The sequence below is a fragment of the Streptomyces sp. NRRL F-2580 genome, from assembly GCF_000720115.1.
GTDB lineage: Bacteria > Actinomycetota > Actinomycetes > Streptomycetales > Streptomycetaceae > Streptomyces.
Map to the genome: position 1 here is coordinate 1 of NZ_JOIR01000005.1, position 57,179 is coordinate 57,179.

Consider the following 57,179-nt stretch of genomic DNA (forward strand, 5'->3'; position numbering starts at 1 on the left):
GCTGGATGGTGGGGCGGGGCCGAGGGATCGGGGCAGCCGGGCCGGTTGGGGCGGGGGGGGGGGTGTGTCGGGGGGATCCCCGCAGGGGGGCGAACGCACTTCCGCTCAGCTCTCCGACCCCTCGTCACGTTCGGCGCCCGAGGAGACGCCCCGGCGCGCGCCCGCCCCCGGCACAACCGGCCCCCACCCGACCCCGGCCCGGCTTCAGCCCTGGCCCCGGCTTCGACCCGAGCCGTGGCGCCGGTCCCGGCCCTGCCGTACCGGAGCCGCGCTCGTACCCGAGCCGCGGCCCTGGCCCCGGCCCGCGCCCGACCCCGGCTTCGACCCGAGGCCTGGCCCCCGGGCCCTGCCGTACCGGAGCCGCCGAGCCCCGGGCCGCGCCCGGCCCGCGCCCGACCCCGGCTTCGACCCGAGGCCTGGCCCCCCGGCCCTGCCGTACCGGAGCCGCCGGAGCCGCCGGACCCGCCGAGCCCTGGGCCGCGCCCAGCCGCGGCCCAGGCCCCGGCCCCGCCGGTGATCCGCAGCCCTAGCCGGCGGCGTCCCGTACCGCCGCCTCGACCTCCGCCACCCGCAGCGCCTCCTCGGCCGCGAACCGCTCCCGGTCCAGGACCTCGGCGATCTCCTCGTCCTGACTCATCAGCAGGTCCAGGTTGGAGTCGCCCATCTCGAAGACGCCCATGTCCAGGTAGGCCCGCTGGAGCCGTTCCCCCCACAGCCCGATGTCCTTCACGCACGGCACGATCCGGCTGAACAGCAGCCTGCGGAACATGTGCACGAACTCCGACTGCTCGCTGAGCTGCTCCGCCTCCTTCGCCGGGATGCCGAAGTTCTCCAGCACCTCCACCCCGAGCAGCCGGTCCCGCATCAGGTGGCAGCCCTCGATCACGAACTCCTCGCGCTCGCGCAGCTCGGCGTCCGTGAGCTGCCGGTAGTAGTCGCGCAGGGCCATCCGCCCGAAGGCCACGTGCCGGGCCTCGTCCTGCATCACGTACGCCAGGAGCTGCTTCGGCAGCGGCTTCGCCGTCGTGTCGCGGATCATGCCGAAGGCGGCCAGCGCCAGCCCCTCGATGAGCACCTGCATGCCCAGGTACGGCATGTCCCAGCGGGAGTCGCGCAGGGTGTCGCCGAGCAGTCCCTGAAGGCTGTCGTTGATCGGGTACAGCATCCCGACCTTCTCGTGCAGGAAGCGCCCGAAGATCTCCGCGTGCCGGGCCTCGTCCATGGTCTGCGTGGCGGAGTAGAACTTCGCGTCGAGGTCCGGCACCGACTCCACGATCCGCGCCGCGCACACCATCGCGCCCTGCTCGCCGTGCAGGAACTGGCTGAAGTTCCAGGAGGTGAAGTGCCGGCGCAGCTCGCCCTTGTCCTTCGCGGTGAGCTTGGCCCAGTGCCGCGTCCCGTACAGCGGCAGGGCCTCGTCGGGGGTGCCGAGCGGATCGTACGGGTCCACCTCGATGCCCCAGTCGATGCGCTTGGCGCCGTCCCACTGCTTGTCCTTGCCCTTCTGGTAGAGCGCGAGGAGGCGCTCGCGGCCGTCCTCGTACTCCCAGCTGAAGCGGGCGGAGCCGGAGGCGGGGATCTGCCAGACGGCCTCGCCCGGGTCCTCGGTGTAGAGCTCGTGCGTCGACACTGACGCCCCCTCGTGTCACGTACTTCCGTGCGGGACCGGACAGTTGGCAGGGTCACACGTTGGTAGACACGGGGTCAACAAGTCGTGCGCGGGGGATTGACGACCTTGCTGACAGGCAGTCTCATAAGCAATGACCGCCGGTAACTCGACCACGAGGTGTCCGAAACCATGACGACCGTGACCGAACGAGCCGCGCTCAGGGACGCCCTCGGCCTGCTGAAGGACCGGGAGCAGCTCGCCGAGCGACTGCTCGAATCCTCGGCCAAGCACTCCTTCGACCCCGACAAGGAACTCGACTGGGACGCCCCTACCGTCGAGGGCAAGTACTACTGGCCGCCCGAACTGCTCTCCCTCTACGACACCCCGCTCTGGAAGAAGATGGGGGAGGAGCAGCGCATCGACCTCTCCCGCCACGAGGCGGCGGCGCTCGGCTCGCTCGGCATCTGGTTCGAGATCATCCTGATGCAGCTGATGGTCCGGCACATCTACGACAAGTCGCTGACCAGCAATCACGTGCGTTACTCACTCACCGAGATCGCCGACGAGTGCCGCCACTCGATGATGTTCGCCCGCATGATCAAACAGAGCGGCAGCCCCGAGTACCCGGTCTCCCGCGTCAACCACAACCTCGCGCGGATCCTGAAGACGGTCTCCACCACCCCCGGCTCCTTCGCCTGCACCCTCCTCGGCGAGGAGATACTCGACTGGATGCAGCGCCTGACCTTCCCGGACGAGCGCGTCCAGCCGCTGGTCCGCGGGGTCACCCGGATCCACGTCATCGAGGAGGCCCGGCACGTCCGGTACGCCCGCGAGGAACTGCGCCGCCAGATGCTGACGGCCCCGCGCTGGGAGCAGGAGCTCACCCGGATCAGCTGCGGCGAGGCCGCCCGCGTCTTCTCGCTGGCCTTCGTGAACCCGGCCGTCTACGACAACGTCGGCCTGGACCGCCGCGAGGCCGTCGCCCAGGTCCGGGCGAGCGGCCACCGCCGTGAGGTCATGCAGACCGGCGCGAAGCGGCTCACCGACTTCCTCGACGACATCGGCGTACTGCGCGGGGTCGGCCGGCGGCTGTGGAAGAGCTCGGGACTGCTGGCGTAGGCCGTGTCCGGTGCCCGGGCCGGGCCCGGCGGCGAGCGCGGCAGCGAGTGCGGCGACGGGCCGTGTCCGGTGCCCGGGGGCGAGCGCGGCAGCGAGTGCGGCAGCGAGTGCGGCGCCGGGCGGGCGCCGGGCGGGCCACGGGCCGGCGCCGGGCAGGCCACGGGCCGGCGCCGGGCGGGCCACGGGCCCGTGACGGGCCCGTCGCCGGGCGGTGGAGATGGCCCGGACCGGGCCCGGGCGGCGCCCGTGGGGCTACCCTGCGGTCATGACCGTACGCGCCTACCGCAGGCTCAGCGTCGAGGAGCGGCGAGCCCAACTCCTCGACGCGGCCCTCTCGCTGTTCGCGCACCGGGCGCCGGAGGAGGTCTCGCTGGACGACGTCGCGGAGGCCGCCGGGGTCTCGCGCCCCCTCGTCTACCGCTACTTCCCGGGCGGCAAGCAGCAGCTCTACGAGGCCGCCCTCCGCTCAGCGGCGGACCTCCTCGAACTCTGCTTCGCCGAACCCCAGCAGGGGCCGCTGACCCAGCGCCTGGCCCGTGCCCTGGACCGCTACCTCGCCTTCGTCGACGAACACGACGCGGGCTTCGCCGCGCTCCTCCAGGGCGGCAGCGTCGTGGAGACCTCCCGCACGACGGCGACGGTGGACGGCATCCGCCGGGCCGCGGCCGACCAGATCCTCGTCCACCTGGGCGTCCCGGCCCCCGGCCCCCGGCTGCGCATGATGGTCCGTACGTGGATCACGGCGGTCGAGGCGGCCTCCCTGATCTGGATCGACGAGGGAAAGCAGCCGGAGGTCGAACAACTTCGGGACTGGCTGCTGGACCAGTTCATCGCCCTGCTGACGGCCACCGCGGCCACCGACCCGGAAACCGCGGCGGCCGCGCGGGCCGCGCTGGCTCTGGAATCGGCCGACGGGCCGGTCGGGGTGCTGGCCCGCCGCGTGATCCCGGTGGTCTCCGAGGCCGCCCACCTGCTGTGACACTGGTGGGGTGAGAAGCCAACCGACCCCGTTCGAGGGCGGCCCGATGGACGGCCGGGTCCTCCCGGTCCTCCTCGGCCTGACCGGACACCCCCCGAAGTGGTACGAGATCCCCGTCCCGGTGCCGGACGGGCCGGCGACGGTGCTGCTGTACGAACGCGTGCCGGCGGGGTACTCGAAGCGACTGGGCCTCCAGAAGGGCTGGAAATACGAGTTCCGCCCGTCGGGCCAAAAGCCGAAGCCCCGCTGGCCCTGGACCAAGACCCCCCGCCCCTGACCCGCTCGGTCAGATTCGGGGGCCCCGGCCGGGGTCGTGCGTTCACAGGCGGGGCCGGCGTCGGGCGGGGTTGACCGGGCCGGGCCGGGCCGGGCCGGGCCGGTGGGGCCGGGTCGGGCCACGGCCGGGGCCGGGCGCGCGCCGGGGCGTCTCCTCGGGCGCCGAACGTGTCGGGGGGTCGGAGAGCTGGGCGGAAGTGCGTTCGGCACCCTGCGGGGATCACCCCGACACCCACCCGACCCCGACCGCGTCCCTCCGGTACGTCCCCCGCTGCCCGCTGACGACGAGCGCCCGCAGCGTCCGCGGCAGGCCCACGGGGTCCAGCCCCGCATCGCGCGGCAGGGCCTCGCCCGCCTCGGACGCGCGCGAGACGTCGTGCAGTGTGCCGAGTGCCTTCTCGTGCGCCGTGGCCACCGTCTGCCGGGTGACCTCCACGTGGACGAGCACACCCAGCGCGGCCGCCAGCGAGCAGCCCATCACCACGATGAAACACGCCGACTTCAGGTCAGCGTGGCCGTCCAGGCGGGCAGCCTCGGTCTCATGACCGGCTCGGGGCCGGGGCCGAGACCGGGACCCGGACCGGGGCCGGGGCCGCGGTTCGACGGGCCCTGCGCACCCGCGGGCACCCGTACGATCTGCTCGCGCGTCGGCAGCATGGTGAGCTGCTTCTCGTCCCAGGACCAAGCGGTGATCAGCTCGTAGCCGCGGTTCCCGCTGGGCACCCGCAGGACCACGTCCCGCCCGGCCAGTTCCACCGAAATGACGGTCTGCGTGGTCGCCATGATCCGGTTGAGCCGTCCGTCCGGGTCCGCGGTGTACACCCGTACGGACATCATCTGGTCGGGGAATTCGATGCCGACGACCAGCTCGTCCTTGCCGTTGCCCGTGAGGTCCCGGTAGTACGGCGTCAGCACCGGGCACGCCTCGGGTCCCGCGTCCTCGCCCTCCTCTTCCTTCGCAACGCACGCCCTGATCGCGGCCGCGGTCTGGGCCGGCATCCCGTCGGCGCCGACGCCGGTGTTCGGGTGGGCCCGCAGCTCCGCCTGGACGAGGGCCACCGGATCGACGCCGTGCACGTCCTGGTCGTGGACGGGCGGGATCCCCTTGACGTACTCGGGCGGGGCCCCGCCGGGATCGGCGGGCGGTACGGACGCCCCCGTACGGTCGGGCCACAGGTGGACGGGCCCGCTCGCTGTCGGCGTGGCGCCGGCCGCGACCAGCCCGCCGGTGTCGCCGCAGCCGGCCAGCAGCGGAAGCAGGGCCAGGGCGGGCAGGGCGCGGAGCCAGGGCCCCGAGGTGCGAAGCCTGTTCACAGCTCCCCGTGCCCTCCTCTCCGCCGACGCCGACCGACGCCGACCGACGCCCACCGATGACGTCAACCATGTGCGGAGGTACGTCCCTTTGGGATGTCAGCTGTCCGTGCGCCCTCGGCGCAGCATCGCGAAGCCGAGCCCGGCGGCGCCGATCGCCGCGATGCCGCCGCCGGCCGCGAGCAGCAGCACGCCCTCGCCCGGTCCGTCGGCCAGCGTGCTCAGGCGCTGCGCGTCGGCCGGCCCGGAGGCGAGGTCCCGAAGACCGTCCGTGGGCGGCTGCTGCGGAGCCGAGGCGGGGACCACGTGTCCGCTGCGGGTACCGGTCTTGTGCCCCTCGCCCGCGACGACGTGCCCGCCGCCCTGCGCGGTGGTGTCACCGACCCAGGAGGTCAGCCGTCCGGAGGAGTCCAGCGCGGCGTGCAGCTCCCCGGCCGTGGCGAAGTCGGTGACGCCGTCGCGGCTGGTCAGCGTGGTCGCCTTGGAGCCGTCGGCGGTCAGGATCTCGGCCTGGTACGCGCCCTGGGCGGTGCGGTAGACCTGCGCCGTGGACGCGCCGTCCGCGAGGGAGAGGCTCTTGACCAGGGTCCGCTGCGGGGCCGCGGAGTGCGCGGACGAGGCCGCCGGCACCCCTTCGGCCAGCGCGGCGGCGGTGGGCAACGCCAGCAGGCTCGCGGCACATGCGGTCACGGCGGCGGCGCGAACGAGGGTGCGGCGGCTGACGGTGCTCACGGGAAGCCCTTCGGTGCTGGTGCTGGTGCTGGTCTGGCCCTGGCGTGTCCAGGTGGCACAAACCTAGGCGCCGGCCGTTGCGGCCGAGCCCCGGACGTGTAACAGCGAAGTCGCAACGTCCCGTCGGAGTCGTTACACAACCGAGGGATTGTGGTGCGGCGTTCCGGCTGCTCCCATGGACGCCGGGGGTGAGGGCGATGCGCGGACTCAAGGTACTGCCGAGCGGCCGGCCCGGCCGCGGCCGGCTGTACGTCAACCTGCCCGACGGGCAGGCGGTTGCCTGGTACGACCGGCAGGCCAATCGGATCAGCGTGCTCGCGGACGACCACCGCGAGGCGATCCTGGCGGCGCTGCGCCCCTACTTGAGCGGGACCGTCTCGATCGGACCGCCCCCGGTCCCCACCCGGGCCGACCTGCGGCACCTCGCCCTTCCGCCGGACGCGGACCTGGCCCCGAACCGCCCCGGCGAGACCTTGCTGGGCGACCTCGAACACGGCTCGGCGGGCACCCGCGCCCGGCACCGGCTGCGCCAGGACCTCACCGCGCAGCAGCGGATGGGCGACGCCTTCGACGCCCTGGAGCCGGACGGCTGGCGGACCCTGCACTGCGTTCCGCTGCCGGGTCTGGGCCGCATCGACCACCTGCTCATCGGCCCGGCCGGGATCTTCTGCGTGCGTACGGTCCCTGGCCGCCGTCAGCGCGCGGTGGTCGGCGACCTCCTGCTCACGATCGGCCGTACGGAACCCCGCCCGGACCCCCGCTGGATCCGCCGCGCGGCGGCCCGCGCCTCCCTGGCCCTCACCGCCCGCGTCACCCCGGCCCTGGCCCTGGTCGACGCCTCCCGCATCGACAAGGCCCCCACGGTCCGCGACATCCGCATCCTCCATCCCCCGACGGCCACGTCGGACCTCACGGCATCTCCCACCGCCCTCAAACCTCCAGAAGTCGAAACCCTCTTCGCCCAGGCCCGCGACACGAGAACCTGGCTCCCCTCCACATAGGCCCACCCACTCGGCTGCGCCGCACACATCCAGCCCCCGCCGGCGTTTGAGGCGCGGGGTCCGGGGCGGAGCCCCGGGTGCGGGAGAGCGCCGCAGGCCCGCCACCCGCACCCGCCGCCTCAGGCGGAGGACCGCTTCCGAGGCGTCGCCGCCTTCTTCGCGGCCGCGCCCGTCTTCTTCGCGGTTGCAGCCGAAGTGGACTTCGCGGCCGCAGCCGAAGTGGACTTCGTGGCTGCCGACTTGCCCGTGGTCGACTTCTTCTTGGTCGCGGCCGACGCCGACGCCGCGGTCTTCTTCGCCGAAGCCGCCGTCGACTTCTTCCCGCCCACCGCCTTCGGCGCAGCCGCAGCCGCACCCGCACCCGCACCCCGCGCCTTGCGCCGTAGGGGAGTCACCTCGCCCCCACGCTCGGCCTCGGCTTCGGCATCCATCTCCCCCCGAGACGCCTTCGCCGCCCGTACGCTCTTCTCCAACGCCGCCATCAGGTCGATCACCTGGCCCCCGGCCGGCTCCCGCACGGCCTCCGCCGGCTCGAACCCGCCCCCCGCCTTCGCCGCGATCATCGCCTCCACGGCCTCCCGGTAGTCGTCGTGCAGCGAGGCCATGTCCACCTCGCCCAGCGTCGCCATCAGCGCGTCCGCCAAGTCGAGTTCGGCCTCCCGTACCGACACCGTGACCTCCGGCGCCACCCCTTCCGGCGCCCGGATCTCGTCCGGCCACAACAGCCCGTGCATCGCGATCACGTCGTCGACGACCCGCAGCATGCCCAGCCGCTCCCGCCCCCGCAGCGCGTACTTGGCGATCGCGACCTTCCGGCTCCGCTTCAGCGCCTCGCGCAGGAGCGTGTACGGCTTGGCCGCCGTCGCCCCGTTCGCCGCGAGGTAGTACGCCGCGTCCATCTGCAACGGATCGATCTCGTCGGCGGGTACGAACGACATGATCTCGATCGTCTTCGCGGTCGCCAGCGGCAGCTGCGCCAGGTCCTCGTCCGTGATCGGGATGACCGACCCGTCGGCCTCCTCGTACCCCTTGCCGATCTCGGCGCTCGGCACCTCCTCCCCGTCCAGCTCGCACACCTTGCGGTAGCGGATCCGCCCGCCGTCGCCGAGGTGGATCTGGCGGAAGGAGATCGAGTGGCTCTCGGTGGCGTTCACGAGCTTGATCGGAATACTGACCAGGCCGAAGGAGATCGCCCCGTTCCAAATGGATCGCACGGTTCCTCCTGTTTCGTGGCAGTCTCATCGTATGACGCCGATCACCATGGTGGAGGGCCGTCGCATCGCGCTCAGCAATCTCGACAAGGTCCTCTATCCGGAGACCGGCTTCACCAAGGGCGAGGTGCTCCACTACTACGCCACCATCGCGGGCCCGCTCCTCGCCCACGTCCACGACCGGCCGGTGTCCTTCCTGCGCTATCCCGACGGACCCGACGGCCAGCTGTTCTTCACCAAGAATCCGCCGCCCGGCACGCCCGACTGGGTGAAGACCACCCCCGTGCCCCGCTCCGACGACGTGTCCGCCGAGCAGGTGGTCATCGCCGACATGGCCTCCCTCATGTGGGCCGCGAACCTCGTCGTGGAGATCCACACCCCCCAGTGGCCCGCCGGCAGCCCCGCCGTAGCCGACCGGATGGTCCTCGACCTCGACCCCGGCGCGCCCGCCACCGTCGTCGAGTGCTGCGCCGCCGCGCTCTGGCTGCGCGAGCGGCTCGCCGCCGACGGGCTGCACGCCTACGCCAAGACCTCCGGCTCCAAGGGCCTGCACCTGGCCGTGCCGCTGAAGCCGACCCCGTCCGCGCAGGTGTCGGCGTACGCGAAGCAGCTCGCCCAGGAGGCCGAGCGCGAGCTCCCCGACCTGGTGGTGCACCGCATGGCCAAGGCCCTGCGCCCCGGCAAGGTCTTCGTCGACCACAGCCAGAACGCCGCCGCCAAGACCACCGCCGCCCCCTACACCCTGCGTGCGCGGGCCCGGCCGACCGTGTCCGCTCCGGTGTCCTGGGAGGAGGTCGAGGCCTGCCGGACCCCCGCCGCGCTGGTCTTCCTCGCCGACGACATCGCGCCGCGGCTGGAGCGCGACGGGGACCTCTTCGGCCCGCTGACCGACCCGGACCGGGCCGGGAGACTGCCCGGCGGCCCGCCGTGATCCACGTCGCGCTGGCCGCGGCCGTACGCACCCTGCCGCGCGGGGCGGGGCTGGCGTACGAGCCGAAGTTCGACGGCCACCGAATGGTCATCGTGCGCACGGCCGACGACGTGGTCCTCCAAGCCCGCTCCGGCCGGATCGTGACCAGCGCCTTCCCCGACCTGGCCGCGGCCGCGCTGCAGCTGCCCGCCGCGACGGTCCTCGACGGGGAGGTGGTGGTCTGGCACGCTGGCCGTACGGACTTCGCCCTCGTCCAGCGGCGGGCGGCGGCCACGGCCGCACGGGCCGCCGTGCTCGCCCAGAGCCTGCCGGCCTCGTACGCCGCCTTCGACGTGCTGGAACTGGCCGGGCTCGACCTGCGCGCACGCCCGTACGAGCGACGCCGGGCCCTCCTCGTCGACCTGCTCCTGCCGCTCGGGCCGCCACTGCAGCCCGTACCGATGACGACGGACCCGGAACTGGCCGCCACCTGGTACGAGACCCTGCCCGCCAGCGGTATCGAGGGACTGGTCGTCAAGCGGCTGGACCAGGCCTACCCGGCCGGGCGGCGCGGCTGGCAGAAGCTCCGGCACACGGACGTCCGGGACGCGGCGGTGGTCGGCTACACCGGGACCCCGCGCCGGCCGCTCGCCCTGGTGCTCGTCCTGCCGGTCGGGGACGAGACCCCGCTGGTGTCCAGCCCGCTGACGGCGGCGCTGCGCGCGGAGGTGGCGGCGGAACTGGCCTCGCGCACGGCGACGGCTACGGCCACGGCCACGGCCGCGGCCACGCCAACTGCCCCTGCTCCGGCCACGGTGACGGCGATCGGGCTCGGGGAGGTCCCCTTCCGGCCGCTCGACCCGCCGCTCACGGCGGAGGTCCGGTACACCTCGACCCGGCACCCGCCACCGGAAGTGCTGCGGCTGCGGTCAGACCTCTGACCCGCGCGGGAAGCGCGGGCCAGAGGATGCAGGAAACCTAATGCCGGATTGCCGGATTGCCGGATTGCCGGAATGCCGCATCGCTGCATCTGCCGGGTCAGGCGTGTGCTCCACGCCCCGAGTCGGGGGGAGACCCCGGCTGCGGGTGCGGGCCCGGTCCTTCGGGCTGCTCGTACCCCGACTCGCGCTCCTTCCGGACCTCCTCCGGATGGGTGGAGGTCGTGGAGCCGAAGTTTCCGTACCCCTGCATTTCGTGCGGCCTCAGTCCGCCATTGGGCATCTCCACAGGGTCCCGCTCCTCGCGGACCTCGTAGACCGCCCCGCCCTTGGGCAGATGCGGCTGGTCCTCGGCGTGGGGCGGGGGCGGCTCCTTCGCCCGAACCCGCTGCCCCAGCTTGAAGCCGCCGAGCAGCATGCCGACGACGGCTAGTCCGGCGAAAATGAACCACGCGATGTCGGAGAGGATCGCGTCCACACTCAGGATCATGTCCATGCAGCCCAGTTTTGCGCACTTCGCTCAGATATGCGCACTTCCGACCAGATGCCCTACGGCATCCGGGGCACGTGCAGTGGAGAAGGCCAGGAACCAGCGGCGGATCCGGGCGGGCACCGAAGGGCGGTCCCGAGGGCCGACCCCGCGGACCGAAGGACGGCTGAAGGGCGGACCCGAGGGCGCATCCAGCCGCGGAGCCGAGGGTGGCGCCAAGCGCAGACCCAGCGCATCCAGCCGCGGAGCCGAGGGTGGCACCCAGCGCAGACCCCGGGGCCGACCTAAGGATTGATGGGCCCGTCGGCATCCCGCAGCACCCCCGCCTTGCGGGACCCCAGCACGCCCAGGATCTCGGCGCAGATCGCCAGGGCGGTCTCGGCCGGGGTGCGGGCCCCGAGGTCCAGGCCGATCGGACCGTGGACGAGGGCCAGCCGGGCCTCGCTCACGCCCGCTGAGATCAGGCCCTCCCGCCGCCGCGCGGTCGTACGTCGGGACCCGAGCGCCCCGACGTACGGAACCCCCGCGGCCAGCGCGGCCTGGAGCGTCGGCACGTCGAACTCCTCGTCGTGGCTGAGCATGACCACGCAGGCCGCGTCGCGGCGCGCCTCGATCAGCTTGGCGGCCTCCTCCCGGCCGGTGACCAGCGCGGCTTCCCAGCCCAGCAGCAGCGCCTGCCGCTCGATGATTTCGGCCAGCTCGCCGTTGCCGCCGATGACCACGTACGGGGCCGACGGGTGCGCCTCGACCAGCACCAGCCCGGACTGCCCGTACAGCGCGTCCCGCCCGGGCCGCCGGACGGCCAGCAGTTCGCCGGCCCGGCGCCCGGCGTCGTCGCGCGGGACGTCGGTGGCCCGTACGACCTCACTGGAGGCCTGGTCGGCGGCTTCGTTCAGCCGGGTCACCAACGCCACGCCGACCCCCTCGCCGAGCAGTTCCCACCACTCGGCCGGGATCGCCGACAGCGGCTGGAGCAGCACCTCGGCCTGCCCGCCACAGGTCAGCTTCGCCTCGACGGCCTCGGCCAGACGCACCGACACCTCGCACACCCGCGCGGTGTCCCCCGGCCGCATGGCGCCGGCCTCGGCGATCAGTTCGGCGTCGAAGACCCCCCGGTACAGGGCGCCGACGCACTCCCCCCGCGCATCGACGAGAACGGCCCCGGCCGGATCCCGCGGCCCGAACCCCTGCTCGGTCACGGGCCGGGCCAGATAGCCCGCCCGCCCCTCGGCCACCCACTGCCGTGCCGTCTCCACCAGCTCACGCATCTGTGCCGCCCCATCCACTCCGAGCTCACTCCCCGCAAAGCGCCAGGTCAACGGCACAATGCGGCCTCAGAACCACCCTAAGCACGCCCCCCATCCCTACCCACCCCCCAAACCCACAGACCCCGCCCCACCTCCCTCGTACAGACCACCGGAACCGCGGCGCCGGGGCACGGCGGGAAATCACGGCCGGGGCTTCGAGCGCGCGCTGGACAATTCCGCCCCGCGGGGGCGGCGGGCTCGGGCACCATGGGCGAGCAGCTTGATCAACAACGCCCCCGTGCCCTCGTAAGGAGCCGCCGTGACTGACCAGCCCCAGTCCTCCCTCCGCGACCTGTTACTCGGCCGCCTCGCGGCGTCCGGGCTGACCCCCGCGGCGCAGCAGCTCGTGGCCGGGCTGCTGCCCGAGGCGCGGGCCAGGAGCGCCCGGCGGGCCGGGCCGCTGTACCTGCGATCGATATCGGCCGCCGGCTGGCGCGGCATCGGACCGGCCGCGACGCTCGACCTCGAACCCGGCCCCGGCCTCACCGTCGTCGCGGGCCGCAACGGGTCGGGGAAGTCGAGCTTCGCCGAGGCCGCCGAGATGGTGCTCACCGGAGACAACTTCCGCTGGCAGGAACGGACCCAGATCTGGAAGCAGGGCTGGCGCAACCTGCACGACCACACCGCTCCCCAGGTGTCCGTACAACTGTGCACCGATGGCGCCGGCGATCCGCTGACCGTACAGAGGACTTGGCACGGGGACGGCCTGGAGGACTCCCGCACGGTCGTCCACCGGCCCGGCGGGCCCGAGCAGGACCCTCGCGAGATCATCGACGCCGAAGACCTCTCCCTCTACCGGCCGTTCCTCTCGTACAGCGAGCTCGGCGCGATGATCAACGGGCGGATGAGCGCCCTGCACGATGCGCTCGCGCAGATCCTCGGTCTGGACCTGCTCGCCGACGCCGACACCGAAGCCCGGGCCCGCGCGAAGAAGCTCACCGACACCGTGACGGGGGCCGGTGACCTGGTCCGCGCCGTCATCGCCGAACTGTCGGAGTCGGACGACCCGCGGGCCGCCGAGGCCGTGGCGGCGCTCGAAGGCCGCCGGCCGGACCTCGACCGGTTGCGCGCGCTGCTCAAGGGCCAGGTCGCGACGGACGGCGCCGAACTCGCCCGGCTGCGCCGCCTCGCCGGCCTCGAAGGCCCCGACCCGCGCGAGGTCACCGGCGCGGTCGCCCGGCTCCGGGAGGCCGCGGCCGTTGCCGAGGACGCGCGCTTCACCACCGCCGAGGACGCCCGGCAGCTGATCGAACTGCTGGAGCGCGCCCAGGACCACCGGCGCCGCCACCCGCAGTCCGCCGACTGCCCCGTGTGCGGAGCCGAAAGCCGCCTCGACGAGGGCTGGTCCGTGCGCGCCCGGGAACAGGTCGACCGGCTCCGGCGGGAAGCCGCCGAGGCACAGACCGCCCGTACGGGCCTGGACGCCGCGGCGCGGGCCGTACGGGACCTCGTACAGCCGGTTCCGGGCTGGCTCCAGGGCGATGCCTCGCCGCTCGCCCCGCTCTGGGACGAGTGGGCCGCCTGCCGGGACGTCACCGATCCGCGCGAACTCGCGGACCGGATCGAACGCGTGGCGGCCACGCTCGCCGACGCGTGCCGGCAGCAGAGCGAGGAGGCCGCGGACCGGATCGCGGAGCAGGACGGTCGGTGGCAGCCCCTCGCCCTGCGCCTCGCCGAATGCCTGCGCGCGGCAGAGGCGACGGAGGCGGCCCGGCCGCTGATCAAGCAGATCAAGGACGTGCGCGCATGGCTGCGGAAGGTGACTGACGAACTGCGCGAGGAACGGCTCCGGCCCTTCGCCGACCAGTCGCAGGGCATCTGGAAGCTGCTGTGCGAGCGCAGCAGCGTCTCGCTCGGCTCGATCAGCCTCGCGGGCACCGCCACCGCGCGCAAGGTCGTGCTCGATGCCTCCGTGGACACCGTCGACGCTCCCGCCTTCGGTGTGATGAGCCAGGGCGAGCTCCACTCGCTCGCGCTCTCGCTGTTCCTCCCGCGCGCCACGCACCCGGACAGCCCCTTCGGCTTCCTGCTGATCGACGACCCCGTACAGTCCATGGACCCGGAGAAGGTCGAAGGACTCGCCCGCGTCCTCCACTTCTGCTCCCTGCGTCGCCAAGTGGTCGTGTTCACCCACGACACCCGGCTCCAGGCGGCCATCCGCCAACTGCGCGCACCCGCGACGATCATGCAGGTCTCCCGTCGGACCGGCTCCGTCGTACGGGTCACCCGGACCGACGACCCCGTCTCCCTCGCGCTGGACGAGGCCCGGGCCGTGGCGGGCGACCGCAACGTGCCGCAGGACGTGGCCGACCGGGTGCTGCCCCGGATGTGCCGGGGAGCGCTGGAAGCCGCGTACCTGGAGCCCGCACGCCGGCGGCTGCGCGCCGACGGCCACGGCCACGACGAGGTCGAGGCGAGGATCGGCAGGACGTACGAGCTCACCGGGCTGGCCGCGCTCGCGTTCTACGACAGCGGGATGGCGCCGGCCGAGGTGCTCGCCGCGGTCGCCCGGGACCACGGGCCGTGGGCGCGCACCCTGATCGAACGGTGCGACCCCGGCGCCGGCGAGGTTCCCGCCCCGCCGGGTGCCCCCGTCGACCTGGTCGGGGACACCGAACGGCTCGCCAGGGCGGTGCAGCGCCGGTGATCCGGTCCCCCCACCAGCTCGTGGCCGCCGCCGGCGACCTGCTCACGCCCCCGCCCGGCACCGAGCCCACCCTCACGCCCGCACTGCGCGCCCGCGCCGCGGCCGCCCTGCTGCGGCTGGCCCTCGACGAGGCCATGGACGACTTCTGGCGTGGCGTCAGCCCCCGCATGGTCCACGCCAGGGGCCGGACCAAGGCGCTCTGCCTGGACGCGTACGTGAGCCCCGCCCTGGCCCGCCAGTGGTACGCCGTCTGGACGGCCCTCACCACAGCCGGCCACCACGAAACCTACGAACCGCCACCCACTCCGGCCGAGGTGAAGGCCTGGCACGGAGCCGTCACGGACCTCCTCCACGCCATGCCGACCGCCACCAGGCCCTGACGGCATCACGGAGGGAAGGAACCGCACTACTTGGACACCCGCCACTACGTCATGGTCGCCACCAGCGGACTCGATCACGTCGGAACCGGAGCCCAGATCGACGACTGGCTGCGGAGATGGCTGAAGGAGCGGCCGAAGCAATACGACGTCGACGCCCTCGCCCAGGGGCGGAACGAAATAGCCCGAGGCGTGACCCTCTCCCACGAGTCCGCCACCGGGACGTCAGGAGCGCACGGACGCCGGCGACTCCGGGAGACCACCCCGGACGGCACCTGCCAGACCACCGTGATGATCCGGCAGGCCGGAACCGGACCGACCTGGTCCAGCTGGACGCGGAGCACCTTCCCGACGACCCCGACGTCCTTCCCGTACCGGCCGGGACCCACCGGCTCGCGGGAAGTCTGCTCGACGTACTCCAGGCGCGCGACGGGCAAAGACGGGCAAAGGTGACGGCCCGCGGGCGGGCGCCTGCGCCGGCGCTGAGGGGGGCGGCCTGAAGCGATGCGGCTGGTTCGCCCCTGCGGGATGGTCGGCCGACGCTAGGCTGGCCGGGTGAACGCGCGCACCGCCCTGGCGAAATGGCTCGGCACCCTGGATTCCGAGCGACTGACCGCCCTGTTGGAAGAGCGGGATCTGCCGCTCGCCGCCGAGCACCGGCGGGTCACCACCCTCCCCGAGCTCGCCCAGCACCTGCTCACCGACGAGTCGGTCGCCCACGGCCTGATGGCAGGAACGGCAGGGGAGTTGGCGCTGCTGGCCTCCATCGCCGCGCTGGCTCTGGAGCGGCACGGCCCTGCCGGCGGCGGCGATGCCGAGGGTGGCCCCCGGTATCCCTGGCAGCAGCACCGGCCCGTGGCGCCGGTGGAGCCCGCGGACCGGCTGGTCGCCGAGCGGGACGTACTGGCCTGGTTCGAGGCGGGGGAGGAGCGGCGGCGGGCGGAGCACACGCTCGGCCGACTGCGGGAGCGCGCGCTGTTGCTCCCCGCCCCCAAGGGGAAACTGGCGCTGCCGCCGCTGCTGCATGTCCGGGCCGCCGGGTTCGACGGCTACGGGCGCACCGCCACCTGGCTGCTGACCTCCGCCTACAACGCCCCCGAGGTCAAGCGGATTGCCGCGAACCTCTTCGGCGAGGGCGCGGCCCGTACCCGCGACCAGGCCCAGGAGCTGATCACCGCCCTGTTCGCCGATCCCGCCAGGGTGCGGGCACTGGTGGCGGACGCCCCGGCCCGAGCCCGGGAGCTGCTGGACCACCTGGTGCCCGGCCCGCCCCTGCTGCGCACGCACTGCTTCGTCAGCCGGTACGGGGGCCAGTACGCGGGCCCGGACTCCAAGTACGTCTTCCGGGAGGCCGGCAGCGGCGACGAGGGCACCGACTGGTTGGCCGCGCGCGGGCTCATGGTCCCCGTCGGGCCCGACCTGGTGGAGCTTCCGTACGAAGTGGCGCGTGCGCTGCGCGACGAGGGCACGGCGCCCTGCCCGCGCCTGGAACCGGAGCCGCTCACCGCCACCGCGCCGCTGCCATCCGGGTGGGAAGGCGAGGGCGGCACGGCCGCCGCGGCGGCCGCGTGGCGGGCCGAACTGGTCCTGCGGGCGCTGGCCGCCCAGCCGGTCGCGATCCGCAAGGCGGGCGGGATCGCCGTACGGGACACCCGGCGGCTTGCCAAGGCGGCCGGGGCGGACGAGGCCGACACCCGGCTGTGGCTCGACCTCGCCGTGAACGCCGGGCTCGCCGCGCCCCAGGACGACGAGCCGGCCCCCGCCGCCCGGGGCCGCCGCCGGGGCCCCCAGCCGCCCCGGCCCTCCGCCCGCCTGCTGCCCAGCGACCGCTACGACGCCTGGGCGGCGGCCCCGCCCGCGGGCAAGCTGCTGCCGCTGCTGGCAGCCTGGGCCGTGGTCCCCGAAATCCTCAGCCACTGGCCGGACCCCGACGAGACCCCGGTCGCGCTCATCAGCCCGAGCGACGAGGACGCGGTGACCCTGCGGACCGGGGTACTGCGGGCTCTCGCCACCCTCCCCGACGGCCACGGGCTGACCGGCGGCGCGCTGGGATACGCCGAACTCCTGGTCCTCGCCGCGTGGTTCCAGCCGGCCCTGCGAGGCCACCTGGCCGGAGACGAAGCCGGAACACTGACCGGGGCGGACGAACTCCTCGACCGGCTGGCCGCCACCCTGCAGGAGGCCGCCCTGCTCGGCGTGGTCGCCCACGGCGCGCTCACCCCCGTCGGGCGGGCCCTGTGCGGCCTGCTGGAGGCGGGCGCCACCCACCACTACCCGGCCGTGCCCGGAGCGGGCGCCGACCCGGCCGCTCGCGGCTCCGAGGGCCTGGGCGAGGACCTCACCCACCGCCCCGCACTGGCCCGGGCGGTCACCACCCTTCGCGAAGCCCTGCACACAGCCCTGCCCGAGCCCAGCGTCACCGCCCGCTTCCAGAGCGACCTGACCGCCACCGTCACCGGCGCGCCCGCGCCCGCCCTCGCCGATCTGCTCTCCAGCGTCGGCGACATCGAGTCCGAGGGGCACGCGGTGGTCTGGAGGATCACCGCGACTTCCGTACGCCGTGCCCTGGACGCGGGTTGGAGCGCCGACGAACTCCTCGACCGGCTCACGGCGGCAAGCGAACGCAACACCCCACTGCCCCAGCCACTGGCCTACACGATCAAGGACACCGCCCGCACCCACGGGCAGCTCAAGGTCGTCCGCTCCGCTTGCTGCATCCGCTCGGACGACACCGCACTGATCGCCGAGGTGGCCCAGGCCCGCGGCCTGACCAAGCTCCGCCTGCGCCGGATCGCCCCCACCGTCCTGATCTCCACAGCACCACCGGAGGAGACGCTGTCAGCCCTCCGCGCGGCCGGCTACGCCCCCACCCAGGAAGCCGAGACCGGCACCACGCTCCTAGACCGCGCCCCCGCCGACCGCGCACCGAGCCTCATGCCCACCCTGGACCAGGCCCACCCCCTGTACGGCGAACCGGCCCACGATGTCCCGGCGAGCGCCCGTGCGCTGGCCGCGGCGCTCACCGCGGCCGGGTAAGGGTGGAGGAGCCTCCCGTCCACCCCGGCATGCTGTTTCCTCCCAGCTCGTGCGCGTCGGCGCCTTCTTGCCTCAGCAGAGCGTGGCACGACCTCGCCGACTGAAGAGGGGCGGTCCGAGCGCCTTGCTTTTGAGCTGCGGAGATCGTTGCCCCGCATGTGACGGGGTGGGGCGCGGGCCAGCGGGTGCGGATCGGGATCCTGACGAAGATGTTCACCGCCGAGTTGGTGGACGCGGCGATAGCCAAGCATGACCGTGCCGAGCGGCGCCGTCGCCTCCTGCCAGCTCGGATGGTCGTGTACTTCGTCCTGGCCCTGTGCCTGTTCGCCCGGGAGTCGTACGAGGAGGTGCTGCGGCTGCTGACCAGCGGCATTCCGGGCACTCGGGTCGTCGCGCGGGTGAACCGGTCGTCGCTGTGCCGGGCTCGCGCTCGGCTCGGGGAGAACGTGCTGGAGACCGTGTTCCGGCAGGTGCCCGGTCCGCTCGCCACCCCGGACACGCCGGGCGCGTGGTGGCGAGGGCTGCGGCTCCTGGCCTTGGATGGGACCCAGTTCGATCTTCCGGATTCGACGAGCAACGGCGACACCTTCGACGGCCCCTCCACCACCGGCTGTGTCCCCTTCGGGTTCCCCAGGTCAGAGCGGTGGTACTGGCCGAGATCGGAACGCACGGAGTCATCGATGCCCACCTCGGCGGCTACCGCGACGGCGAGCGCAGCCTCGCCTACCCGCTGGCCGGCTCCACCGGCCCCGGAGACCTGGTCATCGCCGACCGCGGCTTCTGGTCGGTCGAGTTCGCTCACGCCTTCACCGTGGCGGGGGCGGATCTGTTGGTGAGGCTCCAGTCCAACCACCTCGGCACCGCCCAGGAAGAACTTCCGGACGGCTCGTATCTGTCGATGGCGCGACAGGGAAAGGACGTCCGACTCCGAGCCGCGAGGGAAGGCCGGACGCTGCCCCGTCACGTGATCTACCGCGTCATCACCTTCGCCAAGGCCGACAAGACCTCGGCACGAGACTGCTGGACCCCGAGCAGTACCCGGCCGCCGAGCTGGTCGCGCTCTGCCAGGGACGCTGGGAGAGCGAACTTGCCTTCGACGAGATCAAGAACCACCTCGGCCCCGGCGGACCGATCAGGTCGCGCACGCCCGAGGGCGTCCGGCAGGAACTATGGGCCTACCTCGCCATCCACCACGCGATCCGCCGGTTCGCCCACACAGCCGCGCTCGCCCGCCCGGCGGTGGACGCCGACCGTGTCTCCTACCTGAAGTGCGTCCGCATAATCCGCCGCAGCATCCGGTCCCAGCTGGGAGCGACCGTCGCCAAGCTCACCCGGTCCATCACCGAGGCCAGGCGGGAGGCACGTGCACGCCTCCTCCCGGCCCGGCGTAATCGCGACTGCCCACGCGCGATCAAGAAGCCGAACCGCTGGCCCGTACTCAGGACCCGCGCCAGACGCGGCACCGTCCAACCCGGCCGCTGGGCTCACAACCCGACCGCGAAGCAGAAGAGCTCACGTCGGGCCGGCCGACCGGTGCTGAACGCAGAGCAAGCCTTGTTACCGCCCTGGCAAGTAGCCTCCGCCTATGAGCTGGGACGTTCTTCTTCTGCCGCTGCCTGCGGACCTATCGTCGATCGACGACCTTCCCTCCGATCACGAGCCACCTCCCATCGGAAACCGGTCCGAGATCCACCAGGCACTCCGGTCAGCCGTGAGCGAGGTCGACCTCACCGATCCCAACTGGGGAGAGGTGCTCGGGCCGACCTGGGTGATCGACCTCGGCATAGGCGAGAACGACCCCGTCGAGTCGGTCATGCTCCACGTCCGGGGCGGGGAGGACGACGTGCTGCCCCTGATCTTCCGCATCTCCCAGGCGCTCGGCTGCCGTCCTTTCGACTGCTCCACTGGTGACCTGCTCACGGAGGACGCCCCGAACAGTTGGCCCGCCTTCCAAACCTTTCGAGACAGGGCGATCGACTAGGCCGTATGCCAGGGTGGCCAGCATGGATTGGCAGTCTGAGAGCCCGGAACTCTGGGCGTTCCTGGAGTCACTGCACCGCGGCGAGATCCTGTCCGGTGCCGTCGCGGCGATCGAACGGTTCGGGGTCTTCGTTGCCCTGGATAGCGGCCCCGACCATCCGACACTGCCTGGCGTCGGGTTCATCACCATTCCTGAACTTTCATGGCGGCACATCGACACTCCTACCGATGTTGTCCAGATCGGGCAGCGTGTCTCGTGCGAGTTCCTCCAGTTCGACACCTACAACGCAGAGGCCAGGCTGTCCTTGCGGGCTCTTGAGCCCGACCCCTTCCAGGCCTTCGCCAACCGGACCGCTGTGGGTCAGGAACTCCTTGGGGTGGTCGACAGGGTTTTCCCGTTCGGTGTCTTTGTCGACCTTGGGGACGGGGTCGTCGGGTTGGTCCCCTGCCGAGGGATCCATGGCAGGCCTGCGGCCGGTCCGCCGGAGGCCTTCGAGGCTGGCGAGGAGATCTCCGTCGTCGTTACGGACATCGAGCGTCCCCATCGACGGGTTTTCCTTGGCCGACCGGACAAGTCCTAGCTGGACCCCGATCTCCGCGGGACGGTCGCTAAGAAGTCATCTCATTTGGGTGATTGGGTAGGCTGTCGGTTGTGGCGGGGATTGTTGAGCGGCTGGTGCCGGATGAGTTGTGGGAGCTGTTCCAGCGGGTGGGTGCCGGACTGGCAGCAGCTGCCTGCGGCATCGTTCGGGCCGTCGGGGGCGACAGCCCACCGGCGCTTCTCCGAGTGGAGCAAGGCCCGGGTGTGGGCCAAGCTCCACCGCCTGGTCCTCGACGAGCTCGGCGCCCGCGGCGAGCTGGACTGGTCCCGCTGCGCGATCGACTCCGTCAACATGCGGGCCCTGAAAAGGGGGACCTAACGGGTCCGAATCCTGTCGACAGGGGCAAGTTCGGATCGAAGATCCACTTGATCACCGAGCGGACCGGTCTGCCCCTGTCCGTCGGAATCTCAGGGGCGAACCTCCACGACAGCCAGGCACTCGAACCCCTCGTACGCGGCATCCCGCCCATCCGCTCTCGCCGCGGACGCCGTCGGCGCAAGCCCGGCAAACGCCACGCTGACAAGGGCTACGACTACGCCCACCTGCGGAAATGGTTACGTCAGCGCGGCATCACACACCGCATCGCCCGCAAGGGCATCGAGTCCTCACAGCGACTGGGCCGCCACCGCTGGACCAAAGAACGGACCATGGCCTGGCTCGCCGGCTGCCGCCGACTCCACCGCCGCTACGAACGCAAAGCCGACCACTTCCTTGCCTTCACCAGCATCGCCTGCACCCTCATCTGCTACCACAGACTGACCAAATGAGATGACTTCTAAGTCCGTGAGGCCTTGGTTGGCCGCCAGCAGCACGGGCATGGATGGCATGGAGCCGCTCCCTGACTCTAGGAAGGCCACATCGTAGAGGGGGTGTTGGCGTGTCGTCAGGTGTCCGAGGTGATCGCCTGCGGGGCTGGCCGGGTGGTGCTCGCAAGGTGCAAGGCGCTCTATCGCAGGTCTATCGCGATCAGTGCGTAACAACGACAAAGACCTGGACTCAGTGGGACTGGGTCCAGGTCTTCATGCTTGGCACTCGTGCAGGTCAGCGGGTGTTTCACGCTGGTCCAGCAGGAGTGCCCCCGGCAGGATTCGAACCTGCGCACACGGCTCCGGAGGGCAACCACTTGTCCCACCTAGCAGGCCCCTGAGCTGCTAGTACACAGAGTGAGTCCATGTTGTCGCGGGACGCGACACGCTACTCACACGTAGCTCGAGTTCACGAGCTGGCGGACCAGCGGTGCTTGGGCCTTGCACGGCATACGGAGCGGGCGTCCCGAGTCCGCGATGAGGCCCTCCCCTCCTTCTCAGTCCGAATGTGCATCGAACTGGCCAGCCCCTTGTAAGGGCAGCGACGGCAGCTTCTGACACGTGGCTGCTGCTTCCCCCGAGTCCGTTGCGAAGAAGACTCGCCTCTCGCCGTGCCAGAGGAGGAGACTTAGGCAGCACGGGCACGCCGACGGAGGGACGAAGCATCGATGAGCACCCATGGGGGACGGGCCAACGAAGCCGGAAGCCTTCATCGCAGCGGCTTCGCGACTCTGCTGGCTGCGTACGGACTCCGTGGGCTACCACTTCCCTTCTTTGGGAGCGATGGATCTGGCCCCCTCGTCACTTCTCTGCAGTTCGAGACGCCTGACGCAGTCGATGACATTCGTTGCAATTTTTCGGATGGTACTTACGCAGTTCTTCAAGCCAAAAGAAGCTGCGGGAACGACAGGCATCTAGCGGCAACGGTGAGTCAATGGGTAGGGCAACTCGAATCTCTCGGGCCATCAGACCGAGTGGGATTGATTGTGCGCAACTCGAAAGGCCCGGTCAAGCACCTCAAGGAGGCTCTGGATAATCTGCGCTCTGAGTTTCCTCGACAGGCTACATCTCAGATGTCCACTGCCCTCACTGCCGTTCGGAATCTGATACCTGCCGATATGACCGAAGTGAATATCGATAGGCTGCTAAGATCCGCATTTTGCATCGAAGGTGCATGCGAAGCCCCCGGCGATAATTACTTCGAGAACGCTGTCGCCCTGCTAGATAGCGTGATTGTCGCTCATGGGTTCGGCGTGGTAGCTGTAAAGGTCCTTCAAAGCAACTTCCAGAGGAGCGCTGCTTCAGGGCAGGGCAGCAACTTGGAAAACTGGGTCGAGTGGCTTCAGGCCGGCGGGCTGGTTGCCGAACCCAACCCCACTGGGCCGCCGGGACCCCGGCTGGCAGCGCAAAATCTCAATCTCGAACAGTACTTGCTCAGCTGGCGAGATCAGGCGGATAAGCTTCACTACTCTCTTCTCGCGGAAGATCTTCCCATTCTGGAAGTCGAGGGATTGGGGTATTCCTACAAGGTCGCCGTTCCTGAATTGGGAAGTAGTTCGCGGGAGAAGGTGTCTCTGCTCGGCGTATGTCGACGATGGCGGAGGATTCTTCTGGTGGGATTGCCGGGATCCGGTAAATCCACAGCCGGGCGCCAAATCGTAGCCGAATGGGCTAAGCATGCTGATGCGCCAGTCCCTCTATTCGTTCCACTCAAGCGTGTTGCTGAGCGAGTTTCAGATCCCTCAGAGGTAACGCTAGAACTTCTGGTGGAGATCGGAATAGCGGGCGCAGATGTATCGTCTCGGGAGTCTCTGCATAGTGCGGTTATGCGTCACGCCCGGAGGGGTGATGCACTCCTTGTGCTTGATGGTCTTGACGAGTGTCGGTCCCTTTCCGGGGTCGTCTCGAACGGGATTAAGCTGCTACTGGATCGGCTCCACAAAGACACCTCCGTTGTTGTAGTGGGTAGGGATAGCGCGATACCGGCTGCCAAGAAATTGATGCTGCCGGAGGTGCGCCTGTGTGAGCCGTACTTCCTTGAAAAGAACATGAAATCCCTCCTGGCGGCCATTGCTGCCGTTCGTATCCCGGCAGACGCGCAGGAAAAATGGCTGAGGGAGAAAGTTAGAAATATTGAAGAATCTAAGGAGAAGAATCACGAGATTTGGAGCGTTCCCCTACTGGCGACGATGCTTACTTTGTTGACGGCCTCACGAAATGAGAGTTACCTGCCATCGAGCAGGGCGAAAATTCTGCACTCTGTTGTGCAAGATAGCGTTCGAAAATGGGAACTGAAGCGCCTCAGTATTCAGCCGCCGGGAGGGTGGGGCGATTCGCTTAAAGCGCCGCATCTACTCGACGGGTTCGCTGCTATCGGTCACGCGATTAACGCTGCAAGCTCTGTCGATTCCGGTGAAGTAGAGGCCGCCTTGAAGCTGATGCTCACCACCCGGTGGGATTGCTCCGTGGGGGAGGCCGAAGTTCTTTCTCAGGACATCAGGTGGTTCTGGGACGAACATGTCGGTGTATTTGTGTCGATCGACGGAGGGGCGGCGACAGAAGCGCGGAGTAGGCAGTTTACGGAAATAGCTGAAGCGATCTGGGTATCCCAGAGGAACGCTGAAGAGGTTGAGCAGTGGGTCGAGCGCGCCATCCTGGACGAAGAAATGAAGGAGGCCTTGATTCTCGCGGCAGGTCTCTCTTCAGGGGTCACGGAAATCCTGATGGACGTGTCCCTACGGCAATCTGATCTCGAAGCAAGAGACCGGGGGATTCTGTGGCTGCTGCAGTCAGAAAAAGAGGAGCCGTCGCTTTCGGACATCCGTATGGAGAAACTGATTGCGGAACTATGTAGGACCTATGGTGAGGCTCGGCCGCCTGCTTCGCGCAATCATTCCGCAGAGCCCAAAAAAGGCCGCATGGTTGTTGGGAACATCGCGCGAAGTCGAATCGCTAGTCAACTAAAGGTGGATGGGTTCGGTTGGCTTCTCATCGCCTCTTTGGCTCAGATAGGAATGTCGGTCCATACACGCGAATTTCGAGACGCATCGTTCACTTCGCTGCGACTGGACGCATATAGATCCGCTGTCCTGAGTTCCCTAACGTCTCTTACTGATGCGCATTACGACAAGGCCCCACCAAGTCAGGAGCAGGTGGCTTCAGTCCGGTCATTGTTGACCATGCCACTTGAGCCTGCCAAACAAAGCGGAGTGCAAATATCGCGCCGGACGTATTCCGTTGGCGCGGACAGGGATCTGCTGCTTTCCGGGCATCGTGAAGTTGGACTGATGGCGTTGCCGTATCTGGAGATCCTTGGGGGCGATGTTCTTCCTCATCTTAAAGTGGTCGCGGAGAGGTCTTCGGTTTCTCAGTATCAACGCTTCATCGGGCCGCTTCAGGCTGCCGGAGTGGACATGACGCAAGCGTGGTCGCGTGCGATTGCGCACCTGGTGGAGTTGTTTGAAGGGGATGATTTCTGGAGTCGAATACTCGAACCCATTGCTGAGATGGGATACTCACCCGACGTGATCGAACTGCACTCCCAAAAGGACCGACGCTGGCGCATGCCTGATTTGGTCGCCCTTCTTGAGTTGATCAATGTGGCTGACGTTGGAGTGGGAGATTATCGGGATGCTACTCGCGATGATGCCACTATGTTGGCAGGGTGGTTTGCTGCACTCACTCAGGTCTTTTGCATTGATCCAGGACTGTGTGCTTATCAGGCGCAATTGATCCTGGATGTAGACGAGCAGGTTCAGGCCCGTGATTACAGTTTTCTGTTTACTTCCATGGGTGAGTCGATTCCGGAACCCGGAGTCGCTGAACTCGCGTCACTCGACGCCCTGGTTTCCTGTCTGCGGCATGCGTCCTCCGATTGGATAGCTCGCGTCTCCTGTATGACTCTCGCCAAACTTGGTGATGTGCGGTCGGTTGACGGCCTCGCAGAAATCATGCATACCGCTACGCCACACAGGCGGAAATTGGCCACCATTGCCTGGTGTGCTAGTAGCGTGAGCGAGTGGGATGCTGCTGCGCAAGCGCTCGCATCGGTGGATCCTTCTGTAAGGGCAGGGGCAGTCAGCTATGCCCGTATGAGGGGGGCCGAGTCCACGGTTTTCCGAGATCTGATCGATTCAGCTTCCGCTGACGAAGATGGGACGATTCGGTGGCAGGCAACTAGGGACGAATCCGTTTCCCTTCTCGCCCCTGTGTGGAGCTGTCCGGATTGCTTGCACTTCAATCCGATGAATGTTTTGGATTGCCCTCATTGCCCAAGAGGCACTCGCCCATTCGGGTAATTATCCGACGTCCTTACCTCAGCAGGTGATCGTTTACTGCGCGCGCCAGAGTAGCCAGCTCAGGCAGATCCGAGACGGTGACGCCTTCCGCTTCGAGTAGTTCAACACCGATGCAGTCAGCCACCAAGAGGCTCGGCTCTCGCCAGGCGATGACCACGCGGCGGATGGGAGAGCGGAGGATCAGTTGGGTGCACGTGAGGGGACGAGACTTTCGCTCCGAGCAGGGTTCCAGCGTGCTGTAGAGCGTGGCGCCGGCCAGGCGCGGGTCGTCTTGTGGGAGCTTGGCCAGGGCGGATTCCTCCGCGTGGACGTGGGCGTCCGTCTCGCGGGAGTAGCCGTTGGCGAGCTCCGTGCCGTCGACGCCCACGATGATGGCGCCGACGGAGAAGGCGCCTTCGGCCGGCGGGCACTTGCGGGAGAGTTCGATGGCCCTCTCCATCCAGGTCACATCGTCGGCGTGCGTCATGCGGAGCCCTCCTGCTTAGGCAGGTAGCGGAGAAGGACCACGTCGCCGATCGTGCTGGCCTCGGCGAGCTGCATGCGGCGGGTGGAGCCTCCGGGGTAGGTGGCGGGGTTCAGGAAGCGGGGGGCGCCCAGGTCGCCGACGACCAGCGGGGCGATGGCGAGGTGAATCTCGTCCGCCAGGCCCTGCGAGAGGAAAGCGGTGTGGATCTGGCCGCCGCCCTCCACCATCAGCCGCTCTATGCCGCGGGCTCCGAGGTCGTCCAGCAGGGCGCCGAAGTCGATGGCCGGGCCGGTGGAGACGACGTCCGCCAGGCCGGCGAGCCGTTCGCGGAGCTTCTCCTCGCCCGCGTCCGTGGTGTAGGCGAGCTTCTCGCCGCCGTGGTGCCAGAACTTCAGGTCGGCCTCCAGGTCTCCGCTCGCGGAGATGGTGACCTTCAAGGGGTAGGCGGGCTTTCCTGCGGCGACCCGCGCCGCGCGCCGCTCCTCGCTGTTCACCAGGAGCCGGGGGTTGTCGGACCGCATCGTGCCGGCGCCGATCAGGATGGCGTCCGACTCGGCGCGCACCTGGTCCACCCGGTCGAAGTCCTCGCTGTTGCTCAGGAGCAGGCGTTCGGTGCTGGTGTCGTCGATGTAGCCGTCCACGGATGTGGCCACGCTCAGGAGGACGTACGGGCGGGGCATCGGGTCTCCTTCATGTGCTGGTCAGGGCGGAGGGAGCCTGTTCAGGCCTGGCGCAGTACTGCCTCGGTCAGAGCGTCCTTGAAGTCGCTCACGCCAGGGACCGTACGCCATTGATCAAGTGCGCCGTCGAGCTGGGCCAACTCGCGCGAGATGCGGTCGGACCCGGTCTCCTTCGCGATGGCCAGGGCCTGGAGTCCGATGGAGGCTGCCTGTTCGGCCTCGCCTGCGTGGGCCAGTGAGACGGCCTCCCGCCCCAGGTAGACCCCGCGGTCTCGGTGGAAGCCGGCGGGCAGTCGGCTGATGGCGTTCCGGAAGCCGGCAGCTGCTCCGTGGTGGTCCCCGAGGGCAGCGAGGCTGTGAGCTCGCTGCACGTCTATGTACGCGCCGTCGAGCCAGACACCCCACGGTGAGCTGGGGTCCGGATCCATCGAGGCGTGCAGCTCCCGCGCGTGTTCGTACGCCCGCTGCGCCGTGAGCGGGTCTTTCCGCAGAGCGTGACCGTGGGCTCCGTACGTAGCGGCCACCGCGGCGAGGCGACTCCTCGGCGCCGCGCGGTCCTCCGCGGCCTCGGCGACGTCGACGGCTTCGATCGGATCCTTCATGTCGCCGGCCAGCTGGCTGCGGCGCGCCAGGATGTACGTGGTCAGTTCGTCGTCGCCCGCCATGTGGGAGGCCTCCAGGGCCTCTCGCATCCAGTGCTGGGCGGCACGGAAGTCCCCGAGGTCCTGGTAAAGCCAGCCGCACAGCTCGGAGTACTGGGTCTGCAGCTGGAGCAGTTGCCGGCGGTCGGTGCCGCGGCGATCCGCGCGGAGTTCCTTGATGGCGGCGATCTGCTGCTGGACCGTCGGTATCACCCGATGGGGACCGAACAGGTTGTCGTTGTCGATCAGCACCCGTCGCGTTGCCTGGAGCAGCTCGATCGGGTCGGCCCCTGAGGCGATGAGATCGGATCGTGGGGCGGGGCTCGCTGCTGCTGAAAGGTCGGAGGTTGCAGCGATCGCGGCACCAGCGCCGAGTGCGCCGATCAGAGCCCTTCGAGACAGGGACACGAAGATGATCCTTCCGTCATCGGAACGTACGGGGATGGACATCCCCTCCTCCGACGGTGCCTGAGGCTCCGCTTGCCCAGCCAGGGCCACAGAGCCGTTGGCCACATGGGGCCCTCGATTAGCCACATCCCCTGTGGGGAGGGCCTCAACGCTGATCCCTTCGAGGATCGTTGCGTGGAGCCGGACGAGCGAGCCGCTCGCGCCGAGCGCGTCGTCGTACGCCCGGACGAGATCGGCGGATGCGGCCTGCCCGCCGCGCTCCACTCGTGCCATGTAGCTGGTGTTGAACAGGATCGATCGGCTGAGCTTGCCCAGTGATAAGCCCCGCTGCGTGCGCCAGGCGCGCATCTCGGCGCCGAGGTAGTGCTGAGGGCTTGCATGCGGTGTCAGATCGTTCGGTCGCTGCCCCACTCGTCCCCCCTCATGCGGCCTATGTGGCCGCCCGATGGCGGCCACATAGCAGATCTGTCGGTCCATCAAATGCCGGGTCTACAAAGGATGCAGAGGGCGGCGACAGCCTAGCGGCGCAGGTCGGGGCCCTCCATTCGATCCGACCGAAGGGGGCAGATTGTGGCAATGGCAGCTGATCGTGATTCCGACGCGCGCCGCGGCGGTGACGCCCGGGGTGGTGTGGGGCAGGCGCTACTTCTGCTCCAGCTCCGCAACCCGCTCGCGGAGGTCGGTGACCTCACCCTGGAGCCGCGCGACCTGCTCACGAAGCTCCGCGATGGCGGCCTCGGGGCCGGCCAGCTTGGCGGCCTCGGAGGCTTCGGCGGTCAGGAACGCCCCCTTGCCCTGGTGGCTTACGGCGAGGCCGTCCGTCTTGAGTTGGCGGATGGCGTCGCGAGCCACGGTCACGGTGACGCCGTACGTCGCCTGGAGGTCCGCCAGGGACGGCAGTTTGCGAGACTCCGCGAACTCTCCGGCCGCGATCCTCCGCCGCAGCTGCTCGGCCACCTGCTGATAGGCGGGCTTGCCGGTCCACTCGACCATCTGCACCTCATGTCTCTTCGCAGTCACTGCCTCAGTGTGCCCAAGTGGCACAGGGAGAGCTAGGACCCGCCCTGCTCTTCCGCGGAGAAGCACTTGCGTAACTCTGCCTCACAGTGCACTCTGAGGCAGAGTTGAGCTTCTCCGGAAGCCCGACCTGATCGGCCGCAATTGCCGTGCAGGCAAGCGCGATCGAGCCCTACTTGCCGTGCCCGGAGGGCCCTCGAAAGGGGGTCTGAAGGAAGCACTCGTTCCTTGAGAACTCAACAGCGTGCCAAGTGAGACGAGACGGGGCGTGATCCCCGTCCCCAGGGCGACGGGACGTCGCCGGCGGCCACTTTTTCCGCGTGCTGGCTCTGGAGAACACCCCTCGGGGTGCCACCCGGTACGCGCCGCCCTGCTGGCGCCAGAGCAGTGACGATGGCGCACCCGACTCTCAGGCTCGGGACCGGCATGCCGTGGCAACGGTGCGCCGGTGAAGCCTCGCCCCTCCGGTCGGGAGGTTGCTGTGTTTCTACGACCTACGTGGGCGCTGCCCGTGCTGGACCGGTACGGCCAGCCGCGCCCCATGCGTCACCTCTGAACTGCCTCGCGAAGCGGCCCGGCATCACGTCCGGTACTGCTTCGCGAGGCCTTCACACCCTCCGCAGTTCTCCATCGCTGCGGCCGGTTGCCTCTCCTGCCCGTACGGCGCGTTCGCGCCCCATGGGCAGGGGTGCGGGGAGCCGTGAGATTCGGGCTTCATTCCCGGGGCTGGTCGCCTCTCGCCAAAGACCGCGACCGCCTCGGCATCCCTTCGACTTCAGGAGAACGACGATGCGTACGTACATCGGCGGCCAGGAGGCCGTCAGCGTCAACGAGTTCATCGAACTGGCTCTCGGCACCCCACTGGACCTCTGGCTCGGGGTGGAGGGGGAGAGCGAGGAAGAGCGCGCGGCCCGCCTGGACGCGGCCCGCGACATCCTCGCCGAATTCCCCGACCTGCCCGACGACGTGAGCCGGGTCGCTGCCCAGGTGATCGAGGCCAACGCCCCGGAGCTGTTCAACATCGCCCCGCTCGTGCGACGGCCGGCCGGTCGTCGTCCCTCGCACAAGGGCGGCAAGGGGGCCGCGGCATGAGCCACACCCTGACCGCCCTGTCCGCCGCCTTACCGCTCGCGTCCGGCTGGTCGGTTCACAGCCTGTGGATGCGGCGCCGGATCGAGACGGCCCGCCGCGACCCGCTCACCGGCCTGTGGACGCGGGATCCGTTCGAAGACCGTGCGCGCAAGAGCCTCGCCCGGAGGCGCCAGCTCGCCGTGCTCGTCTTGGACCTCAACCGGTTCAAGGAGATCAACGACACCCTCGGCCACGCGGCCGGAGACGCGGTCATCCGCGCGACCGGGCAGCGTCTGGGCCGGTGGGCCGAGGAGCACGCCGGCGTAGCCGGGCGCCTGGGCGGGGACGAGTTCGCCGCTGTTATCCCGGGCTACGGCATCGACAAGCTGCGCGCAGACCTGCACATGCTCACCGCTCGCCTGGACCGGCCGGTGCCGTTCGACGGCCGCTCGGTCGAGGTGCAAACGTCGATCGGCGCCGCTTACTACCGCGCCGGCGCCGGGGAGCTCTCCACGCTGCTGCGCCGTGCGGATGAGCAGATGTACCGGGCCCAAGCAGCGCGGCGGAGGCTGGCGCATCGCACAGCGGTTGACCGTCCCGGAGATGCGTACGGTCAACGGCCGTCGGGACGGCCGCCGCGGCACCGGTGGTGAGGCGGCGTGATGACAGCCCGCAGGTCGCTGACCAAGGTGCAGAGGATCGTCCTGACGGCAGCGTTCGTGCCCATGGTGGCCACCGGCGCCGCTGGCGGGTGGGGCACGTTCAGCAACATCAGCCGTGCCTACGGCTCAGGTACGGCGCTGGGAGCGGTGGCGGCCGGTGAGGGTGCAACCGCCGTTCTGGCTCTGGTGCTGCTCGGGCTGACGATGCTGGGGCAGTCCTCCCCGGGGATCATCCGGGTCGGCTTGTGGGCCCTGCCCGCCGCCGCGTCGGTGATGGCCGCGATGGCCGCCGATGACCCGGGCCGCACCGTGATCTATGCCGTGACGCCGATGGGCATGTGTGTGTCGGCCGAGGGCATGGCGTTCTTGGCCCGGCGGATCGTGGTCCACCAGGACGGCCGTGACGCCGAGGCCGAAGCCAAGGCGGCCGCCGTGGTGCGTGCCCTGGCCTACCACCGGGGTCGTGCCGCGAATCATCCGTCGGGTTGGGTGCGGAAGTGGTCCGACCGGACATCGTGGCGGTTGGCTCGGAGGGTCGGGCTCGGTGATGCGTCGCTGGGTGCCAGGCTCCTGGACGTCCAGCGCGACCGGCTGACCAGCGGCGCGGATGCGGCCCTCGCCGCCATGTTCACCGGACCCGCAAACCAGGATGGAACGCCTGAGTTCACCGTAAATCGGTTGGGGTCTGACCAGCACGAGTCGACCGCCAAGCCCCCGACCGTGGTCGCCGAACTGCCCTCTTCGGAGTTGGCGGACCCGGCGCCGGCCATCGAGTCAGCCGGACCGGTTGAGGCGGTGCCGGTAGCCGAGACGGTCGGGCTTCCCCGGTCGACTCCGGCGAAGGCAGTCGCGGCTACGGAGTCCGCTCCGCGTCGGGCGACCGGTCGGGTACCGCAGTCGGCCCGTACGCCCCGACCGACTCGCACCCCGGAGGAGCTTCTCGCCGAGGCCCGGTCGGTCACGGCCGACTGGCCCGACGTCGAGTTGACCGCGGAGAGGATCCGCAAGGCGGTTCGTACGTCGTCCGCCAACGGCCGGACGCTGCGTGATGCGCTCAGGGCCGAGCGTGCCGAGCCCGAGGCAGCCTGATGGCGCCGCTGACGTTCACCAAGTGCTTCGACCCGGACGGTGCCCGTTTCGGGATACCGACCTACCCGTGGCGCCTGGCCCCCGAGGGCCTGGCGACCCGCCGCCAGCTCCGGGCCGAGGGCCTGCGGCCGGGCGGCCAGCCGATCGCCGCGCAGCTCCTGCGGCCCCGGTTCCGGCGTGAGCCGCTGGTGGCGTACCTGTACCGCGTCGACCTGGCGCAACCCGTCCGGCCGATGACCTCGCGCAAGTGGGGTGCGCTCGCTCTGGCGATGCTCGCCCGCCGCACCTGCCCCCAGTGCTCCACCGACGCCGGATACGTCATCCCGGCCTCGCTCGGCATGTGCGTGCCCTGCGCCTACCCCGAAGAACAGCGCGTCGCCTGAACCTCCCGCCTCTCCAGGAGATCAGCCATGACCACTGCTCAGCAGACCACCGCCGAGGAATCCCGCCGCCAGGAACTGAACCGCCGGCGCCGCGAGGTACGCCGCGCCAAGGCTCGGCAGTCCAAGGCCCGTCACGCCGCCTTCGAGCTGTGCGCGTACGGCGCGTGGGACAGCGACCGCCCCCGCGCCACCGCCGCCGACGTAGCCCGTAGGGCCAACGCGATGTACGGCGCGTACCTCAAGGGCGACGACATCACCGCCGAGGAGGGCGCCGACGCGCTCGCCTGGGCCATCAGCCTCTGATCTGCACCGACCTGCCGCATGCGGGAGCCCGGACGGAAGGCCGTCCAAAGCGCCGTCCGGGCCCCCTTCTCAACTCCACAGAGGGAGCAGACCCATCGTGTCTGAGATCCACGTCATCGAGCAGCCGGCCGAAGAGCCGGACCGCACGCAGAACTCTCCGGGGTCGGCGTCAGTCCTGCCGTTCCCCGCGCCGAAGGGCAAGACCGAGCCGCTGGCCCCGGGCGAGGCCAGGCCGGGGGAATGGGAGGCCGAACTCCCCGACGACCAGCCGGACGACAACGGCGAGATCGCCGAGGGCGACCCCGTGGACCCGCCCAAGCACGAGTTCCCGCCCTCGATCGCCGAGGTCATCGAGGCCAAGGACAAGGCACGCCGGCCGGTACTCCCGGACTGGCTGACCAGCGCCAAGCAGCGGGCCGCCGTCGCCAAGTGGGCGGCCGGCCATTACGCCCAGACCACCGCCTACCACCTGGTGCGTACCCCCGTGTACTCGGCGAAGCTGCTGGCCTACGCCCCGCGCGGCGCCTTCCGCTGGGTGGGCGCGAGCGGCCGTTGGGTCTCCGACGCCGAGGGCCTCCCGGTCCGCCTCGCTGCAGTCCGGACCGAGGACGCGGGGGAGTACCTCAAGCTCTCCCGGCAGCGGGACGCCCGGGTGAAGCTGCGCAGCATCATCGCCACCCTGGCCAGTGTGATCGGCCTCGGCGCGGCTCTGGCCATGTGGGTGCTGGCCCCGGCCTGGCTCCTGACCCTGGCCCTGATCGCCCTGACCGGAGCCCTCGGGTGGGCGGGCACGCCGGCGGACCGGCCGCTGATCGATGCGGCCAAGGTGAAGTTCCGCCACCGCAAGCTGACCTCGGACATCGTCACCCGCGCCTTCCTCGCCGCTGGACTCACGAAGCCGGATCAGGGCATCGCCTTCCCGCAGCCCATTCGGCAGGACGGCGACGGCTGGCGCGTGGTCGTGGACCTCCCGTACGGCAAGACATTCTCCGACGCGGTCAAGAAGCGCGACGCGCTCGCCTCGGGCATCGACGTCGCCGAGACGCAGGTGTTCCTCGACCGCGATACGACCAGCTCACGCCGGGTCTCCATGTGGGTGGCCAACCGCGACCCGCTCGCCGTGCCGACCGGCCGCACCCCGCTCCTCGGCGCGGACCGCGTGGACTTCTGGAAGCCCTTCCCCTGGGGCCGCGACGAGCGCGGAGTCGAGGTCGAGATCAGCATGCTGTGGCTCTCGCTCCTCGTCGGCGCCGTCCCCGGCAGGGCAAGACATTCTCCGCCCGCACCATCGCCCTCGCCGCGGCACTGGACCCGTACGTCCGCCTGTACGTGTTCGACGGCAAGGCATCCCCGGACTGGCGGAAGTTCGCGATGGTCGCCCACCGCGTCGGCTTCGGCACCGTCCCACAGAGCGGGGTGGACCCGGTCATGCACCTGGTCAACTCGCTCCAGGAGCTCAAGGCCGACGTGGAGGACCGCTACCACCGGCTCTCCGAACTGCCCTTGCACGTCTGCCCCGAGGGCAAGCTCACCCCGGCCATCTCGCGGGACAAGAAGTACGACATGCCGCTCGTGCTCTTCGTGGTGGATGAGGTGCAGGAGTACCTGATGCACCCTGTCCACGGGAAGACCATCCTTGACCTGCTGGTCTTTCTCGCCCGCGTCGCGCCGGCCGTCGGAGTCTCGGTTATGACCGCGACGCAGAAGCCCGACGACACCGCCTGCCCGTCCGTGCTCCGTGACCAGCACCAGGCCCGGTTCGCCCTGCGGGTCGGCGCCTACCAGGTCTCGGAGACCATCCTCGGCGCCGGATCGTACGGCGAAGGCCTGGACGCCTCCCGGCTCCTGAAGTCCCACAAGGGAGTCGGCCTGCTCAAGGGCATGTCCGACGACGCCGGAATCGTCCGCACCTACCTCGCCGACGGCCGCGACGCGGAGACCATCCTCAGCCGCGCCCAGGCCCTCCGGCAGGCGGAGGGCACACTCAGCGGCGACGCTGCCGGAGAGGCGCCGGCTGATGCCGCGCTCGCCACGATCCTGGACGACATCGCCGCCGTCATCGGCAAGGGCGAGGCCAAGATCTGGTCCGAGACCATCGTGGACCGGCTCGCCCAGCACCGGCCCGAGGTCTACGGGCCGTGGGCCGAGATGGAGCCCAAGCCCAAGGCCGAACAGCTCACAGCAGCGCTCAAGCCGTACGGCATCGGCACCGACCAGATCGGCCGCCGCATCGACGGCAAGACCGTCAACAAGCGCGGCATCGAGCGCGCCCACATCGCCAAGGCGATTACGGAACGCAACAAGAAGCGGGATGCCGGATAGCCCCATGGGGTGGCTGGTGCTAGCAGCGGACGTCGCTAGCGCTAGCGACCCCACTAGCGGCCCGCACCTCACCTGATCAGGCCGCTAGCAGATAGCGGCCCACCTGCGGAAACCGCCGAATCGCGCCCTGGAGGCCTCTTGTGACCCTCTTCCTGCTCGCTAGCGCCTTCATCCTGCTCTTCACGCTCAGTTATGTCTGCCTGTGTGCGGCCTCGCCGTTCGGCCGCTGCCGCAAGTGCAACGGACTCGGCTTCGCCCTGGCTCACGACCGCAAGGGCAAGCCCAAGCGCGGCAAGCACTGCCGCCGCTGCGACGGCCACGGCATCCGCATCCGGGTCGGCCGTCACCTCTACAACCTGTGGGTCCGCACTTACCGCCACGGCACCCGCTGAACCCCGCACCGACTGGAGTCGCCATGACCTTCACCATCTCCGCGGTCCTGCTCTTCGGCGCCGGATCGTTCGTCGTCCTCAAGTCCAAGTCCGCCGGCGCCGGAGCAGCGATCGTCCTGTTCCTCTTCGGCTTCTTCACCGCCGGAACCGGCGCCTACGAGCCCATCACCAACCTCGTGAAGTCCGCCGCCGTCGCGGTCACCGACATCGCCGAGTAAGGAGGCACCGCCGTGCACCACCACACCCCCGCCCGCCGGGAAACCAACGAGACCCACCACCCGATCCCCCTCGCGCCCGCTCCGCTGGCCGTCCACCACCCGCACGCCGTCCCGGACATCCAGACCGTCCAGCTGCCGGACGGCCGCATCATCACGGGCTACGCCATCGCCCCGACCAAGGCCCCCGAGCCCGTCCCGGAACGGCCGGCCGTCAACCCGCTCGCCATCAACATCGCCCTCGGCGGCATCGGGTTCGCCGCAGCCTGCGGCGGGCTGATGCTCCTGACCACCTTCATCGCCGCCGTCGCTGCGCTCATCCAGCAGCTCGTCATCCTGGCCGCCGTCATCTTCGGCGGCTTCATCGCCACCCAGGTCCTCGGCACCAACCACGGCCGCGGCAACGGCGGGACGGTCGTCAACATCCGCCGGGCCGTCTTCAAGCGCAACAACTTCCGAGGGTGAAGGAGCCAGCCATGTTCGAGATCCGCGTCATCTGCAGCCCGACCGAGGCACCCGAGATCACCAAAGCTCTGGCCGAGACGTTCATGACCGGGCCGGTCCGCCGGCACCCCACCCGAGACGGCGACCGCGTCCGCCTGTACGTCACCGCAGAGCAGCAGCCGAGCCACTGGCCCGCTCCCGAGACCGCCTATGCCACCGCGCCGAGCGTCATCAGTGAGATCGGCTGGACCGCCCGAGACGTCCGGGACTGCCTGCACGGCGTCCACGTCCGCGAGTTCTGGCTCCGGAAGGCCGCGCTCCTGGACCGAATCGCGCTCACCGACGACGACCCCGTGAGCGGCGACGCCGCCACTCTCGCCGTCGAAGCAGCCCGGCGCCTGATGGACATCGACCAGACCGCTGGCCTCGGCCCCAGCGGCTACGCCGACGGCCCGTACACGCCGCACCACCCGGACAGCATCCGTGACCCCCGCGGCTACGTCCGCCAGGAGTACGCCCTCTGGATCCGGCACCACTAGCTGTGCCCGGGGCGGTCGCCTCTCGCCAAAGACCGCGACCGCCCCGGTTCTCCGTCCCTTCGACAGAAACAGGAGACCACCAGCATGACACCCCAACCCGAGTCGGAGCAGTACGCCTCCGTGGTGCCCCTGCGGGCAGCACCCACCGGCAGCCTGGAGCGCGTGCCGCCGCACGACCTGGAGGCCGAACAGGCGGTCGTCGGCGCCCTGATGCTGGCCCCCGAGGTCACCGCACAGGTGGCCGAGGCGATGGACCCCACCGACCACTACCGCCCGGCCCACGAGACGATCCACCGCGCGATCCTGGACCTGCACGGCCGGGGCCAGGCCGCGGACCCCATCACCCTCGGCCACCACCTCGACCACGCCGGCGTGCTGGGCAAGGTCGGCGGGCGGCCCTACCTCCACACCCTGGTGCAGGCCGTCCCCAGCACGGCCAATGCCGAGTACTACGCAGGGATCGTCCATCAGCTGGCGCGCCGCCGACGCAGCATCGAGGCCGGTACCCGCATCGTCCAGGCCGGCATGTCCCCGGACGCCACGGACGACGATCTGCGTGAGGCCCTGGCTCTGGGGGCCGAGGCGATCCCGGCGACGTGGGCGGAACCCATCCCGCTCAACGTCCAGCCTAAGCTCCCGCCCTTCCCCACACGTGCCCTTCCGGGGTGGCTGGCCGACTACGTTGCCGCCGTCGCCGAGGAGACCCAGACCCCGCCCGACATGGCCGGAGCCCTGGCTCTCTCCGTCCTGTCCGCTGCCTCCGGCGGTCGCGCCGTGGTCCAGGTGCGCGGTCGCTGGAGGGAGCCCACCAACCTCTTCGTCGTCGTTGCGCTCGGTCCCGCCAACCGCAAGTCCTCGGTCTTCGCCGCGATGACCCGTCCCCTGTACGAGGCGGAGAAGAGCCTCGTGGAGGGGGCGAACCTCACGATCGTGGAGGCGGAGGTCACCGCGAAGATGGCCCGCGAGGCAGCCGAGAAGGCCGCAGTCCAGGCGGCCAAGGCGGAGGGCCCGGAGCGGGACAACCTGATCGCCGAGGCCATCGGCCTCGCCCAGGTCGCCGAAACCCTGACCGTCCCCGCCAGCCCGCGACTCCTCGCCGATGACGCCACTCCCGAGGTCATCACCACCCTGCTCGCCGAGCAGGGCGGCAGGCTCGCGGTCATGTCCGCCGAGGGCGGCATCTTCGACATCATCGCCGGGCGCTACTCCGGCATTCCCAACATGGAGGTCTTCCTCAAGGGCCACGCCGGCGACCGGCTCCGGGTGGACCGCCGGAGCCGTGAGGAGTTCATCGAGGCCCCGGCGCTGACCATGGGCCTGGCCGTCCAGCCCAGCGTTCTGGAAGAGATCGGCAAGAACCGCGGCTTCGACGGCCGTGGCCTGCTGGCCCGCTTCCTGTACTGCCTGCCTGAATCCCTCGTCGGACGCCGGAGGATCAATCCGGAGCAGGTGCCGGCCGCCGTGGCGGCGACGTACGAGCGCAACGTGTACGCCCTCACCCTGCGGCTGGCCGACTGGACCGATCCTCTCGTCATCCAGCTGACCCCCGAAGCCGATCGGGCCTTGATCGCGTACGAGGAGCGGCTGGAGCCGCAGCTCAGGGCCAAGGGCGGCAGGCTCGGTCACATCGACAAATGGGCGGGCAAGCTCGTCGGCGCCACCGCCCGCATCGCCGGACTCCTCCACCTCGCGACCCACATCGACGGTGGGCACCACGAGCCCATCACCGAAGCCACCCTGCGCGCAGCCATCGAGATCGCGGACTACTTCACCGCCCATGCCCTGACCGTCTTCGATCTCATGGGAGCGGACACATCGCTCGCCCGGGCCCGCGTGCTGCTGGCGGCTCTGGAGCACAACGGGTGGGAGAGCATCACCCGCCGCGACCTGTTCGCCAAGCTCTCCCGCTCCGAATTCCCCACGGTCGCAGAGCTGGAGCCTGCCCTCGCGTTGCTGGAGGAACACGGCTACCTCCGCACCGACACCCCACCCCGGACCGGCAAGCGCGGGCGTCCGCCGGCCCCTCGGTACCTCATCCACCCGCACGTCCGGGAGCCCAAGGCGTGAGCCCTCGATGGAGCTGCATCCCCTGTACCCCGCCGCACAAACCGCAGAATCCGCAGAAACCCGCTGGTGCCCTCTCTGACCAGCGGCAACGCTCCGGCAGCGCGATGGCCGCAGAAAGCCTTAGAACTCCCGCAGAAATCAGGGCCCACGGCTGGCGTCGCCTCGCCCCGCGGGCCTCCACCTATTTCTGCGGCGATTCCCGCAGTTTCTGCGGCGCATACCGGTAGGACCTCAACGCCGCAGGTCAGGACGCAGGTCCCGGCATTTCTGCGGATTCTGCGGTTTCTGCGGCGTCCCGCCGTCCCGTAGCTCAACCACCCGCCCAGTGGAGGAACAGTGGCCGCACCGCGTGACGAGATGTTGACCATCCCCCAAGTCGTTGAAGAGATCGGCGTACCTCTGGCCACGTTCTACCGCTGGCGGCAGCTCAGGAAGGGCCCCAAGGCCATCAAGCTCCCGAACGGCTCGGTGCGAATCCGGCGCTCTGAGCTGGAGCGCTGGATCGCAACCCTGGAAGAGGCCGCGTGACCAACCGCAAGACCGTGAACGTGCCGGGCCCCCGCAAGAGCGGGGATCCGGCCCCCACGGCAGAACTCACCCTGACCACGGATGTCCGGATTTGGAAGATCAGCAAGCTTTCCAGCAAGTCAGCTCCCTACCAGCTGCGGTGGGTCGTGGCCGGGCAAGTCCGGCACGCCACGTTCGCCACGATGGCGCTCGCCGAAAGCCGCCGCTCGGAACTCTGGAACGCGATGACGAAAGGGCAGCCTTTCGACGTTGAATCGGGCTTACCGGAATCCGAGGTCCGGAAGGCTGCCGCCAGAGAGAACGTCCGCCCCGATCCCACCTGGTGGGACTTCAGTCGCGAGTACATGGCGGTCCGGTGGCGGACCGCTGCGGCGAAGACCCGCGAAGGGCTGGCGGACAGCCTCGCCACGGTGGCCATCGCGATGATGGGCGACGGCGCCAAGGCGCCCACCCCGGAAGAGGTACGGCTGGCGGTGCGCTGGGCCGTCGTACCGGCTCACAGGGGCAAGGAGCCTCCGCCGGAGCTGGTGAAGCCCTGCACGTGGCTTTCGCAACGCTCCCGGCCCCTCTCGGATCTCCAGGACCCGAGGGTGCTCCGGGACGTCCAGTACCGGCTTTCGTTCAAGCTGGACGACACCCCGGCGGCGGGGGAGACCTACAAGCGCCGTCGCCGCGGCTTCAACACCGCCATGGAGTACGCCATCGAGTCGGGCTACCTGGACGCGAACCCTCTCGCCGGGGTGAAGCGGGCAGGGCCTAAGGGCGGTGACGCGGTGGACCCCAGGGTTCTGGTCAATGCCGTCCAGGGAAGCCAGCTCCTGACCGCGGTCTCCTACGTCGGCTCCGTCCACCGCAATCGCGGGCGGCGACTCGTCGCTTTCTTTGCCTGCCAGCTCTACGCGGCGATGCGGCCGGCGGAAGCGGTCGGGCTGAGGGAGCAGGACTGCCACCTTCCCGAAACGGGGTGGGGCACGCTCACGCTCCGGGAGACGCTGCCCGTATCGGGCAAAAGGTGGACCGACTCCGGGAAGCGCCACGACAAGCGCGGCCTCAAGTCACGTGAGACCAAGGCGGACCGGCCGGTGCCCATTCCGCCGATCCTGGTGGCGATGCTCCGCGAGCACATCGAGGAGTTCGGCACGGCTCAGGGCGGCCGGCTCTTCGCCAACGAGCGAGGCGGCGTGCTGGGGACGTCCAGCTACTGGAGGGTCTGGCAGGAGGCACGGGCATTCGCCCTGCCTCCCGACAGGGCCGCCTCGCCTCTCGCGCGGCGGCCGTACGACCTGCGGCACACCTGCATCACGAATTGGCTGAACGCCGGAGTCCCTGTAGCCGAGGTCGCCCGCCGCGCCGGCAACTCGCCGGAGGTCATCCACCGGCGCTACGAAGGCTGCATCGACGGCCACGAGGAACTGAACAACGCGAAGATCGCGAAGGCGATGGGGTGGGGGGAACCGCAGTGACCGCGGGGGATTGGCAGCACCGTTAAGGGCTGTCCCTCGCTTGGTCAGCCTGACGACTCCGACATCAGCTCCCAGGCTGGCTATCACCGCCGACGGCCGCGCATCAGACAGGTAGATCACAATCTGCGGCTGGAGCACTAACTGGCAGTTGGGTCAGGCGGGTGCTTGAATGGGAATGCCGCGGTGAGCTGGAACTTCGTGAACACACCGAAGCCGGGCCGCGTATCTCACGCCACGCAGGCTGCGTATTGCCCTGCGGAGGATCCCGAGCCACAGCTGTAGCTCGGGCTGCTGAAGGGACCTATCCATGGCCAAGTACACGAAAGAGCCGCCCGACTGCAGATCTGAGATTCTGTTCGTCGGCACCACAGGTCTACGACCGCTCGCCAACTCTCCCGATGTTCCCGTCGAGATGTACATCGACATCCTGGCACCCGAGAGCTACATGAGTGTGTACTTCGAACAGGTGTCGCTCTACATCGAGGTCCTGACGGAAGGTGTGAAGATAGCCCCGCATCCGACCGTCAACCCTAGTGGTGAGTGGTCAATCTGGGACGGTGGCCAGTGGGTCGTGACCTCGCCGGTGAGCCGTCCGCCCACAGATCGATTGCGTTTGAGGCATTACGACAAACGCGTCACATCTGGCTCCACCAATGGAAAGACACACTGGCTCGGCGTGACCGGTCTCCCGAGCACCGGAGCGTTGGAGATGCGCGCCTATTGCGATGCGATCAACGCTGTGGCTGACACAAAGAGTTGCAGGATCCACATGGATGACTTCCACGTGGGCCAGCAGCTGTCGGGATTCCTGGACTGACTCTGTTCCCGTCCAGCAGCTGCTGGACGGGAAGGAGGAGCGCAACCGCTCGCGTCGAGCACGTCTTCTCCGTGTGTGAAGACCTGGGAGGCGATCCGCAGCTGCCGCCTCAAAGGCGACCGCGTGCGCAGGCGCGAGGTGTATCGAGCAAGCACGCCCGCACCGGCCGGGAGGTCTCTACGGGGCAGCCCTTAGTCTGCGCTCATGCGACAAGTGACAAGATCCTTAGGTCTGTTCGCGCTTCTGCTCTTCATGGCTGGGTGCGGTGGGAAGCAGACCACCACCACGACCGGTGACGTCACCACAACGGTCGTGCAGGACAGCCAGTGGGTCACTGCCGCGATCTCGGCCGGCGCTGTCCTCATCAGCTCGGCTGCAGCTGCCTGGATCACTCACTACTTCACTGGGCGGACCGAGAGGAGGAGGCAGCAGCACGCCGACGCCCTGGAGGCCGCGAAGCGCGACCATGAGGCCAAGCTGGCCCACGAGCAGCGCATTCGCGAGCAGGTGATCGCCACCTCTACGACCATCTCGAAGATGCTCCAGGACTTCCGGGCGAAGATCGGCGAGGCCACGGAGGCGGCAGACACGTTGGCCGCCACGCTCCTGTACGACGAGTGCTCCGCCGTCGTCCGCCGGCACCATGACGACGCCCTGCCCGTCATCGAGGTCATGCCGGACCTGGAGCTCCGGCAGCGGGCCAATGCCGTCTTCGAGGCCTACGGGGACTGGGCGGCAGGCACTGCTGAGGCGCTGTCGAATCTCACGAGGCGACCTGATGCCGCTGGGCTGGACGGCACTCGCGAGGAGTTCTACGAGCGCGCCCGACGGGTGATCAGCGATGCCTCAGGCTGACGCGCGGCCCACACGCCCCTCACACGGGATCAGTGAGTAGCAACGACAAAGGCCCGGACTCAGTGGGACTGAGTTCGGGCCTTCATGCTTGGCACTTCAGCTGATCAGCGGCGTGATCGCGCTGTCTCTGCTGGAGTGCCCCCGGCAGGATTCGAACCTGCGCACACGGCTCCGGAGGCCGTTGCTCTATCCCCTGAGCTACGGGGGCGCGGTCGTCGGTGTTGCGGCGACGGGTTGAACACTACCAGCTTCCGTGGGGTGATCAGGAACTGGTTTCGGGGGGAGGAGGGGGTGGGTCGCCCGCAGGGGGTGGAAGTGGCAAAAACCCGGACGCGGGGGCCCGGCTCGACCTACTCTCGAGTTGTGCCAGGCGCCTCAGGCCGGGTGCTTGTTGTCGACGACAACAAGGTCATCCGGCAGCTGATCAAGGTCAATCTCGAGCTGGAGGGCTTCGAGGTCGTGACCGCGAACGATGGTGCCGAGTGTCTGGACGTGGTCCATCGCGTGCGCCCCGACGTGATCACGCTCGACGTGGTCATGCCGCGGCTGGACGGGTTCGGGGCGGCCGCGCAGTTGCGGGCCGATCCGCGGACCAGGGACGTGCCCGTGGCGATCGTGAGCGCCTGCACGCAGCAGGAGGTGGAGGCCGGGATCACGGCCGGGGTGGACGCCTTCCTCGCGAAGCCCTTCGAGCCCGCCGAGCTCGTGCGCGTCGTACGCAGGCTGGTCGAGCGGAACGACCGGCGCGACGGGAGGAAAGGGGCGCCCGCCGGGCGGGGGAGGGGCTGAGGCCGCGGCCTCCTGTTCACATGGCGAAATCCTTCGTGGGATGACACGGGGTCTCCCCTAGGCTGGTCCCGTGACCCCCGCAGACCTCTCCCCTTGCGTCGTACGCGCCGTGCGCTGCGCCGTCGCGGACGGGGAGCTGGCCGCCGGTGCGGCCGCGCCCGAGCGGGTCGTGATCGAGCGGACCCGGCCCGGCGGGGTGGGGGAGTACGCAACCCCCGTCGCCTTCCAGGTCGCCAAGACGGCCGGCTGCCCGCCCCGTGACGTGGCGGGCGTACTGGCCCGCCGGCTCGGCGCGGAGCCCGGGATCGAGCGGGTCGAGGTCACGGGAGCCGGCTTTCTCAATTTCGTACTGGCCGCACCCTCCGCCCCCTCCCTCGTCCGCGATGCCCTCATCCGCGACATCGCCATCCGGGACGTGCGCGGCGGGGCCATGTTCGCCGCCCGGGCCGGCGAGCCCGCCCGGGGCGACGAGCCCGCCCTCGACGACGAGCCCGCCCTCGACGACGAACCCGCCCAGGGCGACGAGCCCGCCCCCGACGACGAGACCGGGCTCGGGCTGCGCGAGCGCGTCGTGCGCCGCAGCGTCCTGCGGCTCGTGTGCGCCCAGGGCGGTACCGGGCGCGACCTGCCCGAGAGCCTGCCCGTCGCCCCCCTCGCCAAGCGGGACTGCGACGTCGTCGCCCGGTACGGCGCCGGGGCCGCGCACTGGCGGATGCTCTCCGTGCCGGCCCGCGAGACCCCCGTCTTCTCCGAGGACCTGCTCCTCCAGGGCGAGGGCAACGAGTTCTTCCGGGTGCGTTACGCCCACGCCCGCAGCCGGGCGCTGCTCAGGAACGCCGACCAGCTGGGCTTCCACCCCGAGACCGGGGAGGTCCCCGACGCGCCCGCGCTGCTGCGCGCCCTCGCCGACCACCCCCTCGCCCTCGAAGCCGCCGCGCACCACCGTGCGCCCGAGCGGCTCACCCGGGACCTCGTCGAGCTGGCGGACGCGCTGCTCGACTTCCAGTACCGCGTACTGCCCCGGGGCGACGAGAAACCCTCGGCCGCCCACCGCGCCCGGCTGGCTCTTGCCGAAGCCGCCGGGACGGTGCTGGCCGGCGGCCTGGCCCTGCTCGGCATAGACGCACCGACACGACTGTGAACCGCGAAGAGAGATACCGATGAGCCGTTCCGCGCACCCCGCCGGACCCCGCCACGCCGACGTCCTGCCCGAGGGGCACTACTCCCCGCCGCCCGCCGACCTGAACGCGCTGGACGAGAAGGTCTGGGCGCGGACCGTCACGCGCGACGGCGACGGTGTCGTGTCCGTCGGCGGCATCGAAGTGACCCGGCTCGCCGAGGAGTTCGGCACGCCCGCGTACTTCCTGGACGAGGAGGACTTCCGGGCGCGGTGCCGGGCCTGGGCGCACGCCTTCGGCCCCGACGCCGACGTCTTCTACGCCGGGAAGGCGTTCCTCTCCAAGGCCGTCGTGAAGTGGCTGAAGGAAGAGGGGCTGAACGTCGACGTCTGCTCCGGCGGGGAACTGGCCACCGCCCTCGCCGCCGGGATGCCCGCCTCGCGCATCGCCTTCCACGGCAACAACAAGTCCGAGGCCGAGATCCGCAGGGCCGTCGGCGCCGGGGTCGGACGGATCGTCCTCGACTCCTTCCAGGAGATCGCCCGCGTCGCGCACATCGCCCGTGAGCTGGGCGTGCGCCAGCCCGTGCAGATCCGCGTGACGGTCGGCGTCGAGGCGCACACGCACGAGTTCATCGCGACCGCCCACGAGGACCAGAAGTTCGGGATCGCCGTCGCGGACGGGTCCGCCGCCGAGGCGGTACGGCGGGCGCTCGGGCACGACAGCCTGGAGCTGCTCGGAGTCCACTCCCACATCGGGTCGCAGATCTTCGACATGGCCGGCTTCGAGGTCTCCGCCAAGCGCGTCGTGCGGCTGCTCGCCGCCGTGCGCGACGAGCACGACGTGGAGCTGCCCGAGATCGACCTCGGCGGCGGGCTCGGCATCGCCTACACCTCGAACGACGACCCGCGCGAGCCCCACGAGATCGCCAAGGCCCTGCACGAGATCGTGGCCCGGGAGTGCGAGGGCGCCGGGCTGCGCGCCCCCCGGATCTCGGTCGAGCCCGGCCGCGCCATCGTCGGGCCGACCGCCTTCACCCTCTACGAGGTCGGGACGATCAAGCCCCTCGAAGGACTCCGGACGTACGTGAGCGTCGACGGCGGGATGTCCGACAACATCCGCACCGCCCTGTACGACGCCGAGTACTCCATCTCCCTCGTCTCCCGCACCTCCACCGCCGAGCCCATGCTCGTACGCGTCGTCGGCAAGCACTGCGAGAGCGGCGACATCGTCGTGAAGGACGCCTTCCTGCCCGCCGACCTGGCCCCCGGCGACCTCCTCGCCGTCCCGGCCACCGGCGCGTACTGCCGCTCCATGGCCAGCAATTACAACCACGCGCTCCGCCCGCCGGTCGTCGCCGTGCGCGACGGACAGGCCCGAGTGATCGTCCGCCGCGAGACGGAGGAAGATCTCCTGCGTCTCGACCTCGGATAATGAAATTGGTGTCTCACTCAATGGACCGAGGATGGAAACTGCTGTCCATTGAGTGAGACTGGTTCCACCCGGCGCGCAACCCGCGCGCGGGGTACTGATGGAAGATCGAAAGGCGTAGGTCGAATGATGCGTACGCGTCCGCTGAAGGTGGCGCTGCTGGGCTGTGGAGTGGTCGGCTCAGAGGTGGCCCGCATCATGACGACGCACGCCGACGACCTCGCGCAGAGGATCGGCGCGCCCGTGGAGCTCGCCGGCGTGGCGGTGCGCCGCCCCTCGAAGGTGCGCGAGGGCATCGACCCCTCCCTGATCACCACCGATGCGACCGCCCTCCTCAAACGCGGTGACATCGACATCGCCATCGAGGTCATCGGCGGCATCGAGCCCGCCCGCGGCCTGATCACCACCGCCTTCGAGCACGGCGTCTCCGTGGTCTCCGCGAACAAGGCGCTGCTCGCCCAGGACGGCGCCGCGCTGCACGCGGCAGCCGAGCAGCACGGGCTGGACCTGTACTACGAGGCCGCCGTCGCCGGCGCCATCCCGCTGGTCCGCCCGATGCGCGAGTCCCTCGCGGGCGACAAGATCAACCGGGTGATGGGCATCGTGAACGGCACGACGAACTTCATCCTCGACAAGATGGACTCGACCGGCGCCGGCTACCAGGAGGCGCTCGACGAGGCCACCGCCCTGGGGTACGCCGAGGCCGACCCGACCGCCGACGTCGAGGGCTACGACGCCGCCGCCAAGGCCGCGATCCTGGCCGGCATCGCCTTCCACACCCGTGTCCGCCTGGACGACGTGTACCGCGAGGGCATGACCGAGGTCAGCGCCGCCGACTTCGCCTCCGCCAAGCGGATGGGCTGCACCATCAAGCTCCTCGCCATCCTGGAGCGCGCCGCGGACGGCGCGTCCGTCACCGCCCGCGTCCACCCGGCGATGATCCCGCTCACCCACCCGCTCGCCTCCGTCCGCGAGGCGTACAACGCCGTCTTCGTCGAGGCGGAGGCTGCCGGGCGGCTCATGTTCTACGGGCCCGGCGCGGGCGGCGCGCCGACCGCTTCCGCGGTCCTCGGCGACCTGGTCGCCGTCGCCCGCAACAAGCTCGCCGAGGCAACGGGGCCCGGCGAGTCCGCGTACACCCAGCTGCCGGTCAGCCCCAGGGGGGACGTCGTCACGCGCTACCACATCAGCCTCGATGTGGCGGACAAGCCGGGCGTCCTCGCCCAGGTGGCGACCACCTTCGCGGAGCACGGTGTCTCCATCGACACGGTCCGCCAGCAGGGCAAGGACGGCGAGGCCTCCCTCGTCGTCGTCACTCACCGCGCGCCCGACGCCGCCCTCTCCGGGACCGTCGAGGCACTGCGGAAGCTGGACACCGTCCGCGGTGTCGCCAGCATCATGCGTGTTGAAGGGGAGTAAGGACCCATGAGCAGCAATCGCACCCACCAGTGGCGCGGCATCATCGAGGAGTACCGGGACCGCCTGCCGGTCACGGACGCGACGCCGGTGGTCACGCTCCGTGAAGGTGGTACTCCCCTCGTCCCCGCGCAGGTGCTCTCCGAGCGCACCGGCTGCGAGGTCCACCTGAAGGTCGAGGGGGCCAACCCCACCGGGTCCTTCAAGGACCGCGGCATGACCATGGCGATCACCAAGGCCAAGGAGGAGGGTGCCAAGGCGGTCATCTGCGCCTCCACCGGCAACACTTCGGCCTCCGCCGCCGCGTACGCGGTGCGCGCCGGGATGGTCTGCGCGGTGCTCGTGCCGCGCGGCAAGATCGCGCTCGGCAAGATGGGCCAGGCCCTCGTGCACGGCGCCAAGATCCTTCAGGTGGACGGCAACTTCGACGACTGCCTGAACCTGGCCCGCGCGCTCTCCGACAACTACCCGGTGGCGCTGGTCAATTCGGTCAACCCGGTGCGCATCGAGGGCCAGAAGACGGCCGCGTTCGAGATCGTCGACGCGCTGGGCGACGCCCCCGACATCCACGTGCTGCCCGTCGGCAACGCCGGCAACATCACGGCGTACTGGAAGGGCTTCAAGGAGTACAAGGCCGACGGCCTGTCCTCCCGTACGCCCCGCGTGTGGGGTTTCCAGGCCTCCGGCTCCGCGCCGATCGTGCGCGGCGAGGTCGTCAAGGAGCCGCACACCATCGCCACCGCGATCCGCATCGGCAACCCGGCCTCCTGGGACTACGCCCTGCAGGCGCGCGACGAGTCGGGCGGCTTCATCGACGAGGTGACCGACCGCCAGATCCTGGCCGCCTACCGGCTGTTGGCCGCTCAGGAGGGCGTCTTCGTCGAGCCCGCCTCGGCCGCCTCGGTGGCCGGCCTGCTCAAGGCCGCCGAGCTGGGCCTGGTGGACCCCGGCCAGAAGATCGTGTGCACCGTCACCGGCAACGGCCTGAAGGACCCCGACTGGGCGATCGCCGGCGCTCCGCAGCCGGTCACCGTTCCGGTGGACGCCGAGGCCGCCGCCGTCCGTCTGGGTCTGGTCTAGGCCGGATCCGGTGCGGGGACCCGGCGCCATGTGCCCGGTCCCGCCCGGTCCCGGGAGTAACGCGCACCACGTGTGAGCCGGTTCCGGAGGGCTTCCGAGGCCCTCCGGAACCCGGCAACTCACCCCGTACGATGACAAAAGTGCGGCCGAAGCCGTCGAAGCCCGCGACACGCATCGTGCGCCTCCTGTGCGCCCTATGTCGCGAGAGAACCTTCCTTCGATACGCTGTACTTACATCCGCCACCGCGCATATGACCGCGGTGCTGCCCCGAGGGCCTTCGGGTGTCGTACGTTCTCCAGTACATTCGCAGCGAGCCAGCGAAGAGCGAAGATCTCGCACAGTCACAAGGAGTGTCATCGGACGATGGCCGGTCCAGCGTTCCGCGCCGCCGCCGTACGGGTGCGCGTCCCCGCCAGCAGTGCCAACCTCGGCCCGGGCTTCGACGCCCTGGGCCTGGCCCTGGGGCTCTACGACGACGTAGTCGTCCGGGTGGCCGACTCCGGCCTGAACATCGACATCGCGGGCGAGGGCGCCGACACCCTCCCGCGGGACGAGAGCCACCTGCTCGTACGCTCCATGCGCACCGCCTTCGACCTGCTGGGCGGACAGCCGCGCGGCCTCGAGGTCGTCTGCGCCAACCGGATCCCGCACGGCCGCGGCCTCGGCTCCTCCTCCGCCGCGATCTGCGCCGGCATCGTCGCCGCCCGCGCCGTGACCATAGGCGGCGAGGCCAGGCTCGACGACGCGGCGCTGCTGGAGCTCGCCACCGAGATCGAGGGACACCCCGACAACGTCGCCGCCTGCCTGCTCGGCGGATTCACCCTGGCGTGGATGGACGGCGGCAGTGCCAAGGCGATCCGGATGGAGCCTGCCGAATCCATCGTTCCGGTGGTCTTCGTGCCTTCCAAGCCGGTCCTGACGGAGACCGCGCGCGGCCTGCTGCCGCGCAGCGTCCCGCACGTGGACGCGGCCGTCAACGCGGGCCGCGCGGGCCTGCTCGTGGAAGCCCTGACCAGGCGTCCCGAGCTGCTGCTGCCCGCCACCGAAGACCGGCTCCACCAGGAGTACCGGTCCCCGGCGATGCCCGAGAGCGTCGCTCTGGTGAACCGACTGCGGGCGGACGGGATCCCCGCGGTCATCTCCGGCGCGGGCCCCACGGTCCTCGCGCTGGTCGACAACGGCGCGGCCGACAAGGTCGCGCAGCTCGCGGGCGAGGGATGGGCGGCCAACCGGCTCGCTCTCGACGCTGCGGGCGCGAGCGTACTTCCGCTGGGCACCCAGGGCGGCTGAAAGCCGTTCTCGTGGGGTGCGCAGCCGGTCAGGGGCGGGCGGCCAGGGCAGGCCGCCCGCGCGGAAGGGCGCGATTGCCGGTGATTGAGAGGGGGAATATCTATTGGATCCGGTAGTGTTAGTCTCAAGTGCGCATCGGAAGCCGCCATGGCTCGGTGCTCAGTGTCCCCATACGGGACCACATTTCTTCCGGGAGCCTCCCCGACTGCTTTGATCACTTCCAGCAGTTTCGAGCACGCTCCGGAATCGGCGTGACATTCCCACGCTTCCAGCTCGGGGGCTTCTCGCCGGAACCACCCATGCACGTTTTCTCCCCGCCGTATCTCTATCGGCGGACCACCGCCCCGGCACGGTCCACACCTAGGACTGTTGTCGGACAGCACAACCGGTCGCCGAGCCAGACAGGCCGACGTCCGCTCCAGGGAAGGACCCTTCGTGAGCGACACCACCGATCTGATGGGCGCTGCCGACACCTCTGTCGACACCAGTACCCCCGCCGCGGGCGCCGCACCCAAGCGTCGACGCACCGGCACCGGCCTTGACGGCATGGTCCTGGCCGAGCTGCAGCAGGTCGCGTCGGGCCTCGGGATCAGGGGCACCGCGCGGATGCGCAAGAGCCAGCTGATCGAGGTCATCAAGGAGGCGCAGGCGGGCAGCGGTGCTCCCAAGGCCGCGGCCTCCGCCGCCGGGGACACCGCCGAGGCCAAGCCGAAGCGCCGCGCCACCAGCAAGGCCCGCACGGGTGAGGCCGCCGCCGAGGCGCCCGCCGAGAAGCCTGCCGCGCAGGCGCAGATCGAGATCCCGGGCCAGCCGGCCAGCGACGACGCGCCGGCCGGCGAGCGCCGCCGCCGTCGGGCCACGGCTCCCACCGGCAGCCCGGAGGCCTCGGCCCCCGTCGCCGTGCAGGTCGAGCAGAAGACCGAGACCGTGACCGCCGCCCCGGCGCAGTCCGAGGTCACGGCCGACGCCACGGCGGTCTCCGCCGGCCAGGCGCAGGGTCAGGACGGCGAGGGCCGCGGCCGTCGCGACCGCCGTGACCGCGCCGAGCGCGGCGACCGCCAGCGCGACCGCCGTGACCGCGGCGCCAAGGCCGACGACCAGGGCCAGGCCGGCCAGGGTCAGGCGGCCCCGCAGGGCGGCCAGGGCGGCCAGGGTGGCGGCCGTCAGGACCGCGCCGACCGTCAGGACCGCGCCGACCGTCAGGACCGCCAGCAGCAGGGCGGCCGTGGCCAGGGCCAGGGTCAGCAGGGCCGTCAGGACCGCCAGGACCGCCAGGACCGCCAGGACAACGGCCCGCAGGACGACTTCGACGACGAGGGCGGCCGCCGTGGCCGTCGCGGACGCTACCGCGACCGTCGTGGCCGTCGTGGCCGTGACGAGTTCGCCCCGAACGAGCCGCAGGTCGCCGACGACGACGTGCTGATCCCCGTCGCGGGCATCCTCGACATCCTCGACAACTACGCGTTCATCCGGACCTCGGGCTACCTGCCCGGTCCCAACGACGTGTACGTGTCCCTCGCCCAGGTCCGCAAGGCCGGCCTGCGCAAGGGCGACCACACCACCGGTGCGGTCCGTCAGCCCAAGGACGGCGAGCGCCGCGAGAAGTTCAACGCCCTCGTGCGTCTGGACTCGGTGAACGGCATGGCGCCCGAATCCGGCCGTGGCCGCCCGGAGTTCCAGAAGCTGACCCCGCTCTACCCGCAGGACCGGCTCCGTCTGGAGACCGACCCGGGCGTGCTGACCACCCGCATCATCGACCTCGTGTCGCCGATCGGCAAGGGCCAGCGCGGTCTGATCGTGGCTCCGCCGAAGACCGGCAAGACCATGATCATGCAGGCGATCGCCAACGCGATCACGGTCAACAACCCCGAGTGCCACCTGATGGTCGTCCTGGTCGACGAGCGTCCGGAAGAGGTCACCGACATGCAGCGGTCGGTCAAGGGCGAGGTCATCTCCTCGACCTTCGACCGCCCGGCCGAGGACCACACCACCGTCGCCGAGCTGGCCATCGAGCGCGCCAAGCGTCTCGTCGAGCTGGGTCACGACGTGGTCGTCCTGCTGGACTCCATCACCCGTCTGGGCCGCGCGTACAACCTCGCGGCGCCCGCCTCCGGCCGCATCCTGTCCGGTGGTGTCGACTCGACCGCGCTGTACCCGCCGAAGCGCTTCTTCGGTGCCGCGCGCAACATCGAGGACGGCGGCTCGCTGACCATCCTGGCCACCGCGCTGGTCGACACCGGCTCGCGCATGGACGAGGTGATCTTCGAGGAGTTCAAGGGCACCGGCAACATGGAGCTCAAGCTCGACCGCAAGCTCGCCGACAAGCGCATCTTCCCGGCCGTCGACGTCGACCCGTCGGGCACCCGCAAGGAGGAGATCCTCCTCAACGCGGAGGAGCTCGCCATCGTCTGGAAGCTGCGCCGGGTGCTGCACGCGCTCGACTCGCAGCAGGCGATCGAGCTGCTGCTCGACAAGATGAAGCAGACGAAGTCGAACGCCGAGTTCCTGATGCAGATCGCGAAGACGACCCCGTCGGGCAAGAACGACGACTGAGGTCCGGAGTCGGGCGTATGACGCCTGACGCGCGGCATCACCCCAGCAGCCCCCACCGCACCGGCGGCGGGGCTGCTGCGCGTTCCGGGGGCCCCGCACGGGCCCCGGGGCGCCGGTGCGGGCTTCACCACACCCCGCCCCGGAACCCTGCGGGGCGTTCACCCGTCTGTGTGAGAGGGGCCCGCGGAGTGGACGGCGGGCCGGAACGGACCAGGGGACCGGACTCAGGGACTGAGGAGAGCATGACCGAGGACAGCAAGGGCCGCGGCCGACGGGCCGCGGGCCGGCGCCGACGCAAACCGGCGAAGCGCCGCAGGGCTCTCGTCATCGCCGCGTGGAGCGCAGCGGGGGTGGTCCTGCTGGGGGGCGCGGGCCTCGGCTACTTCTACTTCAAGCTCAACGGCAATCTGAAAACCGTCGACATCGACCAGGCCCTCGGCAGCGACCGCCCGCAGAACGTCGACAACGGCTCGATGGACATCCTGGTGCTCGGCTCCGACTCCCGCGGCGGCGCCAACGGAGAGTACGGCCAGGACGACGGCGGCTCGGCCCGCTCCGACACCGCGATGATCGTCCACCTCTACGAGGGCCACAAGCAGGCCAGCGTCGTATCGATACCCCGCGACACCATGACGGTCCGTCCCGAATGCCCCACCGGCAAGGGCAAGACCGACCCCGGCGGCCCGCGCAAGCAGTTCAACGAGGCGTACACCATCGGCGGGGCCGCCTGCGCGGTCAAGACCGTCGAGAAGATGTCGGGGATCCGGATGGACCACTACATCGAGGTCGACTTCACGGGCTTCAAGAAGATCATCGACAACCTCGGCGGCGTCGACGTGACCACCACCAAGCCGATCAAGGACGGCGCCAGCCACCTCGAACTCGCGGCCGGCCCGAACCACCTCAACGGCGAACAGGCCCTCGGCCTCGTCCGCACCCGCAAGAGCGTCGGCGACGGCAGCGACCTGGGCCGAATACAGCTCCAGCAGGCCTTCATCAAGGCACTGATCAAACAGGTCAAGAGCATCGGGGTGTTCGACAACCCCAAGCGGCTGGTGGACCTCGCCGACTCCGCGACCAAGGCGATCACCACCGACAAGTCGCTCGGTGACGTGAAGTCCCTCATGGGCTTCGCCCAGGGCCTGCAGGGCATCGAGGCCCAGAACATGCACATGATCACCCTGCCGGTGACGGTGGACCCGCGCGACGCCGATCGCGTCGCCCCGCTGACGAAGGAGTCGAAGCTGGTCTGGGAAGCGCTGCTCGCGGACCAGCCGATCCCGGCCGAGGCCACCGAGAAGTCCATGGGGGACAAGGGCACGGTCGGCGGCATCGTCCAGTAGGGAGCCCCTGCTCAGGCGGCTTCCGGACGGATTCCGCGGGGGTGCGGAATAGATGGCGGCCCCCCTCCGTTGAGGGAGGCGTCCTCAGAATTTTGACAGGCAGCCCGGTCCTGGCAGACTGGTCTGTCGGCCCCGGTTCACGCAGTGCGCAATTCGGCTCCTGCGACCCGGCGCCCTCCCGAATCTAGGAGACACCTTGAAGCGCGATGTTCACCCCGAGTACGTCGAGACCCAGGTCAGCTGCACCTGTGGCGCGTCGTTCACCACCCGTAGCACCCTGACCGAGGGCTCCATCCGAGCCGAGGTCTGCTCCGAGTGCCACCCGTTCTACACGGGCAAGCAGAAGATCCTCGACACCGGTGGCCGCGTGGCCCGCTTCGAGGCGCGCTTCGGCAAGGGTGCGGCCAAGAAGTAGCGCGACCCAGGCGCCGGTCACCGGCCGCCCCCTGTCCACTCGGGGGCGGCCGGACCGGCGCCTTTGTCGTCGTCTCGCCAAGTCACCCCGTTCGTACTTTCACCACAGGAGCCCCCGATGTTCGAGGCGGTCGAGGAATTGATCGGCGAACACGCCGATCTTGAGAAGAAGCTCGCCGACCCTTCGGTCCACTCGGATCAGGCCAACGCGCGCAAGCTGAACAAGCGCTACGCGGAGCTGACCCCGATCGTCGCGACCTTCCGCGCATGGAAGCAGTCGGCCGAGGACATCGAGACGGCCAAGGAGTTCGCGGCCGACGACCCGGACTTCATCGCCGAGGTCAAGGAGCTGACCCAGCAGCGCGAGGAGCTCACCGAGAAGCTCCGCCTGCTGCTGGTCCCGCGTGACCCCAGCGACGACAAGGACGTGCTCCTGGAGGTCAAGGCGGGCGCGGGCGGCGACGAGTCGGCGCTGTTCGCCGGCGACCTGCTGCGCATGTACCTGCGCTACGCCGAGCGGGTGGGCTGGAAGACCGAGATCATCGACGCCACCGAGTCCGAGCTCGGCGGCTACAAGGACGTCCAGGTCTCCGTCCGCACCAAGGGCGGCAACGGCGCGACCGAGCCCGGCCAGGGCGTGTGGGCCCGCCTGAAGTACGAGGGCGGCGTACACCGCGTCCAGCGGGTTCCGGCCACGGAGTCCCAGGGCCGCATCCACACCTCCGCCGCCGGCGTGCTCGTCACCCCGGAGGCCGAGGAGGTCGAGGTCGAGGTCAACATGAACGACCTCCGCATCGACGTGTACCGCTCGTCCGGCCCCGGCGGCCAGTCCGTCAACACCACCGACTCGGCCGTGCGCATCACGCACATCCCGACCGGTGTGGTCGCCTCCTGCCAGAACGAGAAGAGCCAGCTCCAGAACAAGGAGCAGGCCATGCGCATCCTGCGCTCGCGCCTGCTGGCCGCCGCCCAGGAAGCCGCCGAGCAGGAGGCCTCCGACGTGCGCCGCAGCCAGGTGCGCAGCGTGGACCGGTCCGAGAAGATCCGCACGTACAACTACCCGGAAAACCGGATCTCGGACCACCGGACCGGTTTCAAGGCGTACAACTTGGACCAGGTGCTCGACGGTGACCTCGACCCGGTCATCCAGGCCTGCGTGGACACCGACTCCGCAGCCAAGCTCGCGGCCGCGCACTGACCCTGATCCCTGCTTCACCCCCCGTTCGACAGCAGCCCGGAGGACCAGCGTGAACTTGCTGCTTGCCGAGGTGGCCCAGGCCACCCAGCGGCTGGCCGCCGCCGGCGTGCCCTCACCGCGTTTCGACGCGGAGGAGCTCGCGGCCTTCGTGCACGGCGTCAAACGGGGGGAACTGCACCACGTCAAGGACGCGGACTTCGACGCCCGCTACTGGGAGGCCGTCGCCCGCCGCGAGGCGCGCGAGCCGCTCCAGCACATCACCGGACGCGCCTTCTTCCGGTACCTGGAGCTCCAGGTCGGGCCCGGGGTGTTCGTGCCCCGGCCCGAGACCGAGTCGGTCGTCGACTGGGCCATACACGCCGTCCGGGCGATGGACGTGGTCGAGCCGATGATCGTGGACCTGTGCACCGGCTCCGGCGCCATCGCGCTGGCCATGGCGCAGGAGGTGCCGCGCTCGCGCGTGCACGCGGTCGAGCTGTCCGAGGACGCCCTGCGGTGGACCCGCAAGAACGCCGAGGGCTCCCGGGTCAGCGTCCACCAGGGCGACGCCCTGAGCGCCCTGCCGGAGCTCGACGGCCAGGTCGACCTGGTCATCTCCAACCCGCCGTACATCCCGCTCACCGAGTGGGAGTACGTCGCCCCCGAGGCCCGCGACCACGATCCGGAGATGGCGCTCTTCTCCGGCGAGGACGGCCTCGACACCATCCGCGGCATCGAGCGCACCGCCCACCGGCTGCTGCGGCCCGGCGGCATCGTCGTCATCGAGCACGCCGACACCCAGGGCGGCCAGGTTCCGTGGATCTTCGCCGAGGAACGGGGCTGGGCCGACGCGGCCGACCACCCGGACCTCAACAACCGTCCCCGCTTCGCGACCGCGCGCAAGGCACTGCCGTGACCGGCGCGACCATTCCCGCCACCCCCCTGCTGCACGAGGAGGCCCGCTGATGGCCCGGCGATACGACTGCAACGACGCGACGGACCGTAAGACGGGTCTGCGTGAAGCCGCATCCGCCGTGCGCCGCGGCGAGCTCGTCGTGCTGCCCACCGACACCCTGTACGGGATCGGCGCGGACGCCTTCAGCCCGGAGGCCGTCCACGACCTGCTCGCCGCCAAGGGCCGGGGGCGCGGTATGCCCACCCCGGTGCTCATCGGCTCCCCGAACACCCTGCACGGCCTCGTCACGGACTTCTCCGAGCAGGCGTGGGAGCTCGTCGACGCCTTCTGGCCGGGCGCGCTGACGCTGGTCGCCAAGCACCAGCCCTCCCTGGCGTGGGACCTGGGGGACACCAACGGCACGGTCGCCGTCCGCATGCCCCTGCACCCCGTCGCGATCGAGCTGCTGACCGAGGTCGGCCCGATGGCGGTGTCCTCGGCCAACCTGTCCGGGCAGCCGGCGCCCGAGGACTGCGACGCCGCGCGCGAGATGCTCGGGGACTCCGTGTCCGTGTACCTGGACGGCGGCCCGACGCCCGGCATCCAGCCGTCGTCGATCGTCGACGTCACCGGGAAGGTTCCCGTCCTGCTGCGGGAGGGCGCGCTCAGCGCCGAGCAGCTGCGGGAGGTCGTACCCGACCTCGAGGTCGCCCCGTGAGCCCTGAGGGGCGTGGCATAGCTGGGGGAAACACTTTCCGCATACTCCACGTCAGCACCGGCAACGTGTGCCGCTCGCCGATCACCGAGCGGCTGACGCGGCACGCCCTGTCGCACCGGCTGGGCGGGATCGTGACCGGCGACCTCATCGTGGAGAGCGCCGGTACGTGGGGCCACGAGGGCGCCCCGATGGAGGCCAACGCGGCCGCCGTGCTGGCGGACTTCGGGGCCGACGCCTCCGGTTTCACCGGGCGCGAGCTGCTGGACGAGCACGTGATACGCGCCGACCTCGTCCTGACCGCCACCCGTGACCACCGGGCGCAGGTCATCTCGATGGGTCACTCCGCCGGGCTGCGGACCTTCACGCTGAAGGAGTTCACCCGGTTGGTGCGGGCGATAGATCCGGCCACGCTGCCGCCGCTCGACGACGGCATGGCGGACCGGGCGCGGGCGCTGGTGCGGGCCGCCGCGGCGCTGCGGGGGTGGCTGCTGGCGCCTTCGCCGGACGCGGACGAGGTGTACGACCCGTACGGGGCGCCGATCACCTTCTTCCGCTCGATCGGCGACGAGATCAGCCAGGCGCTGGACCCCGTGGTCACGGCCCTGACGGGCGTCACGGCCTCGCGCTGACCCTGCGGGCTCCGCACCAGCCCCGGCGCCTCGAACGCCGGCCGGGCCGGATCGGTCGGCGGCGCCACAGGGCGGGGTGAGGGTCGCGGGCCTACAGTGGCTGGTACCCGGTACCACCTGGAGTCGCGCCATGAGCGTCATCACCCAGCCCACGGACCTGCTGCGGCAGCAGGATCCGCAGATGGCCGACGTGCTCGAAGGGGAGCGGCGGCGGCAGGCCGGCAGCCTGCAGCTGATCGCCGCCGAGAACTTCACCTCCGCCGCCGTGCTCGCCGCGCTGGGGTCGCCGCTCGCCAACAAGTACGCCGAGGGGTACCCCGGCAACCGGTACCAC

General features: G+C 70.2%; 55 protein-coding genes, 1 tRNA gene and 2 pseudogenes (1 of these 58 running past the window's edge). 46 read left to right on the forward strand and 12 right to left on the reverse strand.

The annotated features are described in order from the left end of the window. Positions 1-526: 526 nt before the first annotated feature. Positions 527-1,630 carry a ferritin-like domain-containing protein gene (locus tag IF88_RS0106070; RefSeq protein ID WP_030708047.1) on the reverse strand — a complete coding sequence of 368 codons (1,104 nt, stop codon included), beginning with the start codon at positions 1,628-1,630 and terminating at the stop codon, positions 527-529. 168 nt (positions 1,631-1,798) lie between these two features. Between IF88_RS0106070 and IF88_RS0106075 the strand changes: the two genes are divergently transcribed. The 3 genes from IF88_RS0106075 (at position 1,799) to IF88_RS0106085 (ending at position 3,984) form a co-directional block, all read left to right on the forward strand. Beyond that, on the forward strand, positions 1,799-2,728 hold the full coding sequence (locus IF88_RS0106075; protein WP_030708048.1) for an AurF N-oxygenase family protein: 930 nt from the start codon (positions 1,799-1,801) through the stop codon (positions 2,726-2,728). A gap of 265 nt (positions 2,729-2,993) precedes the next feature. After that, positions 2,994-3,707 carry a TetR/AcrR family transcriptional regulator gene (locus IF88_RS0106080; protein WP_030708050.1) on the forward strand — a complete coding sequence of 238 codons (714 nt, stop codon included), beginning with the start codon at positions 2,994-2,996 and terminating at the stop codon, positions 3,705-3,707. A gap of 10 nt (positions 3,708-3,717) precedes the next feature. After that, on the forward strand, positions 3,718-3,984 hold the full coding sequence (locus tag IF88_RS0106085; RefSeq protein WP_030708052.1) for a hypothetical protein: 267 nt from the start codon (positions 3,718-3,720) through the stop codon (positions 3,982-3,984). Positions 3,985-4,203: 219 nt separating this feature from the next. On the opposite strand, the gene IF88_RS0106090 is transcribed toward IF88_RS0106085, so the two are convergent. The 3 genes from IF88_RS0106090 to IF88_RS0106100 form a co-directional block, all read right to left on the reverse strand. After that, the gene (locus tag IF88_RS0106090) at positions 4,204-4,461 is read right to left on the reverse strand and encodes a hypothetical protein (protein ID WP_199808038.1); all 258 of its coding nucleotides are present in this window, start codon (positions 4,459-4,461) and stop codon (positions 4,204-4,206) included. Between the two features lie 23 nt (positions 4,462-4,484). Further along, on the reverse strand, positions 4,485-5,297 hold the full coding sequence (locus IF88_RS49550) for a hypothetical protein (protein ID WP_199808039.1): 813 nt from the start codon (positions 5,295-5,297) through the stop codon (positions 4,485-4,487). Positions 5,298-5,393: 96 nt separating this feature from the next. Beyond that, positions 5,394-6,026 (reverse strand): hypothetical protein, encoded by a 633-nt coding sequence (locus IF88_RS0106100; RefSeq protein ID WP_030708058.1) that lies wholly within the window; start codon positions 6,024-6,026, stop codon positions 5,394-5,396. A gap of 197 nt (positions 6,027-6,223) precedes the next feature. Between IF88_RS0106100 and IF88_RS0106105 the strand changes: the two genes are divergently transcribed. Continuing rightward, the gene (locus tag IF88_RS0106105; RefSeq protein ID WP_030708059.1) at positions 6,224-7,027 is read left to right on the forward strand and encodes a nuclease-related domain-containing protein; all 804 of its coding nucleotides are present in this window, start codon (positions 6,224-6,226) and stop codon (positions 7,025-7,027) included. A 119-nt stretch (positions 7,028-7,146) separates the two neighbouring features. Here IF88_RS0106105 and IF88_RS0106110 read toward each other — a convergent pair whose 3' ends face one another. Next, positions 7,147-8,241 carry a Ku protein gene (locus IF88_RS0106110; RefSeq protein WP_030708061.1) on the reverse strand — a complete coding sequence of 365 codons (1,095 nt, stop codon included), beginning with the start codon at positions 8,239-8,241 and terminating at the stop codon, positions 7,147-7,149. Between the two features lie 31 nt (positions 8,242-8,272). On the opposite strand from IF88_RS0106110, the gene ligD reads away from it, so the two are divergent. Together ligD and IF88_RS0106120 are read left to right on the forward strand one after the other, a co-directional pair. Next, positions 8,273-9,169: a non-homologous end-joining DNA ligase gene (gene ligD / locus IF88_RS0106115; protein ID WP_030708063.1), complete on the forward strand. Its 897-nt coding sequence runs from the start codon at positions 8,273-8,275 to the stop codon at positions 9,167-9,169. Beyond that, complete coding sequence (locus tag IF88_RS0106120) at positions 9,169-10,089, forward strand: DNA ligase (protein WP_030708065.1); 921 nt, start codon at positions 9,169-9,171, stop codon at positions 10,087-10,089. Before ligD ends, IF88_RS0106120 begins: the two co-directional genes overlap by 1 nt. Positions 10,090-10,186: 97 nt before the next feature. Here the strand turns inward: IF88_RS0106120 and IF88_RS0106125 are convergent, their stop codons facing one another. Continuing rightward, positions 10,187-10,582 carry a DUF6479 family protein gene (locus tag IF88_RS0106125; protein ID WP_030708067.1) on the reverse strand — a complete coding sequence of 132 codons (396 nt, stop codon included), beginning with the start codon at positions 10,580-10,582 and terminating at the stop codon, positions 10,187-10,189. A gap of 278 nt (positions 10,583-10,860) precedes the next feature. Next, positions 10,861-11,844: an XdhC family protein gene (locus IF88_RS0106130; protein ID WP_030708069.1), complete on the reverse strand. Its 984-nt coding sequence runs from the start codon at positions 11,842-11,844 to the stop codon at positions 10,861-10,863. A 298-nt stretch (positions 11,845-12,142) separates the two neighbouring features. Here IF88_RS0106130 and IF88_RS0106135 point away from each other — a divergent pair, with 298 nt between their 5' ends. From IF88_RS0106135 to IF88_RS43210, 10 genes and pseudogenes are all read left to right on the forward strand, one after another. Continuing rightward, positions 12,143-14,530: an AAA family ATPase gene (locus IF88_RS0106135; protein WP_030708071.1), complete on the forward strand. Its 2,388-nt coding sequence runs from the start codon at positions 12,143-12,145 to the stop codon at positions 14,528-14,530. Further along, entirely contained in the window at positions 14,527-14,910 is a 384-nt protein-coding gene (locus IF88_RS0106140) for a hypothetical protein (RefSeq protein ID WP_051836528.1), read from the forward strand. Before IF88_RS0106135 ends, IF88_RS0106140 begins: the two co-directional genes overlap by 4 nt. A gap of 30 nt (positions 14,911-14,940) precedes the next feature. Next, a complete protein-coding gene (locus IF88_RS0106145) occupies positions 14,941-15,360 on the forward strand; it encodes a hypothetical protein (RefSeq protein ID WP_030708074.1) in 420 nt (139 codons plus the stop codon). Positions 15,361-15,462: 102 nt separating this feature from the next. Then, the gene (locus tag IF88_RS45260; protein WP_051836529.1) at positions 15,463-17,943 is read left to right on the forward strand and encodes a helicase-associated domain-containing protein; all 2,481 of its coding nucleotides are present in this window, start codon (positions 15,463-15,465) and stop codon (positions 17,941-17,943) included. 158 nt (positions 17,944-18,101) lie between these two features. Next, entirely contained in the window at positions 18,102-18,779 is a 678-nt protein-coding gene (locus IF88_RS41965) for a transposase domain-containing protein (protein ID WP_051836531.1), read from the forward strand. Continuing rightward, a pseudogene (locus tag IF88_RS49555) lies at positions 18,724-19,119 on the forward strand (transposase); the annotation flags it as partial. The gene IF88_RS41965 and the pseudogene IF88_RS49555, both read left to right, overlap by 56 nt. 535 nt (positions 19,120-19,654) lie before the next feature. Further along, positions 19,655-19,924 carry a hypothetical protein gene (locus IF88_RS0106165; RefSeq protein ID WP_234323449.1) on the forward strand — a complete coding sequence of 90 codons (270 nt, stop codon included), beginning with the start codon at positions 19,655-19,657 and terminating at the stop codon, positions 19,922-19,924. A gap of 22 nt (positions 19,925-19,946) precedes the next feature. Further along, entirely contained in the window at positions 19,947-20,504 is a 558-nt protein-coding gene (locus tag IF88_RS0106170) for a S1 RNA-binding domain-containing protein (protein ID WP_030708080.1), read from the forward strand. A gap of 141 nt (positions 20,505-20,645) precedes the next feature. Continuing rightward, positions 20,646-21,292: pseudogene (locus IF88_RS0106180) on the forward strand (IS5 family transposase); the annotation flags it as partial. Positions 21,293-22,449: 1,157 nt separating this feature from the next. Beyond that, positions 22,450-25,629 carry an ATP-binding protein gene (locus IF88_RS43210; protein WP_158754298.1) on the forward strand — a complete coding sequence of 1,060 codons (3,180 nt, stop codon included), beginning with the start codon at positions 22,450-22,452 and terminating at the stop codon, positions 25,627-25,629. 13 nt (positions 25,630-25,642) lie between these two features. Here the strand turns inward: IF88_RS43210 and IF88_RS49300 are convergent, their stop codons facing one another. From IF88_RS49300 to IF88_RS41975, 4 genes are all read right to left on the reverse strand, one after another. Next, the gene (locus IF88_RS49300) at positions 25,643-26,095 is read right to left on the reverse strand and encodes a dCMP deaminase (protein ID WP_030708083.1); all 453 of its coding nucleotides are present in this window, start codon (positions 26,093-26,095) and stop codon (positions 25,643-25,645) included. Beyond that, positions 26,092-26,775, reverse strand: coding sequence for a RibD family protein (locus tag IF88_RS49305; protein WP_030708085.1), 684 nt, complete (start codon positions 26,773-26,775; stop codon positions 26,092-26,094). The genes IF88_RS49300 and IF88_RS49305 overlap by 4 nt, the downstream gene beginning before the upstream one ends. 41 nt (positions 26,776-26,816) lie before the next feature. After that, on the reverse strand, positions 26,817-28,301 hold the full coding sequence (locus IF88_RS43215; protein ID WP_078892741.1) for a helix-turn-helix domain-containing protein: 1,485 nt from the start codon (positions 28,299-28,301) through the stop codon (positions 26,817-26,819). A gap of 165 nt (positions 28,302-28,466) precedes the next feature. Beyond that, a complete protein-coding gene (locus IF88_RS41975) occupies positions 28,467-28,844 on the reverse strand; it encodes a winged helix-turn-helix domain-containing protein (protein ID WP_158754300.1) in 378 nt (125 codons plus the stop codon). 786 nt (positions 28,845-29,630) lie between these two features. On the opposite strand from IF88_RS41975, the gene IF88_RS0106210 reads away from it, so the two are divergent. The 16 genes from IF88_RS0106210 (at position 29,631) to IF88_RS0106280 (ending at position 41,991) form a co-directional block, all read left to right on the forward strand. After that, positions 29,631-29,933 (forward strand): hypothetical protein, encoded by a 303-nt coding sequence (locus tag IF88_RS0106210; protein ID WP_030708088.1) that lies wholly within the window; start codon positions 29,631-29,633, stop codon positions 29,931-29,933. Beyond that, a complete protein-coding gene (locus IF88_RS0106215) occupies positions 29,930-30,565 on the forward strand; it encodes a GGDEF domain-containing protein (RefSeq protein WP_324617185.1) in 636 nt (211 codons plus the stop codon). The genes IF88_RS0106210 and IF88_RS0106215 overlap by 4 nt, the downstream gene beginning before the upstream one ends. A 9-nt stretch (positions 30,566-30,574) precedes the next feature. Further along, positions 30,575-31,663 carry a hypothetical protein gene (locus IF88_RS0106220; protein WP_037805556.1) on the forward strand — a complete coding sequence of 363 codons (1,089 nt, stop codon included), beginning with the start codon at positions 30,575-30,577 and terminating at the stop codon, positions 31,661-31,663. After that, positions 31,663-32,046 (forward strand): RRQRL motif-containing zinc-binding protein, encoded by a 384-nt coding sequence (locus tag IF88_RS0106225; RefSeq protein ID WP_030708092.1) that lies wholly within the window; start codon positions 31,663-31,665, stop codon positions 32,044-32,046. Before IF88_RS0106220 ends, IF88_RS0106225 begins: the two co-directional genes overlap by 1 nt. Positions 32,047-32,073: 27 nt before the next feature. Further along, positions 32,074-32,349, forward strand: coding sequence for a hypothetical protein (locus IF88_RS0106230; protein WP_030708094.1), 276 nt, complete (start codon positions 32,074-32,076; stop codon positions 32,347-32,349). Between the two features lie 97 nt (positions 32,350-32,446). Then, positions 32,447-33,958: a hypothetical protein gene (locus IF88_RS40085; RefSeq protein ID WP_234323450.1), complete on the forward strand. Its 1,512-nt coding sequence runs from the start codon at positions 32,447-32,449 to the stop codon at positions 33,956-33,958. Further along, complete coding sequence (locus IF88_RS47670; RefSeq protein WP_234323451.1) at positions 33,913-34,671, forward strand: hypothetical protein; 759 nt, start codon at positions 33,913-33,915, stop codon at positions 34,669-34,671. Before IF88_RS40085 ends, IF88_RS47670 begins: the two co-directional genes overlap by 46 nt. 140 nt (positions 34,672-34,811) lie before the next feature. Beyond that, positions 34,812-35,063: a hypothetical protein gene (locus IF88_RS0106240; protein ID WP_030708096.1), complete on the forward strand. Its 252-nt coding sequence runs from the start codon at positions 34,812-34,814 to the stop codon at positions 35,061-35,063. A gap of 23 nt (positions 35,064-35,086) precedes the next feature. After that, a complete protein-coding gene (locus IF88_RS0106245; protein ID WP_030708098.1) occupies positions 35,087-35,281 on the forward strand; it encodes a hypothetical protein in 195 nt (64 codons plus the stop codon). Positions 35,282-35,293: 12 nt separating this feature from the next. Beyond that, positions 35,294-35,743 (forward strand): hypothetical protein, encoded by a 450-nt coding sequence (locus tag IF88_RS0106250; RefSeq protein WP_030708100.1) that lies wholly within the window; start codon positions 35,294-35,296, stop codon positions 35,741-35,743. A gap of 11 nt (positions 35,744-35,754) precedes the next feature. Next, complete coding sequence (locus tag IF88_RS0106255) at positions 35,755-36,261, forward strand: hypothetical protein (RefSeq protein ID WP_030708102.1); 507 nt, start codon at positions 35,755-35,757, stop codon at positions 36,259-36,261. Between the two features lie 84 nt (positions 36,262-36,345). Beyond that, positions 36,346-38,328, forward strand: coding sequence for a DUF3987 domain-containing protein (locus IF88_RS40090; RefSeq protein WP_030708104.1), 1,983 nt, complete (start codon positions 36,346-36,348; stop codon positions 38,326-38,328). 336 nt (positions 38,329-38,664) lie between these two features. Next, positions 38,665-38,856, forward strand: a complete 192-nt coding sequence (locus IF88_RS0106265) for a helix-turn-helix transcriptional regulator (protein ID WP_078892742.1) — start codon at positions 38,665-38,667, stop codon at positions 38,854-38,856. Between the two features lie 182 nt (positions 38,857-39,038). Beyond that, positions 39,039-40,319, forward strand: coding sequence for a tyrosine-type recombinase/integrase (locus IF88_RS0106270; protein WP_420710916.1), 1,281 nt, complete (start codon positions 39,039-39,041; stop codon positions 40,317-40,319). Positions 40,320-40,626: 307 nt separating this feature from the next. After that, entirely contained in the window at positions 40,627-41,136 is a 510-nt protein-coding gene (locus IF88_RS0106275) for a hypothetical protein (RefSeq protein WP_158754302.1), read from the forward strand. 204 nt (positions 41,137-41,340) lie between these two features. Next, the gene (locus IF88_RS0106280; RefSeq protein WP_030708113.1) at positions 41,341-41,991 is read left to right on the forward strand and encodes a hypothetical protein; all 651 of its coding nucleotides are present in this window, start codon (positions 41,341-41,343) and stop codon (positions 41,989-41,991) included. Positions 41,992-42,127: 136 nt separating this feature from the next. Here the strand turns inward: IF88_RS0106280 and IF88_RS0106285 are convergent. Beyond that, positions 42,128-42,199 (reverse strand) — tRNA-Arg (locus IF88_RS0106285). Positions 42,200-42,282: 83 nt separating this feature from the next. Between IF88_RS0106285 and IF88_RS0106290 the strand changes: the two genes are divergently transcribed. From IF88_RS0106290 to glyA, 14 genes are all read left to right on the forward strand, one after another. Further along, positions 42,283-42,780, forward strand: a complete 498-nt coding sequence (locus tag IF88_RS0106290) for a response regulator (RefSeq protein WP_078892761.1) — start codon at positions 42,283-42,285, stop codon at positions 42,778-42,780. Positions 42,781-42,850: 70 nt separating this feature from the next. Continuing rightward, positions 42,851-43,921 carry an ArgS-related anticodon-binding protein NrtL gene (gene nrtL / locus IF88_RS0106295; RefSeq protein ID WP_030708116.1) on the forward strand — a complete coding sequence of 357 codons (1,071 nt, stop codon included), beginning with the start codon at positions 42,851-42,853 and terminating at the stop codon, positions 43,919-43,921. Positions 43,922-43,940: 19 nt separating this feature from the next. After that, entirely contained in the window at positions 43,941-45,332 is a 1,392-nt protein-coding gene (gene lysA / locus IF88_RS0106300; protein ID WP_030708118.1) for a diaminopimelate decarboxylase, read from the forward strand. Between the two features lie 126 nt (positions 45,333-45,458). Then, on the forward strand, positions 45,459-46,748 hold the full coding sequence (locus IF88_RS0106305; RefSeq protein WP_030708120.1) for a homoserine dehydrogenase: 1,290 nt from the start codon (positions 45,459-45,461) through the stop codon (positions 46,746-46,748). Positions 46,749-46,754: 6 nt separating this feature from the next. Further along, on the forward strand, positions 46,755-47,825 hold the full coding sequence (gene thrC, locus IF88_RS0106310) for a threonine synthase (protein ID WP_030708121.1): 1,071 nt from the start codon (positions 46,755-46,757) through the stop codon (positions 47,823-47,825). 364 nt (positions 47,826-48,189) lie between these two features. Next, the gene (gene thrB / locus IF88_RS0106315; RefSeq protein ID WP_030708122.1) at positions 48,190-49,116 is read left to right on the forward strand and encodes a homoserine kinase; all 927 of its coding nucleotides are present in this window, start codon (positions 48,190-48,192) and stop codon (positions 49,114-49,116) included. A 435-nt stretch (positions 49,117-49,551) separates the two neighbouring features. Next, entirely contained in the window at positions 49,552-51,669 is a 2,118-nt protein-coding gene (gene rho / locus IF88_RS0106320; RefSeq protein WP_030708123.1) for a transcription termination factor Rho, read from the forward strand. 242 nt (positions 51,670-51,911) lie between these two features. Beyond that, positions 51,912-53,012 (forward strand): LCP family protein, encoded by a 1,101-nt coding sequence (locus IF88_RS0106325; RefSeq protein ID WP_030708124.1) that lies wholly within the window; start codon positions 51,912-51,914, stop codon positions 53,010-53,012. A 196-nt stretch (positions 53,013-53,208) separates the two neighbouring features. Continuing rightward, positions 53,209-53,427: a 50S ribosomal protein L31 gene (rpmE, locus tag IF88_RS0106330; protein ID WP_030708126.1), complete on the forward strand. Its 219-nt coding sequence runs from the start codon at positions 53,209-53,211 to the stop codon at positions 53,425-53,427. 117 nt (positions 53,428-53,544) lie between these two features. Next, positions 53,545-54,624: a peptide chain release factor 1 gene (prfA, locus tag IF88_RS0106335; protein WP_030708128.1), complete on the forward strand. Its 1,080-nt coding sequence runs from the start codon at positions 53,545-53,547 to the stop codon at positions 54,622-54,624. Positions 54,625-54,673: 49 nt separating this feature from the next. Beyond that, positions 54,674-55,519, forward strand: a complete 846-nt coding sequence (prmC, locus tag IF88_RS0106340; RefSeq protein WP_030708130.1) for a peptide chain release factor N(5)-glutamine methyltransferase — start codon at positions 54,674-54,676, stop codon at positions 55,517-55,519. A gap of 49 nt (positions 55,520-55,568) precedes the next feature. After that, a complete protein-coding gene (locus IF88_RS0106345) occupies positions 55,569-56,216 on the forward strand; it encodes an L-threonylcarbamoyladenylate synthase (RefSeq protein WP_030708132.1) in 648 nt (215 codons plus the stop codon). Next, a complete protein-coding gene (locus IF88_RS0106350) occupies positions 56,213-56,845 on the forward strand; it encodes a low molecular weight phosphatase family protein (RefSeq protein WP_030708134.1) in 633 nt (210 codons plus the stop codon). The genes IF88_RS0106345 and IF88_RS0106350 overlap by 4 nt, the downstream gene beginning before the upstream one ends. Positions 56,846-56,975: 130 nt before the next feature. After that, positions 56,976-57,179: the 5' portion of a serine hydroxymethyltransferase gene (glyA, locus tag IF88_RS0106355; protein ID WP_030708136.1), read on the forward strand. 1,026 nt of this gene lie beyond the right edge of the window; the window shows 204 of its 1,230 coding nt (coding positions 1-204); it begins with the start codon at positions 56,976-56,978; its stop codon lies beyond the right edge, outside the window.

Excerpts from the sequence above, each read along its gene's own strand:
- IF88_RS0106270 (WP_420710916.1), top strand. The coding sequence starts at position 39,039 with ATGGCGCTCGCCGAAAGCCGCCGCTCGGAACTCTGGAACGCGATGACG.
- IF88_RS43215 (WP_078892741.1), bottom strand. The coding sequence starts at position 28,301 with ATGGACCGACAGATCTGCTATGTGGCCGCCATCGGGCGGCCACATAGG.
- ligD (WP_030708063.1), top strand. The coding sequence starts at position 8,273 with ATGACGCCGATCACCATGGTGGAGGGCCGTCGCATCGCGCTCAGCAAT.
- IF88_RS0106275 (WP_158754302.1), top strand. The coding sequence starts at position 40,627 with ATGGCCAAGTACACGAAAGAGCCGCCCGACTGCAGATCTGAGATTCTG.
- IF88_RS0106125 (WP_030708067.1), bottom strand. The coding sequence starts at position 10,582 with ATGGACATGATCCTGAGTGTGGACGCGATCCTCTCCGACATCGCGTGG.
- IF88_RS49300 (WP_030708083.1), bottom strand. The coding sequence starts at position 26,095 with ATGACGCACGCCGACGATGTGACCTGGATGGAGAGGGCCATCGAACTC.
- IF88_RS0106220 (WP_037805556.1), top strand. The coding sequence starts at position 30,575 with ATGACAGCCCGCAGGTCGCTGACCAAGGTGCAGAGGATCGTCCTGACG.
- lysA (WP_030708118.1), top strand. The coding sequence starts at position 43,941 with ATGAGCCGTTCCGCGCACCCCGCCGGACCCCGCCACGCCGACGTCCTG.
- IF88_RS0106105 (WP_030708059.1), top strand. The coding sequence starts at position 6,224 with ATGCGCGGACTCAAGGTACTGCCGAGCGGCCGGCCCGGCCGCGGCCGG.
- thrB (WP_030708122.1), top strand. The coding sequence starts at position 48,190 with ATGGCCGGTCCAGCGTTCCGCGCCGCCGCCGTACGGGTGCGCGTCCCC.
- IF88_RS0106080 (WP_030708050.1), top strand. The coding sequence starts at position 2,994 with ATGACCGTACGCGCCTACCGCAGGCTCAGCGTCGAGGAGCGGCGAGCC.
- IF88_RS0106075 (WP_030708048.1), top strand. The coding sequence starts at position 1,799 with ATGACGACCGTGACCGAACGAGCCGCGCTCAGGGACGCCCTCGGCCTG.
- thrC (WP_030708121.1), top strand. The coding sequence starts at position 46,755 with ATGAGCAGCAATCGCACCCACCAGTGGCGCGGCATCATCGAGGAGTAC.
- IF88_RS0106345 (WP_030708132.1), top strand. The coding sequence starts at position 55,569 with ATGGCCCGGCGATACGACTGCAACGACGCGACGGACCGTAAGACGGGT.
- IF88_RS0106170 (WP_030708080.1), top strand. The coding sequence starts at position 19,947 with ATGGATTGGCAGTCTGAGAGCCCGGAACTCTGGGCGTTCCTGGAGTCA.
- IF88_RS0106130 (WP_030708069.1), bottom strand. The coding sequence starts at position 11,844 with ATGCGTGAGCTGGTGGAGACGGCACGGCAGTGGGTGGCCGAGGGGCGG.
- IF88_RS49305 (WP_030708085.1), bottom strand. The coding sequence starts at position 26,775 with ATGCCCCGCCCGTACGTCCTCCTGAGCGTGGCCACATCCGTGGACGGC.
- prfA (WP_030708128.1), top strand. The coding sequence starts at position 53,545 with ATGTTCGAGGCGGTCGAGGAATTGATCGGCGAACACGCCGATCTTGAG.
- IF88_RS0106210 (WP_030708088.1), top strand. The coding sequence starts at position 29,631 with ATGCGTACGTACATCGGCGGCCAGGAGGCCGTCAGCGTCAACGAGTTC.
- IF88_RS0106255 (WP_030708102.1), top strand. The coding sequence starts at position 35,755 with ATGTTCGAGATCCGCGTCATCTGCAGCCCGACCGAGGCACCCGAGATC.
- IF88_RS0106225 (WP_030708092.1), top strand. The coding sequence starts at position 31,663 with ATGGCGCCGCTGACGTTCACCAAGTGCTTCGACCCGGACGGTGCCCGT.
- IF88_RS0106325 (WP_030708124.1), top strand. The coding sequence starts at position 51,912 with ATGACCGAGGACAGCAAGGGCCGCGGCCGACGGGCCGCGGGCCGGCGC.
- IF88_RS0106215 (WP_324617185.1), top strand. The coding sequence starts at position 29,930 with ATGAGCCACACCCTGACCGCCCTGTCCGCCGCCTTACCGCTCGCGTCC.
- IF88_RS0106230 (WP_030708094.1), top strand. The coding sequence starts at position 32,074 with ATGACCACTGCTCAGCAGACCACCGCCGAGGAATCCCGCCGCCAGGAA.
- IF88_RS47670 (WP_234323451.1), top strand. The coding sequence starts at position 33,913 with ATGCCGCTCGTGCTCTTCGTGGTGGATGAGGTGCAGGAGTACCTGATG.
- IF88_RS0106280 (WP_030708113.1), top strand. The coding sequence starts at position 41,341 with ATGCGACAAGTGACAAGATCCTTAGGTCTGTTCGCGCTTCTGCTCTTC.
- IF88_RS0106090 (WP_199808038.1), bottom strand. The coding sequence starts at position 4,461 with ATGGGCTGCTCGCTGGCGGCCGCGCTGGGTGTGCTCGTCCACGTGGAG.
- IF88_RS0106305 (WP_030708120.1), top strand. The coding sequence starts at position 45,459 with ATGCGTACGCGTCCGCTGAAGGTGGCGCTGCTGGGCTGTGGAGTGGTC.
- IF88_RS40090 (WP_030708104.1), top strand. The coding sequence starts at position 36,346 with ATGACACCCCAACCCGAGTCGGAGCAGTACGCCTCCGTGGTGCCCCTG.
- IF88_RS0106245 (WP_030708098.1), top strand. The coding sequence starts at position 35,087 with ATGACCTTCACCATCTCCGCGGTCCTGCTCTTCGGCGCCGGATCGTTC.
- IF88_RS43210 (WP_158754298.1), top strand. The coding sequence starts at position 22,450 with ATGACCGAAGTGAATATCGATAGGCTGCTAAGATCCGCATTTTGCATC.